Source organism: Paraburkholderia solitsugae (genome assembly GCF_013177695.1).
Classification (GTDB): domain Bacteria; phylum Pseudomonadota; class Gammaproteobacteria; order Burkholderiales; family Burkholderiaceae; genus Paraburkholderia; species Paraburkholderia solitsugae.
Genome location: NZ_WOEY01000018.1, coordinates 115,343 through 172,118, shown reverse-complemented (window position 1 = coordinate 172,118; position 56,776 = coordinate 115,343). Strand labels below are relative to the sequence as shown.

General features: G+C 62.1%; 51 protein-coding genes (1 of these 51 only partly in view). 23 read left to right on the top strand and 28 right to left on the bottom strand.

Features of this window, described 5'->3' with window-relative positions; translation table 11 throughout:
• Positions 1 to 8: 8 nt before the first annotated feature.
• Both GNZ12_RS05125 and GNZ12_RS05120 read left to right on the top strand, forming a co-directional pair.
• Positions 9 to 776 (top strand): AraC family transcriptional regulator, encoded by a 768-nt coding sequence (locus tag GNZ12_RS05125; protein ID WP_172309328.1) that lies wholly within the window; start codon positions 9 to 11, stop codon positions 774 to 776.
• Positions 777 to 786: 10 nt separating this feature from the next.
• Positions 787 to 1,116, top strand: a complete 330-nt coding sequence (locus GNZ12_RS05120; RefSeq protein ID WP_028194912.1) for a hypothetical protein — start codon at positions 787 to 789, stop codon at positions 1,114 to 1,116.
• Between the two features lie 19 nt (positions 1,117 to 1,135).
• On the opposite strand, the gene GNZ12_RS05115 is transcribed toward GNZ12_RS05120, so the two are convergent.
• The 3 genes from GNZ12_RS05115 to GNZ12_RS05105 form a co-directional block, all read right to left on the bottom strand.
• Positions 1,136 to 1,396, bottom strand: coding sequence for a hypothetical protein (locus GNZ12_RS05115; RefSeq protein ID WP_172309327.1), 261 nt, complete (start codon positions 1,394 to 1,396; stop codon positions 1,136 to 1,138).
• 155 nt (positions 1,397 to 1,551) lie between these two features.
• Positions 1,552 to 1,884: a hypothetical protein gene (locus GNZ12_RS05110; protein ID WP_172309326.1), complete on the bottom strand. Its 333-nt coding sequence runs from the start codon at positions 1,882 to 1,884 to the stop codon at positions 1,552 to 1,554.
• Between the two features lie 204 nt (positions 1,885 to 2,088).
• Positions 2,089 to 3,972 (bottom strand): bifunctional sugar phosphate isomerase/epimerase/4-hydroxyphenylpyruvate dioxygenase family protein, encoded by a 1,884-nt coding sequence (locus tag GNZ12_RS05105; RefSeq protein ID WP_172309325.1) that lies wholly within the window; start codon positions 3,970 to 3,972, stop codon positions 2,089 to 2,091.
• A 320-nt stretch (positions 3,973 to 4,292) separates the two neighbouring features.
• Here GNZ12_RS05105 and aroQ point away from each other — a divergent pair, with 320 nt between their 5' ends.
• The 3 genes from aroQ to GNZ12_RS05090 all read left to right on the top strand — a co-directional run bounded on the left by aroQ (position 4,293) and on the right by GNZ12_RS05090 (position 7,106).
• Entirely contained in the window at positions 4,293 to 4,748 is a 456-nt protein-coding gene (aroQ, locus tag GNZ12_RS05100) for a type II 3-dehydroquinate dehydratase (protein ID WP_172309324.1), read from the top strand.
• Positions 4,745 to 5,647: a shikimate dehydrogenase gene (locus tag GNZ12_RS05095; RefSeq protein ID WP_172309323.1), complete on the top strand. Its 903-nt coding sequence runs from the start codon at positions 4,745 to 4,747 to the stop codon at positions 5,645 to 5,647. The genes aroQ and GNZ12_RS05095 overlap by 4 nt, the downstream gene beginning before the upstream one ends.
• 61 nt (positions 5,648 to 5,708) lie before the next feature.
• Positions 5,709 to 7,106, top strand: coding sequence for an MFS transporter (locus GNZ12_RS05090; protein WP_172309322.1), 1,398 nt, complete (start codon positions 5,709 to 5,711; stop codon positions 7,104 to 7,106).
• A gap of 101 nt (positions 7,107 to 7,207) precedes the next feature.
• On the opposite strand, the gene GNZ12_RS05085 is transcribed toward GNZ12_RS05090, so the two are convergent.
• The 5 genes from GNZ12_RS05085 to GNZ12_RS05065 all read right to left on the bottom strand — a co-directional run bounded on the left by GNZ12_RS05085 (position 7,208) and on the right by GNZ12_RS05065 (position 11,817).
• The gene (locus GNZ12_RS05085) at positions 7,208 to 7,903 is read right to left on the bottom strand and encodes a TetR family transcriptional regulator (protein WP_172309321.1); all 696 of its coding nucleotides are present in this window, start codon (positions 7,901 to 7,903) and stop codon (positions 7,208 to 7,210) included.
• A 94-nt stretch (positions 7,904 to 7,997) separates the two neighbouring features.
• Positions 7,998 to 9,299, bottom strand: a complete 1,302-nt coding sequence (locus tag GNZ12_RS05080) for an NAD(P)/FAD-dependent oxidoreductase (RefSeq protein ID WP_172309320.1) — start codon at positions 9,297 to 9,299, stop codon at positions 7,998 to 8,000.
• Positions 9,300 to 9,427: 128 nt separating this feature from the next.
• A complete protein-coding gene (locus GNZ12_RS05075) occupies positions 9,428 to 10,231 on the bottom strand; it encodes an anti-sigma factor (RefSeq protein ID WP_172309319.1) in 804 nt (267 codons plus the stop codon).
• A complete protein-coding gene (locus GNZ12_RS05070; RefSeq protein ID WP_172309318.1) occupies positions 10,231 to 10,800 on the bottom strand; it encodes an RNA polymerase sigma factor in 570 nt (189 codons plus the stop codon). Before GNZ12_RS05070 ends, GNZ12_RS05075 begins: the two co-directional genes overlap by 1 nt.
• An 84-nt stretch (positions 10,801 to 10,884) precedes the next feature.
• Positions 10,885 to 11,817, bottom strand: a complete 933-nt coding sequence (locus GNZ12_RS05065) for a dihydrodipicolinate synthase family protein (protein WP_172309317.1) — start codon at positions 11,815 to 11,817, stop codon at positions 10,885 to 10,887.
• 160 nt (positions 11,818 to 11,977) lie between these two features.
• Between GNZ12_RS05065 and GNZ12_RS05060 the strand changes: the two genes are divergently transcribed.
• Both GNZ12_RS05060 and GNZ12_RS05055 read left to right on the top strand, forming a co-directional pair.
• The gene (locus GNZ12_RS05060) at positions 11,978 to 12,949 is read left to right on the top strand and encodes a LysR family transcriptional regulator (RefSeq protein WP_172309316.1); all 972 of its coding nucleotides are present in this window, start codon (positions 11,978 to 11,980) and stop codon (positions 12,947 to 12,949) included.
• 196 nt (positions 12,950 to 13,145) lie between these two features.
• The gene (locus GNZ12_RS05055; RefSeq protein ID WP_172309315.1) at positions 13,146 to 16,226 is read left to right on the top strand and encodes a transglycosylase domain-containing protein; all 3,081 of its coding nucleotides are present in this window, start codon (positions 13,146 to 13,148) and stop codon (positions 16,224 to 16,226) included.
• Between the two features lie 110 nt (positions 16,227 to 16,336).
• Here GNZ12_RS05055 and GNZ12_RS05050 read toward each other — a convergent pair whose 3' ends face one another.
• The 5 genes from GNZ12_RS05050 to GNZ12_RS05030 form a co-directional block, all read right to left on the bottom strand.
• Complete coding sequence (locus tag GNZ12_RS05050) at positions 16,337 to 17,563, bottom strand: ROK family transcriptional regulator (protein ID WP_172309314.1); 1,227 nt, start codon at positions 17,561 to 17,563, stop codon at positions 16,337 to 16,339.
• 30 nt (positions 17,564 to 17,593) lie between these two features.
• Entirely contained in the window at positions 17,594 to 18,391 is a 798-nt protein-coding gene (locus tag GNZ12_RS05045) for an ATP-binding cassette domain-containing protein (RefSeq protein WP_172309313.1), read from the bottom strand.
• 18 nt (positions 18,392 to 18,409) lie between these two features.
• Entirely contained in the window at positions 18,410 to 19,396 is a 987-nt protein-coding gene (locus GNZ12_RS05040) for an ABC transporter permease (protein WP_172309312.1), read from the bottom strand.
• A 256-nt stretch (positions 19,397 to 19,652) separates the two neighbouring features.
• Positions 19,653 to 20,657 carry a sugar ABC transporter substrate-binding protein gene (locus GNZ12_RS05035; RefSeq protein ID WP_172309311.1) on the bottom strand — a complete coding sequence of 335 codons (1,005 nt, stop codon included), beginning with the start codon at positions 20,655 to 20,657 and terminating at the stop codon, positions 19,653 to 19,655.
• A 433-nt stretch (positions 20,658 to 21,090) separates the two neighbouring features.
• On the bottom strand, positions 21,091 to 22,248 hold the full coding sequence (locus tag GNZ12_RS05030; protein WP_172309310.1) for a branched-chain amino acid ABC transporter substrate-binding protein: 1,158 nt from the start codon (positions 22,246 to 22,248) through the stop codon (positions 21,091 to 21,093).
• 298 nt (positions 22,249 to 22,546) lie between these two features.
• Here GNZ12_RS05030 and GNZ12_RS05025 point away from each other — a divergent pair, with 298 nt between their 5' ends.
• On the top strand, positions 22,547 to 23,491 hold the full coding sequence (locus GNZ12_RS05025; protein WP_172309309.1) for a LysR family transcriptional regulator: 945 nt from the start codon (positions 22,547 to 22,549) through the stop codon (positions 23,489 to 23,491).
• Between the two features lie 47 nt (positions 23,492 to 23,538).
• Positions 23,539 to 24,105, top strand: a complete 567-nt coding sequence (locus tag GNZ12_RS05020) for an ureidoglycolate lyase (protein WP_172309308.1) — start codon at positions 23,539 to 23,541, stop codon at positions 24,103 to 24,105.
• An 83-nt stretch (positions 24,106 to 24,188) separates the two neighbouring features.
• Here GNZ12_RS05020 and GNZ12_RS05015 read toward each other — a convergent pair whose 3' ends face one another.
• On the bottom strand, positions 24,189 to 24,953 hold the full coding sequence (locus GNZ12_RS05015; RefSeq protein ID WP_172309307.1) for a flagellar brake protein: 765 nt from the start codon (positions 24,951 to 24,953) through the stop codon (positions 24,189 to 24,191).
• Positions 24,954 to 25,332: 379 nt separating this feature from the next.
• Entirely contained in the window at positions 25,333 to 26,370 is a 1,038-nt protein-coding gene (locus tag GNZ12_RS05010) for a LacI family DNA-binding transcriptional regulator (RefSeq protein WP_172309306.1), read from the bottom strand.
• A 192-nt stretch (positions 26,371 to 26,562) separates the two neighbouring features.
• On the opposite strand from GNZ12_RS05010, the gene GNZ12_RS05005 reads away from it, so the two are divergent.
• The 5 genes from GNZ12_RS05005 (at position 26,563) to GNZ12_RS04985 (ending at position 33,070) form a co-directional block, all read left to right on the top strand.
• On the top strand, positions 26,563 to 27,720 hold the full coding sequence (locus tag GNZ12_RS05005) for an ABC transporter ATP-binding protein (RefSeq protein WP_172309305.1): 1,158 nt from the start codon (positions 26,563 to 26,565) through the stop codon (positions 27,718 to 27,720).
• Positions 27,721 to 27,731: 11 nt separating this feature from the next.
• The gene (locus tag GNZ12_RS05000; RefSeq protein WP_172309304.1) at positions 27,732 to 29,726 is read left to right on the top strand and encodes a beta-galactosidase; all 1,995 of its coding nucleotides are present in this window, start codon (positions 27,732 to 27,734) and stop codon (positions 29,724 to 29,726) included.
• Between the two features lie 74 nt (positions 29,727 to 29,800).
• A complete protein-coding gene (locus GNZ12_RS04995) occupies positions 29,801 to 31,054 on the top strand; it encodes an ABC transporter substrate-binding protein (protein WP_172309303.1) in 1,254 nt (417 codons plus the stop codon).
• Positions 31,055 to 31,209: 155 nt separating this feature from the next.
• Positions 31,210 to 32,208, top strand: a complete 999-nt coding sequence (locus tag GNZ12_RS04990; RefSeq protein WP_172309302.1) for a carbohydrate ABC transporter permease — start codon at positions 31,210 to 31,212, stop codon at positions 32,206 to 32,208.
• Positions 32,209 to 32,218: 10 nt separating this feature from the next.
• Positions 32,219 to 33,070 carry a carbohydrate ABC transporter permease gene (locus GNZ12_RS04985; protein ID WP_172309301.1) on the top strand — a complete coding sequence of 284 codons (852 nt, stop codon included), beginning with the start codon at positions 32,219 to 32,221 and terminating at the stop codon, positions 33,068 to 33,070.
• A gap of 61 nt (positions 33,071 to 33,131) precedes the next feature.
• Here GNZ12_RS04985 and GNZ12_RS04980 read toward each other — a convergent pair whose 3' ends face one another.
• The 3 genes from GNZ12_RS04980 to GNZ12_RS04970 form a co-directional block, all read right to left on the bottom strand.
• A complete protein-coding gene (locus GNZ12_RS04980; protein ID WP_172309300.1) occupies positions 33,132 to 34,319 on the bottom strand; it encodes a porin in 1,188 nt (395 codons plus the stop codon).
• Positions 34,320 to 34,423: 104 nt separating this feature from the next.
• Entirely contained in the window at positions 34,424 to 35,212 is a 789-nt protein-coding gene (locus GNZ12_RS04975; protein WP_121108168.1) for an ABC transporter substrate-binding protein, read from the bottom strand.
• A gap of 29 nt (positions 35,213 to 35,241) precedes the next feature.
• Complete coding sequence (locus GNZ12_RS04970; RefSeq protein WP_172309299.1) at positions 35,242 to 36,435, bottom strand: M20 aminoacylase family protein; 1,194 nt, start codon at positions 36,433 to 36,435, stop codon at positions 35,242 to 35,244.
• Positions 36,436 to 36,599: 164 nt separating this feature from the next.
• Between GNZ12_RS04970 and GNZ12_RS04965 the strand changes: the two genes are divergently transcribed.
• The 5 genes from GNZ12_RS04965 (at position 36,600) to GNZ12_RS04945 (ending at position 44,047) form a co-directional block, all read left to right on the top strand.
• Positions 36,600 to 37,553, top strand: coding sequence for a LysR substrate-binding domain-containing protein (locus GNZ12_RS04965; protein WP_328805952.1), 954 nt, complete (start codon positions 36,600 to 36,602; stop codon positions 37,551 to 37,553).
• 286 nt (positions 37,554 to 37,839) lie between these two features.
• Entirely contained in the window at positions 37,840 to 39,756 is a 1,917-nt protein-coding gene (hflK, locus tag GNZ12_RS04960; RefSeq protein WP_172309297.1) for a protease modulator HflK, read from the top strand.
• Positions 39,757 to 39,822: 66 nt separating this feature from the next.
• Complete coding sequence (gene hflC / locus GNZ12_RS04955; protein WP_172309296.1) at positions 39,823 to 40,884, top strand: protease modulator HflC; 1,062 nt, start codon at positions 39,823 to 39,825, stop codon at positions 40,882 to 40,884.
• Entirely contained in the window at positions 40,881 to 42,059 is a 1,179-nt protein-coding gene (locus GNZ12_RS04950) for an SPFH domain-containing protein (protein WP_172309295.1), read from the top strand. Before hflC ends, GNZ12_RS04950 begins: the two co-directional genes overlap by 4 nt.
• Complete coding sequence (locus tag GNZ12_RS04945; RefSeq protein ID WP_172309294.1) at positions 42,056 to 44,047, top strand: heavy metal translocating P-type ATPase; 1,992 nt, start codon at positions 42,056 to 42,058, stop codon at positions 44,045 to 44,047. Before GNZ12_RS04950 ends, GNZ12_RS04945 begins: the two co-directional genes overlap by 4 nt.
• A 56-nt stretch (positions 44,048 to 44,103) precedes the next feature.
• Here the strand turns inward: GNZ12_RS04945 and GNZ12_RS44970 are convergent, their stop codons facing one another.
• The 7 genes from GNZ12_RS44970 to GNZ12_RS04910 form a co-directional block, all read right to left on the bottom strand.
• Positions 44,104 to 44,796, bottom strand: coding sequence for an energy transducer TonB (locus GNZ12_RS44970; RefSeq protein ID WP_328805951.1), 693 nt, complete (start codon positions 44,794 to 44,796; stop codon positions 44,104 to 44,106).
• 22 nt (positions 44,797 to 44,818) lie between these two features.
• Positions 44,819 to 45,217, bottom strand: a complete 399-nt coding sequence (locus tag GNZ12_RS04935; RefSeq protein ID WP_172309293.1) for an ExbD/TolR family protein — start codon at positions 45,215 to 45,217, stop codon at positions 44,819 to 44,821.
• Complete coding sequence (locus GNZ12_RS04930) at positions 45,214 to 45,861, bottom strand: MotA/TolQ/ExbB proton channel family protein (RefSeq protein WP_172309292.1); 648 nt, start codon at positions 45,859 to 45,861, stop codon at positions 45,214 to 45,216. The genes GNZ12_RS04935 and GNZ12_RS04930 overlap by 4 nt, the downstream gene beginning before the upstream one ends.
• 27 nt (positions 45,862 to 45,888) lie before the next feature.
• A complete protein-coding gene (locus GNZ12_RS04925) occupies positions 45,889 to 48,234 on the bottom strand; it encodes a TonB-dependent receptor (protein ID WP_172309291.1) in 2,346 nt (781 codons plus the stop codon).
• Between the two features lie 458 nt (positions 48,235 to 48,692).
• Positions 48,693 to 49,487 (bottom strand): alpha/beta hydrolase, encoded by a 795-nt coding sequence (locus GNZ12_RS04920; protein WP_172309290.1) that lies wholly within the window; start codon positions 49,485 to 49,487, stop codon positions 48,693 to 48,695.
• A gap of 120 nt (positions 49,488 to 49,607) precedes the next feature.
• Positions 49,608 to 49,958, bottom strand: coding sequence for a DUF4148 domain-containing protein (locus tag GNZ12_RS04915; RefSeq protein WP_172309289.1), 351 nt, complete (start codon positions 49,956 to 49,958; stop codon positions 49,608 to 49,610).
• A gap of 66 nt (positions 49,959 to 50,024) precedes the next feature.
• Positions 50,025 to 50,375, bottom strand: coding sequence for a DUF4148 domain-containing protein (locus tag GNZ12_RS04910; protein WP_172309288.1), 351 nt, complete (start codon positions 50,373 to 50,375; stop codon positions 50,025 to 50,027).
• Positions 50,376 to 50,892: 517 nt separating this feature from the next.
• On the opposite strand from GNZ12_RS04910, the gene acs reads away from it, so the two are divergent.
• From acs to GNZ12_RS04895, 3 genes are all read left to right on the top strand, one after another.
• A complete protein-coding gene (gene acs / locus GNZ12_RS04905) occupies positions 50,893 to 52,866 on the top strand; it encodes an acetate--CoA ligase (protein WP_172309287.1) in 1,974 nt (657 codons plus the stop codon).
• Positions 52,867 to 52,965: 99 nt separating this feature from the next.
• Positions 52,966 to 53,520, top strand: coding sequence for an acetate uptake transporter (locus GNZ12_RS04900; RefSeq protein WP_235993610.1), 555 nt, complete (start codon positions 52,966 to 52,968; stop codon positions 53,518 to 53,520).
• A gap of 137 nt (positions 53,521 to 53,657) precedes the next feature.
• Complete coding sequence (locus GNZ12_RS04895; protein WP_172309286.1) at positions 53,658 to 53,897, top strand: UDP-glucose 4-epimerase; 240 nt, start codon at positions 53,658 to 53,660, stop codon at positions 53,895 to 53,897.
• Here GNZ12_RS04895 and GNZ12_RS04890 read toward each other — a convergent pair.
• The 3 genes from GNZ12_RS04890 to GNZ12_RS04880 form a co-directional block, all read right to left on the bottom strand.
• Positions 53,894 to 54,979, bottom strand: coding sequence for a lysylphosphatidylglycerol synthase transmembrane domain-containing protein (locus GNZ12_RS04890; protein WP_172309285.1), 1,086 nt, complete (start codon positions 54,977 to 54,979; stop codon positions 53,894 to 53,896). The two genes, GNZ12_RS04895 and GNZ12_RS04890, sit on opposite strands and share 4 nt — an antisense overlap.
• Before the next feature lie 114 nt (positions 54,980 to 55,093).
• Positions 55,094 to 55,618, bottom strand: a complete 525-nt coding sequence (locus tag GNZ12_RS04885) for a universal stress protein (protein WP_172309284.1) — start codon at positions 55,616 to 55,618, stop codon at positions 55,094 to 55,096.
• A gap of 50 nt (positions 55,619 to 55,668) precedes the next feature.
• Positions 55,669 to 55,941: a hypothetical protein gene (locus GNZ12_RS04880; protein WP_172309283.1), complete on the bottom strand. Its 273-nt coding sequence runs from the start codon at positions 55,939 to 55,941 to the stop codon at positions 55,669 to 55,671.
• A gap of 440 nt (positions 55,942 to 56,381) precedes the next feature.
• Here GNZ12_RS04880 and GNZ12_RS04875 point away from each other — a divergent pair, with 440 nt between their 5' ends.
• Positions 56,382 to 56,776, top strand: partial view of a DnaJ C-terminal domain-containing protein gene (locus GNZ12_RS04875; RefSeq protein WP_172309282.1) — the beginning only. Its footprint extends 649 nt past the window's final position; only the first 395 of its 1,044 coding nucleotides appear in the window; its start codon is at positions 56,382 to 56,384; its stop codon lies beyond the right edge, outside the window.

Genomic DNA, 56,776 nt, shown 5'->3' with positions numbered 1-56,776 from the left:
CCCGCACGATGAACACGCTGGCTCATCCGCTCGAACCGGACGACGCAACGCTGTCCGGCATGCTGTCGCATTTCACGCTGCTCGAGCCTGTGTTCGACGCGATGCCTGACGTCGTGTTCTTCGTCAAGGACGAGCACGCCCGCTATGTGCTGGTCAATCGGACGCTGGCCTCGCGCTGCGGTTTCAAGGAAAAGGCCGCGTTGCTCGGCAAGACCGCCGAGGACGTCTTCCCGCGCCGTTTCGGCCGCATCTACACCGCACAGGATGAAGCGATCATCAATATCGGCAGCCAGATGATCGATCAACTGGAGTTGCACCTGTATCCCGGCCGCCAGCCGGGTTGGTGCCTGACCTGCAAGCAGCCGTTGCGCGATCCGGCGGGCAAGGTGGTCGGCCTCGCCGGCATCTCCCGCGACCTGAAAGCGGACGAAAGCAGTCATCCCGCTTACAGCCGGCTGGCGGCGGTGGTGCAGTCCATCCAGGAAAATTACGTGCAGCCGTTAAATCTGAAACAGCTTGCTACGATGGCGGATATGTCGGTGGCGCAACTGGAGCGCTACTTTCACAAAGTGTTTCATTTGACGCCGCGCCAGGTGTTGCTGAAAACGCGACTGGACGCCGCCACCGCGCTGCTGGTCTCGCACGACAAGGTCACCGACGTCGCCGCGCTCTGCGGCTACACCGACCACAGCGCCTTTACGCGCCAATTCAAGGCGACCGTCGGCGTCACGCCGACCGAGTACCGGATGCTGCTGCACGGAACCGCGCGAAGCTGATCTGCCACACATGGTTCGTCGCAAGCATCATTACTACGTCTACGTTGTCGCACTCGACGACACGGTCTGGAATGAGGCGCGCTTTCGCCGCGCGAATCCGGATTACCGGTTCGACAAACCGTGCGTCTACGTGGGAATGACGGGACTGGACCCGGATCTGAGATTCGACCGGCACAAGGCCGGCATTCAGGCAAATCGCTATGTGCGCGATTACGGCCTGCGCCTCTTGCCCGAATTGTATGAAGTGTTCAATCCCATGCCTTACCGAGGCGCACAGGATATGGAGGTGGAATTGGCGATTGGACTGCGCGAGGCGGGGTACGGCGTCTGGCAGGCGTAATGAAACCGCAAGATTCGCCTTATTTCACGCCAAGCCCGCGCAACACTGCATTGCCTTCGGGCGTCAGACGGATATGCGAGGCGCCTTCGTGGCCGGCAACCGTTTCGATCAGGCCGGCTTCGTGAAGCTGTGGAATCTCGGGTTTCGCGGATGCGTCGATCGGCGCGTGCAACAACAGCAGCAGCGTTGCCAGTTCGTGGTGGCTCAGCAGGCGGCGCAGAATTGTGGGCCGCTTTGCCGGTGCCGTCGTCTCATTCGTGTTGTGATCGGGCTGGTTCATGGAGCGCACCTTGTGCGGGATAGTGTCGGGTGGATCATGCGGACGAAGTCTTAAACGATTCTTAAGATCCATTGTGATGTAACACCGTGACACTATGATTGCGCCGGAACAAGTTACCGACAGTTACACTTGGTCGATTATTACCTTTGCTTACCTTACGGCGCGCAGGTTTTGCTCGCCGATTCAATCCACAGATTGCTCACGTGGCGCTTGCCCGCGTAGAAGCGATAAGTCGTCGCGCCATTGTCGCTGCGCACCTTGACGATATTCGAATCGCCGAAGTCGAGCATCTGGCCTTGCGGGATGTCGGTCGACTTGAACGCGTCATTGTGGCTGGTCGCCACTTGCGTCAGGCAGGCGACCACGTCGTTGACCGAGCGCTGCGTCGTGGTGTCGATGACGGGTTCGCCGGCATCCGGATTTTTCTGGAAGTACGCGCAAGCGCTGAGAAGCAGGGGCACTGACAGGACTACGGCAAACTTCTTCATATCTCTCCTGGCGTTTCATTCGGACGACGGGGCGCGGGACGCCCGCATGGGGCAGCGCGCGCGGCACCGGGCCGCGGATCAACCGCCATTATATCGGCGCGGCGCGCCCGCTTGACCCGATGAAGCACGGGCCGTGCCCGATCCGCCCGAATCGACGGGCAGCAGGCCGCCTGCCGCCGTCTTCCCGCGTGGCAGGCCGAACGCCTATTTGCGGCGCTGGGCCTGCGCGGCGAGCCGCACAGCCGCATTGGCCGCGCCATAGCCCTCGTAGCCACCGCGCCGTTCGACAATCTCCAGAAAAAACCGCTGATCCAGTTGTTCGGTGTACGCGTGGAAGAACTCGCCGCCGCGTTCATCGCGGTCATACAGGATATTGTGCGCGCGCAGCGCCTCGAGCGTCTCGTCCGGCAGCGCATAGCGAGCCTCGAGGTCGTCGTAGTAATTGCGCGGGATGCGCAGCACCGGCAGACCGTCGGCGACGAATTCGGGAACCGCGCTGAAAATGTCGCCTGTGCTGAACGCGACGTGGTTCAGGCCCGAGCCGTGGTATGTGTGCAATGCCTCAGCCACCGCCGTGTGATGGTCCACCGACGCGTTCAATACGATGCGCACCGACCCGTCATGACTGCGCAGCGCGCGGCTGCGCACCAGCCCGTACGGGTCGGGCACCAGTACGCCCGGCTCGGCCTGGAAGCCGAGCGCGGTCCGCAGGAACAGCACCCACGTATCCAGCGACGGCGCCGGCACCGACAGGCAGACGTGGTCGATGCGCGTGAGCGGCCCCACTTCAGTCGGACCGTTGACGTCGGTGAGGACGAAATCGGCTTCGAACAGGGTGGGCTGGTCCGGCGTCTCGTCGACGAAATAGTTCAGGCTCCCGTCGGGCGCCTGCACAGCCGGCAGCACGCGTTCGTTCGGGCCGATCTGGCCCGAGAACGGGGCATAGCCGAACCCGGCGGCGCGCTCGAACGCCTGATTGGCGTCATCCACGCGAAATGCCGACGCGCACAGCGACAAACCATGCTGCTGGAAGAAGGCGTTGGCGAATGAATCCGGTTCGGCGTTCAGCACGATCGATGCCGCGCCGTGCTGAAACAGCGTCACATCTTTCGAACGATGCTGGCCGGCCTGGCGAAAGCGCAGCTTGCCGAGCCAGTCGACAAGATGCGCGCGGGTGGTGTGGTCGACCGCGAACTCGAGAAACTGATAGCCGACATGCGCGGGCGCGGCGGGCGATTGATAGAGCTGGCCGACAGGCTGCTGCGTGGACTCGAGCAGCGCGCGCGTCTGTTCCTCGAGGAAGAGCAGCGAGCGATGGCCGTCCGCCGCGGTGATGGTGGTCGGTGCGGCGCGAAAGCCGTCGTTGAAAATTTCGAGCGACAGCGGCCCTGTGTAACCGGTTTTCACGACCTGCGCGGTGAAGCCCGCCAGATCGAAATCGCCCTGGCCCGGAAAACAGCGGTAGTGGCGGCTCCATTCGAGCACGTCCATGGCCAGCTTCGGCGCGTCGGCGATTTGCACGAAGGCGATGCGTTCGCCTGGAATGTCGGCGATCGCGTCCACCGTATCGTTTAGCGACAGCGTATGAAAGCTGTCGAGCACGAGCCCGAGATTCGGATGGTTCACCGCGTTGACGAGCTTCCACGCATGGCGGTAGGTTTTCACGTGCTTGCCCCACGCGAGTGCCTCATAACCGGCGATCACGCCGGCTGCTTCGGCCGCGCGGGCCAACGCGCCCAACTGGTCGGTCATCAGCGAATCGTCGCCGATGGTGTCGGGCGAGACGTTGCTGCACACCAGAATCCGGTCCGTCCCCAGTTCGTGCATCACGTCGAACTTGCGCTTCGCCCGATCCAGATTGCGCTCGAGGCGCTCCGGGCTCACCCCGTCGAAATCGCGGAACGGCTGGAACAGCATGATTTTCAGCCCGAGATCCTCGGCGATGCGCCGCACCTCGGCGGGCGAGCCGTCGAAATACAGCAGGTCGTTCTCAAAGATCTCGACGCCTTCGAAGCCCGCCGCCTGGATGGCGGTCAGCTTTTCGACGAGGGTCCCGCTGATCGACACGGTGGCAATCGAACGTTGCATGAACGACTCCTGAAAAAACAATGAAGCAGCTGTTGGGAGGGCGCGAAACGGCCGCCTTGCCGCGTCCGCGCACCTTGCGGTCCGCCATATTGCAATGCGCAAAATGGTCTAGCCAGTTACCCGCAACCAGCAAGAGGCGGACTGAAAACGCCAACATTAACCGCAATTTTCGACAGTTTATACAAACTAACTAGATGGTACAAATTCGTATAAACCCCGAATGACGATTGCGGCCAATGCGCGCACACTGCATTCACGTTGTAGAGCTGCGGCGCGTGCTGTGGCCCGCTTTATGTCTTACTTTTGCAGGAGTAGTCATTATGAGTTTTGCATCTGTGCTGGTCCTCAACGGACCGAATCTCAACCTGCTCGGCACGCGTGAGCCGACCATCTATGGCTCGGAAACGCTCGACGACGTCGCGAAACTTTGCCGCGACGCGGGCGATCGGCTGGATCTGGCGGTCGACTTCTGTCAATCGAACGCCGAGCATCAACTCATCGACTGGCTGCATGCGGCGCGCAGCAAGGTCGACGGCATCGTGATCAATCCTGCGGCTTACACGCATACCTCGGTGGCGATTGCCGACGCGCTCACCGCCATCGAAAAGCCCGTCATCGAAGTGCACATTTCAAACGTGCATCGCCGTGAAGCGTTCCGGCATCACTCGTACGTGTCGGCGGTGGCCGAGGCGATCATCGTCGGCTGCGGTACGCAGGGCTATGTGCTCGCGCTGGAGCGGATGGCGACCATCCTTAAGAATAGGGCGGCAAAATGAACGAACAAGCGAACGAACAAGCGAACACTCAAGCGAGCGCAAAATCCTTTCTCGTCGGCCTGATCGGCGCGGGCATCGGCGGATCGCTCAGCCCCGCGATGCATGAGGAAGAGGGCAGCAAGCTCGGCCTGCACTATGTGTACCGCCGCATCGATCTGGAAGCGTTGAAGCTGGACATCACGGCGCTCCCCGATTTACTCGTTGCCGCCGAGCGTATGGGCTACAACGGGCTGAACATCACGTACCCGTGCAAGCAAGCCGTGATCCCGCTGCTCGACGAACTGTCCGACGACGCGCGCGCGCTCGGCGCGGTCAACACGGTTCTATTCAAGGACGGCAAACGTATCGGCCACAACACCGATTGGTCCGGTTTCGCGCGCGCGTTTCAACGCGGCTTGCCGGACGTGTCGCTCGAGCGCCTCGTGCAACTGGGCGCGGGCGGCGCGGGGGCGGCAGTCGCGCATGCCGCGCTGACGATGGGTGCGCAAACGCTTACGCTGTTCGACGTGGACCCCGCGCGCGCCGCATCGCTCGCTGCGGAATTGCAGAAGCGTTTCCCCGCCTCCACCGTGACCGCCGGCAGTTCGCTCACGGAATCGCTCCATGAATCGCTCGTGGCCGCTAACGGCCTGATTCATGCCACGCCCACAGGGATGGCGAAATTGCCGGGCTTGCCGTTGCCGGTCGAATTGCTGCACCGCGGTTTGTGGGTAGCGGACATTGTCTATTTCCCGATTCGCACCGCACTGTTGCAGGCCGCCGAAGCGCTCGGCTGCCGCACGCTGAGCGGCGGCGGCATGGCGGTGTATCAGGCGGTCGACGCGATGCGAATCTTCACGGGTCTCGAGCCCGACGCCGAGCGCGTTTACACGCATTTCCAGTCCTTGTTGCAACGCTAAACCGGTAGCACGCGAGCCGTACACAACTGGTACACAACCAGACCGAGGAGACAGAGACGCCATGCCACAACCCATTCAATCGCCCCCCGCCGACGCAACGCCCCAGCCGAATGCCACGGCGAGCACCGTGCGCCGTTCGAAAGCCCGCTATCAGATTCTCTCGCTGCTAGCAATCGGTACGATGATCAACTATCTGGACCGCACGGTGCTCGGCATCGCGGCGCCGCAGTTGACGAAGGAACTCGGCATCAACGCCGCGCTCATGGGGCTGCTGTTCTCCGTGTTCTCCTGGAGCTATGTGGCTTCGCAGATTCCGGGCGGCCTGTTTCTCGACCGTTTCGGCAGCAGGGTGACGTATTTCCTCTCGATGACCTTCTGGTCGCTGTTCACGCTGGCGCAAGGTCTCGTGCACGGCATCGGCGCGTTGTTCGTGTTCCGGCTCGGCCTCGGCGTCGCGGAAGCGCCGTGCTTCCCGACCAATAGCCGGGTGGTGGCCACCTGGTTTCCGCAGAGCGAACGCGCGATGGCGACCGGCACTTACACGGTCGGCGAATACATCGGCCTCGCGTTTTTCAGTCCGTTTCTGTTCATGCTGATGGGCGCGTTCGGCTGGCGTTCGTTGTTCTACGTGGTGGGCGGCGTGGGCCTCGTGTTCGGCCTGATCTGGTGGGTGTTCTATCGCGAGCCGCACGATCATCCGACAGTCAATCAGGCGGAACTCGACTACATCGAAGCAGGCGGCGGTCTGACGCACGGGAAGAAGGACGCAGATCTCTCCGGCGCACCGGCGGCAGCGGGTGCAGCTGGCGCCGCGACTGCTACGGGAAAGGGTGGCTTCGAATGGCGCACCATCGGACGCCTGCTCAAGCATCGTCAGTTGGCCGGCATCTGCCTCGGCCAGTTCGCCAGTAACTCGACGCTGGTGTTCTTCCTCACCTGGTTCCCGACGTATCTCGCCACCGAACGCCATATGGCCTGGCTGAAGATCGGCTTCTTCGCGATCATGCCGTTCATTGCCGCGTCGATCGGTGTGATGTTCGGCGGCATCTTCTCCGACTGGCTGCTGCGACGCGGCAAGTCACCGAACGTGGCGCGCAAACTGCCGATCATTGCCGGCCTGCTGCTCGCGTCGACGATTATTTTGGCCAACTATGTCGAGAGCAACGTGGTGGTGATCGCGATTCTGTCAGTGGCGTTTTTCGCGCAGGGCATGGCGGCGCTGGGCTGGACGCTGGTGTCGGACATCGCGCCCGACGGCCTGCTTGGTGTGACCGGCGGCATCTTCAACTTTGCCGCCAATCTGGCCGGCATCGTGACGCCGTTGGTGGTGGGTTTCATCGTCGCGGCAACCGGCTCGTTTGTCGGTGCGCTGGTGTTCATCGGCGCGCTCGCATTGATCGGCGCGCTGTCTTACATCTTTATCGTCGGCGATATCAAGCGGATCGTGCTGGTGGATTGAACCGCACGCGTTGGTGAAATAGCCCGATCGGTTCGGCCTGATGGAATAGAGAAGGGGGACGTGGTGATGCCACGTCCCCCTTCTTTTATTGCAGTCTTGCCTCAGTCTTCCTTGCGCACGAAACGCAGCACGGCGTCGACGATCATCGCGCGATGACGCGCACGCAGGCGCGGGTGCGACGGATCGCGGCCGAACGCCGTACCGAAGGTATGGCGATTGCCGACGCGGTGAAAGCACAGCGAGCTGATCATCAGGTGCAGGTCGATCGCGTCGACGTCGCTGCGGAACAGTCCCGCCGCGATGCCGCGTGAGAGCAGATCTTCGATCGTATGAATGACGGTGACGTTGCGGCCTTTGAAGGACTTCACCTGCTCGACGTACTTCGCGCCGTGAATGTTCTCGATCGTCACGAGGCGCACGAAGTCGCGCTGGCGGTCGTGATAGTCGAACGTGAACTCGACCAGCGCGCGCATGCCCTCGATCGGATCGAGTTCGCTGACGTGCAGATCCTGTTCCAGTGCGCGAATGTCGCCGTACACTTTTTCCAGCACGGCCTGGTACAACCCTTCCTTGCTGCCGAAGTAGTAGTACAGCATGCGCTTGGTGGTGTTCGTGCGCTCCGCGATCGCGTCGACGCGCGCACCCGTCAGTCCCATCGCGGAGAACTCCTGGGTCGCGACGTCGAGAATGTTGCGCTTCGTCTGTTCGGGATCGTACTTGCGTCGGGCGTCGGTACGCGAGGCGTTGGACGCGATGCCGGTGGTATCAGGCTCGGCGGCCTTGCTTCCCTTTTTCATTGTGGTTTCGAGCGGCAGTGACGGCGCATTCTAGCATGGCCAAACCAGCCTCTGGAGCGGGTCTCCGGCATAAGCGTCTGCGTATTGAATCGCGTCACGGCGTCGACCGGTTCGAGGGGCGCCGGGCGGCGAGTGCGTCGCGCGTCTGCATGGCGGTATAGGTGAGTTGCGCGGCCGCGAGACCGAGCGCGCCGTAGGTGGGCGTCAGGCCGAAGGCCGCGAACGCGTCGGGCACCGGCCGTTCGCCGGAGATGGCCGCCGCCAGCAATTCGCCCGAGACGGTGGTGGGCGCCATGCCGTGCCCGCCGAAGCCGACCGCGTACCAGATGCCGTCCGTGCTGCGGCCGATTTGCGGCATCTTGTGCCGCGCGTAGCTCATCAGGCCGCCCCAGGCGTGCTCGATACGCACGTCGTGCAATTGCGGATAGACCTTCAGCAGATCGCGCCGCAACAGCCGCGCGATGATCTCAGGGGCGCGGTCGCGAACCGAGATGCGGCCGCCCCACAGGATGCGAGTGTCGGGCAGCGGGCGGTAGTAGTCGAAGGCGAAGCGCGTGTCGTAGACAGCCGCGCGGGTGTCCATCGCGTCTTTCAGGCGTGCGCCGAGCGGCTCGGTGGCCATCACGTAGGTGGCGATCGGCAACACCGCGCGTTCGACCCGTGGGTAGACGTTGCGCGCATAGCCGCCGCCGGCCATCACGACGTGGCGCGCTTCGAGCGTGCCGTGCGGTGTATGCACCACGAAATCCGAGCCTTCGAGCTGCAAGCGCACAACGGGCGATTTCTCGTGAATCTGCACGCCCGCGTTAGCCGCGGCACTCGCGACGCCGAGCACATATTTCAGCGGATGAAAGTGGAATGCGTTGCGCTCGAACAGGCCGCCGTGATAACGGTTCGTCTTCAGTTGCGAGGCAAGCTCCGCAGCCGCCATGGGTTCCCACTCGACACCGAACGAATCCCGCATCAAGCGCCGTTGCGTGTCGAGCCTTGCCGGTTCGTCGAACCAGTTGGCGAGGATCACGCCGGCATCGGTCACGTCGCAATCGATGCGATAGCGACGGATACGCTTCCTCATCAGATCGACGGCGTCGGTTGTCAGCGTGTAGAGTTCGCGCGCGCGGGCCGGCCCAAGGGTTTTCAGCAGATCCGCGCAATCGAGGCTGTAGCCGCCGAACACGAATCCGCCGTTGCGGCCGGAGGCGCCGAAGCCCACCTCCTCGGCTTCGAGGACGGCGACGTCGGTGACGCCGCGCTCGGCGAGTCCCAACGCTGTGGACAAACCCGCGAGGCCGCCGCCAATGATGCAGACGTTGACGCTGCGCCGGCCGGTTAGCGGCGCGTAAGCGGACGGGCGCCCGTCAGAGCGGGTCACGGTGGATTCGTAATAGCTTTGCATACAGCTAGGGTAGCGGCAACGGCGCGCCCGCGTCCAGCCATCTGACAATGCTTGCACTTCAGATCGGTTAAACAGAAGGCCGGCATCCGCAAAAAACGGATGCCGGCCTTGTCCGCTGCTGGACCGGTTCAGGACACCGGCAGCAGCTTGCCGCTGAACACCACCGGACCTGTAGGCGCATTGTGATCGGGCGAGCCGCCCGGCGCTTCGATCGAGACTGCCAGCGCTGCGTAGCGCTCAGGCTTTTGCTGACCGGCCGTGACCTTGCCGTTGGCGCTGTCCGGCAGCATGCCGAGCGACACTGGATGGCCATTGGCCGGAATGCCCCACAACTCCATCGCCCGCCCGGCCGGCAAGTCGACCTTGCCGAGCGGGTGCAGCGTCATGGTGGCGTGGGCTTCGTCCCACGCCACCAGCATGACCGGATGCGCTTCCTTGTCATTCAGCACCGCGACATGCGAAACGGCCGCTTCGGGTGTTTGCGGCTGTTGCGCGACGGTTGGCGCCGTGGCAGGCGTCACACCGGACGGCAACAGCGAGCGCACGGCGACCACCACGGCGACTGCGGCGAACCCGGTCACGCCGATTGCCCAGCCACGCCAGAACGCGAGGTTATCGAAGAGGCTGCCGGACGGACGCGCGGGTTTTTCGACCACGGTGCGGGGGTGTGTGGCTTGGCGTGCCGCCTCACGTGCCGAGCTCAGGCCGAGACGCCGCTCGATGGCACCCCACACGGCGGCCGGCGGCATGCGCGGTTCCGCGAGTTCGGCCAGAGGCGAGATCCGCCGCTGCCATGCTTCAACGGCCTGACGAATCACCGTATCGTGGTCCGCGTACTGTTGGAAGCGGCGCCGCGCGCCGCCACGCAGTGTGCCGAGCACATATTCGGCGGCCAGCATATCGACCAGCTGAGGATAGCGATGGAGATTCATCACTCACCTCCCAGGCAGGTTTTCAGCTTGGCAAGGCCGCGCCGGATCCAGGATTTGACTGTGCCGAGCGGCACGGTCAGAACGTCGGCAATCTCGCTATGGCTCTGATCTCGCAGGTAGGCGAGCGCAACCGCCTGACGCTGCGCCGGGTCCAGTTGCTGCATGCAGCCGGCCAGCAGACGTGCTTGCAGGCTGACCGCGGTCAGCGCTTCGGGATCCGGATCGCCGCTTGCCACAAGATCGTCCAACACATCGCTCCATTCTGTTTCCTGCTTGCTCACCCGCCGCAGGTGATCGAGCGCACGGTTCCGGACGATCGCCGACATCCACGTCATCGGGGCGGACAGTGCCCGGCGGTAATCGCCGGCAAAACGCCAGATATTGACGAAGCTGTCCTGCAAGACTTCTTCGGCCCACTCGTGCTTGCTCAATATACGAAGCGCAAGGCCAAACAGTTTCGGGGCAGCGAGATCATATAGCTCGCGCAGTGCCGCAGCGTCTTCCTTGGCTATGCGTTCGAGCAACTCGGCGAGGGCTTCCGGCGTCAGTTCTCGAGGATTGGCGGTCATGGGAAGTGGTGTGGTGAGCGTGCGAGCCTATGTTACGCACTTTCTTCCCGGCCTTATATGTGGTTTTCCCCCCAGCGGGCTGCCTTAGACACCCCAGCGCAACACCAGCGGATCGAGCCGCCGCGCGACTTTCAGCAAGCCTGCACGCGTGACCGGATGCATCGGCGGCAATGGATGGCGCACCGCGTCCGATCGAATCACACCGCCTTCTTTCATCAAAGCTTTGCACGATGCGAGGCCGCCCTGGCGGTTTTCGTAGTTGATGAGCGGCAGCCATTCCTGATAGTGGGCGGCGGCCGCTTCGGTGTCGCCGGCCGCATAGGCGTCGACGATCAACCGGATGCCGTCCGGGTAGCCGCCACCGGTCATCGAACCGGTTGCGCCCGCATCGAGATCGGCCATCAGCGTGATCGCTTCTTCGCCATCCCACGGACCCACCACGGCTTCGCCGCCTAGTTCGATCAGCTCGCGCAGCTTGTTCGCCGCCTGCGGCACTTCGATCTTGAAGTACGCAACGTTCTCCAGTTCACGGGCCATGCGCGCGAGAAACGGTGCGGATAGCGCGGTGCCACTCACCGGCGCATCCTGGATCATGATCGGAATCCCGATGGCATCGGACACCGTGCGATAGAACTCATCGATGCCGCGCTCGCCAATACGGATCGTTGCGCCGTGGTACGGCGGCATGATCATCACCATCGCGGCGCCCGCAGCTTGCGCGCTGCGGCTGCGTTCAGCGCACAGATGCGAGCTGAAATGCGTGGTCGTGACGATCACCGGCACGCGCCCGGCGACGTGTTCGAGCACCAGGTGCATCAGCGTGTTGCGCTCGTCGTCGGATAGCGCGAATTGCTCGGAGAAGTTCGCCAGAATGCACAGGCCGTTGGAACCCGCGTCGATCATGAAATCGATGCAGCGTTTCTGGCCTTCCAGGTCGAGACGGCCGGCCTCGTCGAAGATGGTCGGTGCGACGGGGAACACGCCGCGCAATGGAGCAGGGTTGGGTGTTTGGGTCATGGCGATGTGCGTTGTGCTGAGGTGAGGGGATGACGCGATGAGGCGTGGGTTTTTGAATGTCTCCGTCGCCGACTATACGGCGGCGTGCGTGGCGGGTATATTGAATAGTTTCCATCTTGTGATCGCTTTTGCGACTCACCCCCTGGGTTCGCGGCAAGCCATGAAAGACACCCTGAACGTTCTGCTGTCGAGACTGCGCATGAAGCAGCTGCAATTGCTGATCGCGCTCGACGACCACACGTCGCTGCACAAAGCAGCCGGCGCGATGTCGATGACGCAATCGGCTGCGAGCAAGGCGTTACAGGAGCTGGAGTCGATGCTCGAGGCGCCGCTCTTCGAGCGTTCGAAGAGCGGCATGATTCCGAACCAGCTCGGCCACTGCGTGATCCGCTACGCGCGGCTCGTGGCGACCGACCTCACTGCGCTGTGCCAGGACGTCGCCGAGATACGCTCGGGGCGCGGCGGCCGTCTCGCGATCGGGGCGATCATGGGCGCGATTCCCGAATGCGTGGTGCCGGCGCTGAATGATCTGCATGCCGGGCAGCCGGGCCTGTCGATCGAAGTGGTGGAAGACACGAGCGCGCGCATGCTGCTGCAGCTCGACGAAGGCCGGCTCGATCTGGTGATCGGCCGTGCGGCAGTCGCCGCCGATCCGTCGAAATATCACTACCATCCGCTCGATGACGAGCCGTTATCCGTGGTGGTGGGTTATGAGCATCCGTCCTTGGCCAGGAAGGAAGTGACACTGCGTGATCTGGCCGGTCACCGCTGGGTGATGTATCCGTCGCATATGCCCTTGCACGCGTTGCTCGAACGCGAGATGGATCTGGCGGGGCTCGAGATGCCGGACAACCCGATCTCGACCGCCTCCACCTTTGTGACAGTCGCATTACTGCAAAACAGTGTCGATCTGGTTTCACTTTTGCCGACCGCGATCGCGGCGTTGTTCGCCCGGCAAAAAATGTTGCGTCTCGTGCCGGTCAAACTGAAGTCGCCTTCGCAAACCTTCGGCGTGGTCACGCGCAAAGGCGGCGTGCTGTCGCCGCCGGCTGAGCAATTCATTGCGTTGTTGCGAGGACGAAAGGTGGAGCAGGCGGGGAGTCAGGTGATGCGGAAGCAAAAAACTGCCTGAAACTAGCAGTTTTTCGACTTACGAAAGACATCCAATATCTCACGCCAAGCGGCGCTCTGCCATGTCTTGCGATGGGGTGTTGCTGCGGCGACACTCTCGGGTAAATCCGAACCGATTGCATGCTCGTTTTCCGCGCTACACTTGATCGAAGGTGCGCCGAATTGAAGAGCATGGCGCACGCTCGGGGAGAGCAGCCATGAATCGGCCACTGGTTCGGTTACCGCTTCGCACGACTGGCACGGCGCCCGTCAGGAAGTGGCTCAAATGGGGGCTGGCAGCGGCGTTTCTGCTCGCGCTGGCTTTGGCGGCCCGCTTTATGCAGGTCGAGATCGAAACGTCGCGACTGCAGGCGCGCTATCTCTCCGAACTTACGCGCGATGTAGGTTTCTCCGTCGAGAACGGTCCAAGTCATTCCATCCGCTTTCCTCAAGCAGACAAAGGCCCCTACGATAGCCGGCTCGGCTACGCGTTGCTGCCGTCGTTCCAGAAACGATTGCTCGAACGCGGGTTTGAAATCAGCGCACAGTCGCGCGATTCCGAACGGATGCTGTCGCTGGCCGATAACGGTCTATTTATTCCCTACGCCGAAAAAGATCAGGCGGGGCTGCAACTCTTCGATGGAACCGGCGCGCCGCTCTTTGGTGCACAGTTTCCAGGCCGCGTTTATGACAGTTTCGATTCGATCCCGCCACTAGTAGTCAATTCGCTGCTGTTTATCGAAGACCGCTATCTGCTCGATCCGGATCAGCCGAACCGCAATCCGGCGATCGACTGGGGACGCTTTAGCCGCGCGCTAGTCGACCAGGGCGCGCGCGTGTTCAACCGGCATCAGTCGACGCCCGGCGGCAGCACGCTGGCTACGCAAATCGAGAAGTTTCGCCACTCGGCGGACGGGCGCACGGCAACGCCGCCGGAAAAATTGCGGCAGATCGCATCGGCCTCGGTACGCGCCTATCTGAATGGCCCGCAAACCATGCCCGCGCGCCAGCAGATCGTCGTCCACTATCTCAACTCGGTGCCGCTTGCCGCGCAACCGGGTATCGGCGAAATCAACGGGATCGGCGACGGTCTGGCCGCCTGGTACGGTCGCGATTTCAACGACGTCAACCGCATTCTCAAAGCGCCGTCGACAGAAGAGAATCTCGCGGAGCAGGGCGAGGCGTTTCGCCAGGTGCTCTCACTGATGATCGCGCAGCGTGCGCCATCGTATTTGCTGAATCACGGCTATACCGAACTTGAACGTCTGACGGATAGCTATTTACGGCTGCTCGCGACCGGTGGTGTCATTTCGATTCCGCTGCGCGATGCCGCGCTGTCCGCGCAGGTGGATCTACGCCACGCGCCGAAAAAAACGCAGAACGCGGACTCGTTCGTGTCGCGCAAGGCCGTGACGTCGATGCGCTCGCATCTGTTGGCGGCGCTCGGCATTCCGAGTTTCTATGAACTCGACCGGCTCGACTTGCAGGCAACGGGCACGCTCAACAACGCCGTGCAGCAGGCCGTGAGTGATCGCCTCGCCGCCGCCGCGACGCGCGATGGCGCGCAAGCCGCCGGGATCGTCGGCTATGAAATGCTGCGCCCCGCCGACGATCCGTCGAAAATTGCCTATAGCTTCACGCTGTTCGAACGGCGTGACGGCGCGAACCTCGTGCGGGTGCAAACCGACAGCGTCAACCAGCCATTCGACATCAACTCCGGCGCGCGGCTGAATCTCGGATCGACCGCGAAAATGCGTACCGTCGTGACGTATTTGCAGATCGTCTCCGACCTGCATGCGCGTTATGGTTCAATGAGCACAGCGGAGCTGAAAGCTGTGAAGCCCGATCCGAACGATCAGCTTACGCGCTGGGCGCTCGATTATCTGACGCATACCTCGGATCGCTCGCTGCAAGCCATGCTCGATGCGGCGGTGGAGCGTAAATACTCGGCGAGCCCGGGCGAAACGTTCTATACGGGCGGCGGCGCGCAGTCCTTCAATAACTTCGATTCCGACGACAACAGCCGCATTCTGACCGTGCACCGCGCCTTCCAGCATTCAGTGAATCTGGTGTTCGTGCGGCTGATGCGCGATATCGTCCACTACGAGATGGTGCAGACCACCGGACCATCGTCGCAATGGTTGGGCGATCCAGCAATCCGCAAGATGTATCTCACGCGTTTCGCGGATCAGGAAAGCCGCGTGTACATGAATCGTTTTTACACGAAGTACCACGGCAAAGCACCCGAGCAGCAGTTGGCCTTGCTGCTGCTAGGCGTGCGCAAATCGCCGCCTAAAGTGGCGACGGTGTTGCGCAGCGTCGCACCGGACGAATCGAATGCGTGGTTCAACGCGAAGATGCGTGCCGCGTTGAAGAACACGCCGGCGGCCTCCATGCTGGACGATGAGGATCTGGGGAACCTATACGACAAGTATGCGATCGACCGCTTTAATCTGAACGACCGCGGCTACATTTCGAGCGTGCATCCGCTGGAACTGTGGACCCTCAACTATCTGCGCAGCCATCCCGACGCGACGCTCGACCAGATCGAAAACGCGAGCCGCGACGTGCGTCTGTCGACGTATTCCTGGCTCTTCAAGACGCGCTATCACGCCACCCAGGATCGCCGTATCAAGCGGATGGTCGAACTGCGCGCGTACGATGCGATCGGCAAGTCGTGGCAGGCCCTTGGCTATCCGTTCGCGACGCTTACGCCGTCGTATGCTGCGGCGATTGGCGCATCCGGCGACCGGCCGGCCGCGCTCGCGCAACTGATCGGCGTGATTGCCAACGGCGGCAATAAGGTGCCGACCGAAAGCCTCACGCAACTCGACTTCGCGCAAAACACGCCGTACGAAACGCATTTCCAGCGCGCGGCGGTGGCGCCGCAGCAGCAGTTGTCGCCAGAGATCGCCGGGGTTGTCAGGGGGCTGTTGCGCGATGTTGTATTAGGCGGTACGGCTAAGCGTCTCGCCCAGGGTATGACGTTCCCCGATGGTCAGACACTTGAGATTTACGGCAAGACCGGCACCGGCGATCAGCGCTTCAACGTGTGGGCCAAAGGCGCGCGCCTGATCGAGTCGCGCAAGGTGAACCGCAGCGCAACCTTCGTGTTTGTGATGGGAGACCGCTTCTACGGCACGCTGACCGCCTGGGTGCATGAGCCATATGCGGCCCATTACGAGTTCACCAGCGCACTCTCGGTGCAGTTGCTGAAGTCGTTGGCGCCGGTACTGCAGCCGTTGCTGCAAAACCCGCCTGCTAAAACTGCTTCTGTAGCGAAGGTGGCGGCACAATGAGCAGTTGGTGAGCCACGGGCAATGACTGTATGAGCGCCGTGCAAGCTTCATGGGCGAGGGTGCGCTCGCTGCGGACCCGTGCACAACAGGAAACCGAAGCGTCTCGACGCCTAATAGCCCGCGTCCGTCGCCGGCTTAAGAAAAAGTTCGTGCACGGGCGCGAAATGCGCGTATAGCGGCAGAATCGCACCACCCATGGCCCGCGCATCGGCGCCGATGGTGCCTTCCAGCAGTTGCGGGCGCACCATGCCTTCCCATTCGAAGCGATCGAGCACGCGCTCGGTGCGCCGAATGATTTCGCGCACCAGTTGCCGGTCGAGCTCGCCGTCGATCACCACCGCTTCCAGGTCGAGCAGGGCAGCCGCGTTGGTCAACGCATTGGCGATCGCGGGACACGCGGTATCGAGCCATTGTTCGGTCTGCCGCCACAGTTCAGGCGACAACGCGCGATGATCATGCGCGGCGGCAGCCGGCGCGCCCGCGTCGATCAACAACTGTTCCAGAACGAAACCCGATGCTGCGTGCAGCAGTTGCCGCGCCGGCTTGCGCGCGCTGCCGTCTCTCAACGGAATCGAACCGACAGCGCCTGCGTTGTCATGCGGCCCGCCATGCAAACGGCCGTCGATCACCAGACCACCGCCGATAAAGGTGCCGACGAACAGATAGAGAAAATTGTGAATCCCGCGCCCTTGGCCCATCACGAGTTCGGCGGCGCAGGCGGCGGTGGTGTCTTTGGCGAACTCGACAGGCAAGCCCGTCATCGCCGCGATACGGGTACGCAAATCGATCTCGTGCCAAGCGTCCAGCGCTTCCTGCGGCGCGCCGAGAAAGTCGCGCCAGCCGCCGAGCCACAACGGCGCCGCCACGCCCACGCCAACCACTTTGTTCGCCCTCGCGCCGAGCGTCTGATTTACGCGCGCCAGTTTGCTGTCGAGCGCCGGGAATAGCGTGCGCGGATCGGGATAGGCATACTCGAATACGTCGCGGCACACGACGTGGCCCGCGAAATCCATTGCCAGCACGTCGAGACTACGGCGTCCCACCTTGATGCCGATGGTGTACGCGCCGTCGGCACGCAATGCGATCGGCACCGAGGGTTGACCGATGCGGCCGCGCACGCGCGCCTGCTTCTCGAGCAGGCCGTCGTCGATCAGACGGTCGACGATCATCGACACGGTCTGCATCGACAGACGCGTGAGACGGCCCACCTCGGCTTTCGGCAGCGGCCCATGCAGACGGATCGTCTGCAGGACGATCCGTTCGTTGAATTGCCGCATGCCGACCTGGTTCGAGCCGACCGTGCGTTTGAGGGGGGAACGTGTACCGGTGGTTTCCATCGTCGTGTGCCCCTCAGCGGGATGCAGGCATCATGCAATCGCCTTGACGTCCGCTTCCTTCGCGCCCGTCATGATCGCCACGGCCTCTGACATATGGATGTCTTTGGTGTTCACCACCGCGGCACGCCGGCCAAGCCGCTGGATATGAATGCGGTCCGCGACTTCGAACACGTGCGGCATGTTGTGGCTGATCAGGATCACCGGCAGTCCGCGCTCGCGCACGCGGCGGATCAGTTCGAGCACCATGTTGCCTTCCTTGACACCGAGTGCGGCGGTGGGCTCGTCGAGAATCACCACATGCCGCGCGAACGCCGCGCTGCGTGCTACGGCCACGCCTTGACGCTGGCCGCCGGAGAGCGTTTCGACCGCCTGGCGCATTGAACGGATGCCGATTTGCAGATCCTTCATGTGCGCGGTGGCTTCGTCGAGCATGCGGCGCTTGTCGATCATCTTGAAGATCGAACCACGCCAACCCGGTTTGACGAGCTCACGGGCGAGAAACAGGTTTTCGGCGATGCTCATCGCGGGCGCCACCGCGAGCTCCTGGTACACAGTCTCGATGCCTTGAGCGCGTGCATCCAACGGGCTGCGGAATTTGACCGGTTTGCCGTCGAGCAGGATTTCGCCTTCATCGGGGACGGTGGCGCCCGAAAGCGCCTTGATCAACGACGACTTGCCCGCGCCGTTATCGCCGATCACAGCGAGAATCTCGCCGGGCAGCACTTCGAAATCGCAGCCGTCGAGCGCGGTGACGCTGCCGTAGCGTTTGACGAGTCCGCGTGCCTGCAGAACGGGCATCACGGTGGAAGCAGAAGTAGATGTCGACATGACAGGCTCCTTTAGGGCTCAACCGCGACGATGGGACAGTTTGTCCGCGGCTACCGCGAGAATCACGAGCATGCCGGTGATCAACACCTGGTAGACCGACGAGACGCCGATCAACGTCAAGCCATTGCGGAACACGCCAACAATCAGCGCGCCGAGCAGCGTGCCCATAATCGAGCCGCGTCCGCCGAACAGACTCGTGCCGCCCAGCACCACCGCGGTAATACTGTCGAGGTTCTCGGTTTGCCCAGCCTGCGGGTCGCCGACCCCGGTGCGCGATACCGACAACAGCGCGGCGATGCCGTAGATCGCACCGGCCAGCGAATACACGGTGAGCAAAATCTTTTGCGAGGAGAGGCCCATCAGGCGAGCGGCTTCGGGGTTATTGCCGAGCGCATACAAATGCCGGCCGGGCACGGTGTCGCGTAAGACGAACCACGTCGCCGCATACATCAGCAGTGTGAGGACCGTGCCGTAGGTGACATCGGCGGGGCCGAACTTGAACGTGTTGCCGAGGAACATGATCGCGTCCGGCAGGTTCGAGACGCTTTCCGCGTTCGAATAGATCTGCGTGAGCGCGAACGCAATATTCAGTGTGCCCAGCGTGACGATAAAGGCCGGCAATTTGATCCGCGTGATCAGCACGCCATTGAGCGCGCCGAACAGCGTGCTTGCGGCGACACCGCACAGAATCGCGAGAACGGGCGGCACGCCGAGCGTGACCGCGAATTTGGTCATGATGATCGAGCCGAACGCCATCACCATCCCGCACGACAGATCGATCCCGCCCGTCAGCACGATCAGCGTCTGGCCGATTGCGATCGTGGCGACCACCATCGTCTGTTGCAGGATCAGCGAGAGGTTCTGGAACGACAGGAACCGGTTGCTCTGTGAAATGAAGAAGCCGCAGGCCAGCAGCAGGGCGATCAGCGGTCCGATTTCAGCGAGCGACGGCAGGCGGTCGGCGAAGGTGCGCGAGTGGGCAGCAGGCGCGGAAGGGGTCGACATGATAGGTGTCCTCGATGCATGAGCGGGGCGGGCTGGCCACGCGGCAAATACGCGGGGCCGGCCATCTAGCAATGAAGCAATGAAGCAATGAAGCAATGAAGCAATGAAGCAATCCAGCAATCCAGCAATCCAGCAATCCAGCAATCCAGCAATCCAGCAATCCAGCAATCCAGCAATCCAGCAATCCGGCAATCCGGCAATCCGGCAATCCGGCAATCCGGCGGCCCAGCGCAGTTGGCCGCCTTTTCAATACGCGTTACTTGTTGCCCCAGCAATTGTCGAGGCCGAACTTCGTATCCTTGCTATCGATGCCGGACATCGGCTTATCGGTGATCAGGGTCACCCCCGTGTCCTGATAGCCGGAGACCTTCTTGCCGGTCTTCGCATAGTCGACGCCCGCCGTCACGCCGAGCGCGGCCATCTTCAACGGATACTGCTGCGAGGTGGCGGCAATCGCGCCGGCCTTCACATTGCGTACGCCTTCGCAGCCGCCGTCAATGGACACGATCATCACGCTCTTGTCTTTGCCCGCCGCTTTGAGCGCGCGATACGCACCCGCTGCGGCCGGTTCGTTGATCGTATAGACCACGTTGATGTCCGGCGATTTCTGCAGGCAGTTCTCCATCGCCGTCTGACCCTTCGCCTGATCGCCGCGGGTGTCCTGGCTGCAGACGATCGACGGATCGCCTTCCTTCACGCCGAAGCCTTCCAGGAAGCCGTTATGACGCAGCACGCCGACCGAAACGCCGGGCGCTAAGTCGAGCGTAGCGATCTTCGCGGGCTTGCCGTTCATCGCGGCTTTCGCGTACTTGCCGATCAGCACGCCGGCTTTGAAGTTGTCGGTGGCGAAGAGGGCGTCCGTGGCATCCTGCGGATCGGTCGGCGTGTCGAGCGCGACCACCATCACACCGGCGGCGCGCGCTTTCCTGATGCTCGGCACGATCGCCTTCGTGTCGCTCGGTGTGATCAGAATCGCTTTCGCGCCGGCCGTCATCATGTTTTCGATGGCGGTGACCTGGCTCGCGTTGTCGCCGTCGAACTTGCCGGCGGCGGTGAGCAGCTTGGCGCCGTCTTTTGCGGCAGCCGCTTCGGCACCTTCTTTCATCTTCACGAAGAACGGGTTGGTGTCCGTCTTGGTGATGAGGCCGACGACAGGCTGGTCGGCCGCCTGGCTCGCGCTCGCACACCACACCGCCGATGCCGCAACGCACATCGACACGATTTTCCTGGCGACAGGATGCCTGCGGGAATTCAGATTCATGGGACGCTCCTCCGGTTATTGGCAACGACGTTGTGAACTGCGGGCGATTGCACACGCGAACGCTGCGCGCTTGCAATCTGTTCGCAATCTGGATTGGAACCTGTAGCGATTCCTGGGCAGCCCGAAGTGGACTGCTTAAATCACTTTAGTTGATTTAGTAGAGCAGGCGTGGAGACGCTCGTCAAGGAAACGATCGGAGAAGACGTCGACGCGCTGAAGCGCTCGCTAGGGCGGCGGGCCTTACGTGACGGGGTTTGGCGGGAGTGGTGCGATGCAAGGTCGAGCCCCGGAACTTCGGGAAAGTCCTGGCTCGCTTGTAAGCGAATTGAAGTCTTAAGTGATCTTTCGCGACGGGGTGGGCGGCCGTCGCGAAGGTAGTCAGTGGCGGCTGAGCGTAATGCCATGTACGCAATAACCGGCCCTTCCAGCCGGATCACATTCTGATGACATCCATCACGGTCTTCTTGTTGTCCTTAAACTGGTAGATCGTGATCGCTGCGTCCCGCAGGTCGCCGTGCGGGTCAAACGCAATGTGCCCGATCACGCCGTCATAGCTCGTCGCAGGCATCGCTGCGAGAATTTTCGATCGGTCGGTCGAATTCGCTCGCTTCATTGCGTCATAGATAACGTAGACGGCGTCATACGTGAACGGAGCGTAGGCGTCTATCGGTGTGTTGAAGCGCGCCACGTATCGCTTGTCAAAGTCTTGACCCTTTGGCATTTTTGACAAGGCAAGTCCGGCTTCTGAACATGTCACGTTGCCAATTGCGCTGCCGGCAAGTTGCGTCATGTTCTCCGTGCAGGCACCGTCGCCTCCCAGCACCTTTGCGGTGATGCCGAGGTTAGCCGCCTGTTTCGCCAGCGGGCCGGCCGTTGCGTCCGAGCCGCCATACATGATTGCGTCGGGTTTCAGACCCTTGATTTTCGTCAGAATCGCTCGGAAGTCGACGGCTTTATCGGTCGTCGCTTCGTGGGTCACGATAACGGCGCCTCGTGCTTTTGCCGCTTTTTCAAATTCTTGCGCGAGACCCTGGCCATATGCGGTTGAGTCGTCCACGATTGCAATTCGCTTTGCGTGCATGGTGTCGACTGCGTAGCGAGCCAGTGCCGGCCCTTGCAGTGCGTCGGTCGCGACGACGCGGTAGGTCGTTTTGAAGCCTTGCAGGGTATAGGTGGGATTGGTCGAGCCTTGCGAGATCTGCACCAGGCCGGCCTCGCTGTAGATCTTCGAGGCCGGGATCGAAACCCCGGAGTTGATATCGCCGACCACGGCGACCACGCCATCGTCAACGAGCTTCTGGGCGACTTGAGTCCCTGTGCGTGGGTCGGCGGCGTCGTCCTGAGCATCGAGTTGCAGATGGACCGGCTGGCCGCCGATGACCGGATGCTGGCTGTTGATCTCGTCGATGGCAAGCCTCGCCGCATTTTCGCTGTCCTTGCCCATATGCGCGAGTTGCCCTGTCAAGGGCGCGGCATGACCAATCAGGACCACGGCCGGCTCCGCGGCGAAGCTCGCGCTGCCTGCGCCAAGCAGTAGCGTAGCGGCGGTCGTTTGCAGCGTCCGATTCAGTTTACTGAACGAGGGTGACATGGGCGGCTCCTTGGTTTCGGTTCAATGAGTGTTCGACCGCCAAATTCTTCCGTCCAACGACTTATTTTATTGACCGGCGATAGATAAATCTGATTGACCCCAGGACTTTCCCGGTAGGCCGCCCTTTGTGCGTTGGGCCGCCACGGTCACAACAAAAAGTTGCGCCAGGTGGCCAGTTTTTGTTGTCACGGGCCTGATTTTGCGGCGCTAAACTCTGCCAATGCACTGCAGCTGTCCGTTTGCGCGGGCGCAATACGTGGAGCCTGATTGTGCGTCCGTTGACAATACTAGGTGTCTGATGAATGTCCGTTTTCTAGAAACGTTTGTATGGCTTGCAAAGCTGCGCAATTTCCGGCTGACAGCGGAGCGCTTGCATGCGACACAGGCCGCAATTTCCAGTCGGATATCTGCGCTCGAGCAGGAATTCGGCGTGCGTCTATTCGATCGGGGACCGCGCGACGTCAAGCTGACCCAGGAAGGGACCAAAGCGCTAGTCTTCGCTGAGCAGATTCTGAAACTCACGAACGACATGCTCGCAAGCGTCAGCGACCGCTCGCATGTGAGCGGATTGTTGCGGGTCGGCGTGATGGAATCCGTCGTGCATACGTGGCTTCCCGAGTTGCTACGGCGAGTGCGGGACGAATATCCGAACCTGACGATCGAGCTGACCTGCGACACCTCGACGAATCTGTCCGTGCAGCTGGTTAATGGCAACGTGGATATCGCTTTTTTGAGCACCGCTGTAACCGGTGCTGACGCGGAAAATGTTTCGCTCGGCGCATTGCCGATGCGATGGGTGGCGAGTCCGTCACTGAATCTGTCGGCTGAAGCACTATCGGAAGCTGAACTGGCGAGCTTCCCGATTGTGAGCTTTGCCCGTCATTCGTCGCCGCATGTGTTTGTAGCAGGCCTGTTTGCAGCCGCCGGCGAGCCGCACGTGCAAATCAACTGCGTGTCTTCGGTCGCGGCGATTATCAGGCTCGTACTCGACGGTTTCGGCATTGCGGTCCTGCCGACAGCTTTCGTGACCCGCGAGTTGGAGTCCGGTCATCTGCAACTGCTGAAAGTGACTCATCGAGTCCCGGAACTCCCGCTTTTCGCATCCTTCCGGCGAAGTCCGGACAGTTTGCTATGCGAGTCGATCATGCATCTGGCGCTCAAGGTCATGCGAGAGTTCAGCCTGGAGAGCGGTCCGGATATCGCGCTCTTTCCAGACACCGATGAAGCGCTGCCACCTCATTGAGTGGCACCCCGTGAAGTCTTCTTCGACTATCAAAGGCCTGAACCGAGATGCCAACTGCTACGCCTCTGACCATTCAACCGCTTACTGCCGGCGCTTTCGAACCCTATGGATGGATGTTAGGCAAACCGTTTCCGGAGGATAGCGCGGCGCCTTCGTTTGCAAGCCCGTCTTCCGATTTCTGGCGTGAGCATCTGTTCGATGCCGGACTGTCCGGAGACCCTGAAATTCTGTGGGTCAGATACCGCGATTGCGAAGCCGAGGTGATGAAGCTCGAGGCGCATTGGCTGACTGAGCAGGCCGTGGTGCCGCTGACCGGACCTCTCGTGCAGATTGTCGCGACGAGTACACCGGATGGGCACCCGAACCTTGATTCATTGGCCGCTTTCAAGGTGCCTGTCGGGGAGGGGATCTGCATGCGGCCGCGCTGCTGGCACGCCACGCGTGCATTGCAGAGCGAGGTGACGTGCCTCATGCTTACGCGCCGCTCGACGACGTTCGAGCTTGCAGTCCATCTGCTTACAGGCGCTCCCACTGGCGAAAGCGCGATTCGGCAGATTCCGCCGTACCAGCTGGTCGGCGCGCTCGCCCTCATACAGGCGTCGACGCTTCAATGAAGGTGCCGAGGTTCAGTCATCCGGTGTGGAATCCGACGCGGTTCCAAGGCAGTTTGCGCCCGAAGGGACTTACCCGCAGGAACTTACCCGCGCGGCGTGAGCCTTTGACGCTTCGTTTCGAGGTGGGTGACGACACGCTGCAAGGTCCGCTCGGCCGGTCCCGGCGTCTGCACGAACTTGCAGCCGATCACGAAGCGCCGGTCGCCCTTCGGCGTCGTCAATTGCCGCGGCGCGACGATTTCCAGATCGAGCCGCAACGTGCCGAAGCTGCCGAGTTGCAGCGTGACGTCGCGCAATACGGTACCGCTTTCAAGTGAGCCGAAACGCGCATCGGCGGTGTTCAACGCCACGCCGCCCAATGAAAGATCCTGCAGTTCCAGCCGGAACGAGCCGCCGTCCACATACGGTCCGCTAGCGATGTACGGATCCAGCACGGGCGTTTGCACGCGGAAGAATTCGCGGCGTTGAACGTAGTACAGGAGCGAGGGGAAGGCTGCCTCGAAAGCCGGGCGCTCTTCGAACATGATCGGGTTGGCGTTGAGCGTGGTGAACTCCGTGCGAATGCCACCTGGCAAACTGCGGAAGATCAGCTGGCGCGCAGCCGGAAGCGCGTAATTGTCCATCTCCACACTGCCAGCGTCGAAGATAAAGCGAGCATTGCGCGAATCGACATCGAGCACTTGCGTAACGATCTGGCGGCCGTTGAATTCCACCGTCACGAAGTCCTGGCCGGCCATCAGCTTGCGCAGGCAAACTGCGATTTGCAAGGGATGGCGCTGCGCGAAGGTCGAGTCTGCGTCGAAGGTCTGTTCGGCGACATCGGCGTCCAGCAGAAGATCGGCAATCATTTGAGTATCCATGCTTGTTATGGCCTTGGCCTGGCCTGTTGGGGGAGCGCAAGCGGCATGTGAGTCATGCCGGCGCTCGGCCTTTCCCTGTCTGATTGCAGGGACCGTGCCAACTGCATGGGTGGACTGATCGAAATGGTGTTTTTGCGGTGGGACCGCTTGATACGGGCGTTTGCGGGCGGAGGCCCGGGAGGTGGGGGCGGTCGTACGTAGGGTTCGCTACGTAACGTCCTCGATGCTGTTACGGCCACAGGAACACAGGGGTGGCAGCCAGGCCAGGCACGCTGCCTGGCGACGCCGCTACTACGACCGGCGCGTCACACGAAGCGATGCCTGGCGTCAAGCGGGGACTCAACGAGGCCGATTTTCACTGCATCATTCAACGCGCCTGACGCGCCGGGCCGGTCGATGCGCGCACGACGAGTTGAGGCGGCGAGGAAATCCGCATCGGCACGCTAGCAGCGAGTTGGCGACCCGCTTGCCCATACGACGATTCGATCAACTCACGCAACAGATCGACCGCGAGGTCGGCAACTTCGACGGTCGGCACAGCCACCGTCGTCAACGCGGGCCGCGACTCGCGCGCCAGTTGAATATCGGTAATGCCGATCACGGACAGATCGCCCGGTACGCTCAAGCCGAGATCGGCGGCGGCGTGCATCGCGCCGAGCGCCGGCAGATCGTTGGTCGCGAAGATCGCGGTGAGTGTCGGATCGGCTTCCAGCAGCGCACGCGCCGCGGTATAGCCGCCTTGTATCGTGTCGGGCGCATGCTTGACCCGGCCCTTCGGCACGCCGGCCGCACGCACTGCGTCGACAAATCCTTCATAACGGGCCGCGTGAATGCCCGAGGCCTTGCTGCCGACAATCGCGCCGATCCGCCGGTGGCCGAGCGCCAGCAGATGCGTGCCGGCCAACTCGCCTGCCAGACGAAAATCGACCGCGACGCACGGCAGCCCCGGCGGCTCATTGGGCCGTTCCCACATGCACAACACTATGGGCGTGCCGCGCGATTCGGTCGCATGAAGGTCCGCAAAATCGAGGTTCGCATTTGTCACGAGCACGCCCTCGGAAAGCGTGCCGGCGATCTGGTCGAGATACGCGCGCCCGGTCAGCGGATCTTCGTTCGTATTGCAGATAATCACGAAGTGGCCGCTGCTGCGCGCCGCGCGTTCGACGGCAAGCGCGAACTCCGGATAGAACGGATTGGCGATGCTCGACACCATCAACGCCAGTGTCGGCGCGCGGCCTTCGGCGAGCGCACGGGCGGCGAGATGCGGGCGGTAGCCGAGCGCGTCGACGGCGTCCAGCACCCGTTGGCGGGTGGTCGCGCCGACTCGCCCGCGATTGCGCAAGACGTTCGATACCGTGGCAGGGGTGACGCCGGCATGACGCGCGACTTCGCTGAGGGTTGGCATGGCTATTCAATATTTGGGATGACTGTCCGACATTTGCATCGCAGCTTCAGGCGCGGCACCATTTGCCGCACAGACAAAACGATATCGGAGACAGGCAAGGCCCAGCGATCGCATGCGATCGATTTTTTTCGGCCCTGCTGATTAAGCGCTTAATCTCCGACATCGAGCCGATTAAATCACGGAGTCGATGCGATGGCGAGCATTTCGTTGAGAGGCGTGCAGAAGGCGTATGGCGACGGCGCGCTGGTGATCCGCGATGTCGATCTGGAGATCGGCGAGAACGAATTCTGCGTGTTTCTCGGTCCGTCCGGCTGCGGCAAGTCCACCTTGCTGCGGATGATCGCCGGCCTCGAAGACGTGACTGACGGCGATCTGTCGATCTCCGGGCGCCTCGTCAACGACGTACCGGCGGCCCAGCGCGGCGTGGCGATGGTGTTCCAGAGCTACGCGCTGTTTCCGCATATGACCGTGTTCGAGAACATGGCATTCGGCCTCAAGCTCGCCAAAACCCCCAAAGACGAAATTGACCGCAAGGTGCGGGAAGCCGCGCGCATCCTGCAACTGGAGGCCCTGCTCGAGCGCCGGCCGAAGGCACTTTCCGGCGGCCAGCGGCAGCGCGTGGCGATCGGCCGCGCCATCGTGCGCCAGCCGGGCGTGTTCCTGTTTGACGAACCGCTCTCCAATCTCGATGCGACGCTGCGTGGCCAGACCCGCATCGAAATCGCGCGGTTGCATAAGCAGTTCGCCAAAGCCAGCGTGGTGTACGTCACGCACGACCAGATCGAAGCGATGACGCTCGCCGACAAGATCGTGCTGCTGCACGCGGGCAAGGACACGGAGCGCTACGGCAGCATCGCGCAGATCGGCGCGCCGCTCGAGTTGTATCACCGTCCGAAGAGCCGTTTCGTCGCCGGTTTCATCGGTTCGCCGCGCATGAACTTTTTGCCGGGGCGGGTGGCGTCGGTCGATCCGCAGGGCGTGACCGTCACGCTAGATCACACCGATGAAAACGTGCGCGTGCCGGTCAGCGGCGATGGGCTCCAGGCGTCGCAACCCGTCACGCTCGGCGTGCGTCCCGAACACCTGGAATTCATCGGCGCGGCAACTTCTGAAAACGCGCAGGACGCCGTGCTGACCCGCACCGTGTCCCTCGTCGAACAGCTCGGCGAGCACAGCTATGTCCACCTCGATCAGCCCGGCGGCGCCGCGCTGATCGCCAAGGCGCCGGGCGACACACGCCTCGCGCCGGGTGACCGCGCGAGCTTGCGTGTTCCCAGCCGCGCTTGCCATTTGTTTACCGAAGACGGCTTCGCCGCCGCTTCGCTCGAATCCGTCGAACACTACGCATAGAGGACATTCGGATGCGCCTTGGAGTCTGTTATTACCCGGAACACTGGCCGGAGTCGATGTGGGAAGACGACGCTCGCCGAATGAAAGCACTCGGCATCGAGCAGGTGCGAATCGCCGAATTTGCGTGGAGCCGGATGGAGTCAACGCCAGGCGAATATGACTGGGGCTGGCTGGATCGCGTGATCGACGTACTCGGCGCAGCCGGCCTTCAGGTCGTCATGTGCACGCCGACGGCGACGCCGCCCAAGTGGCTGATCGACCGTCATCCGGACATTCTGCCGATCGGTGCGGACGGCCGTCCTCGTGCCTTCGGTTCACGCCGTCATTACGATTTCTCATCGCCTTCGTATTTCGCCGCGTCGCAGCGGATTTGCACGGCGGTTGCCGAGCGTTACGGCAAGCATCCGGCTGTCGCGTACTGGCAGACCGATAACGAATTTGGTTGCCATCACACGGTAATCAGTTATTCGCCGGCGGCGGTAGGGCGCTTTCGCGAATGGCTCAAGGCGCGCTATCAAACCATCGATGCGCTGAACCGTGCGTGGGGCACGGTGTTCTGGAGCATGGAATACCGCAGCTTCGACGAGATCGACGCGCCGGTGGCGACTGTCACCGAGGCGCATCCGTCACACCGGCTCGATTATCGGCGCTTTGCCTCCGACGAAGTGGCGCGCTACAACCGCATGCAGGTCGAGATCATCCGCGCGCATTCGCCGGGGCGGCCGGTCGCGCACAACTTCATGCAGCTCTTTACCGAGTTCGATCACTACAAGGTGGCGGCCGATCTCGACGTTGCCGCGTGGGACAGCTATCCGCTCGGCGCGCTCGAAGAGCAGTGGTTTGCGCCGGACGTGAAGGCGCGCTGGTTGCGCAGCGGGCATCCCGACTTTGCGTCGTTCAATCATGACGTGTATCGCGGCATGTCGAAGCTGCCGTTCTGGGTGATGGAGCAGCAGCCCGGTCCGGTGAACTGGGCACAGTGGAATCCGGCGCCGCTGCCTGGCATGGTGCGGCTGTGGAGTTGGGAGGCGTTCGCGCACGGCGCGGGCTGTGTGTCGTATTTCCGCTGGCGCCAGGCGCCGTTTGCGCAGGAGCAGATGCACGCCGGTCTGAACACGCCCGATAACCGGCTCGACGTCGGCGGTCATGAAGCCGCGCAGGTCGCCGACGAGATTCGCGCGGTGCTCGCCGCGAACGCCGACGCCAATGCTGCGATCCGTTCGAAGGTCGCGCTCGTCTACGACTACGAGGCGAAGTGGCTCTTCGAGATCCATCCGCAGGGCGCGGACTTTCACTATCCGCGCTTCGCATTCGAGTACTACTCGGCGCTGCGTGCGCTCGGACTCGATGTCGATATCGTCCCGGTCGATGCGTCGCTCGACGGCTATCGTTTGATCGTCGTGCCGCCGTTGCCGGTCGTGCCTGCCGATTTCGCCGCGCGGCTTGCAAGCTCGAGCGCGCAAGTCGTGCTGGGTCCACGCACCGGCTCGAAAACAGCAGACCTGCAGATTCCGGCGAACCTGCCTCCGGGGGCGCTGGCCTCGGTGCTGCCGTTGCGTGTGTGGCGCGTCGAATCGATGCGGCCGAATGTGACGGAAGCAGTGCGGCTGGCGGATAGCCAGGATGCGAGCGTGGAAGACGGCGTCGCGCGCCACTGGCGCGATTTCATCGATGCCGACGGCGATGCAGCGGCTTCGCTCGACGTGCGAGCCCATTTCGCCGACGGCCATCCTGCCTACGTGAAAAGCGGCGCGTTTCATTACCTCGCGAGCCTGTTCGACGATGCGCTCACCGTTCGCCTTTTCGCGCGGATCGCCGAGGAAGCCGGTGTCGACACGATAGCGCTCGGCGACAGCGTACGGTTCAGCCGTCGTGGTGCACTGACCTACGTGTTGAACTACGGCGATCAGACGCACACGCTGGCCGATGTTGCCGACGACGCGTTCGTGATCGGTTCACGCGCGATCGAACCGCAGGGTGTGGCCGTCTATCGATCGGGCAAATGATTTGAAGCGCTAAACGAAGGATTCCATGCAGTAACAACAACGACGCAAGATCAAGGCATAAAGGAGACAGCAACATGGCACTGAAACCACGCAATATTCTGCTGGCACTCGCGCTGGCCGCGGCCGCCGCGGGGGCATCCGTCGTCAGCACGGCACACGCCGGCACGCTCGAGGTCAACATCGCGTTCAAGGGCGCAAGTCAACGCGCCGTCTGGCAGTCGATCATCGACGACTTCAAGAAAACGCATCCCGGTACCGACGTGAAGGTGTCGTTCGTCGATGAAGAAGCGTACAAGGTCCAGTTGCCTGGTTGGCTCTCCACCGTCGCGCCCGATATCGTCAACTGGCATGACGGCGAGCGGATGGCGTATTACGCGCAGCGCGGCCTGTTCGAAGATCTGAGCGGCGACTGGGCGAAGAACGGTTGGAACGACATGTATGCGTCGACGAAGGAAGCGTCGTCGTATAAGGGCAAGCAGTACGCCGCACCGACCGTTTATTACTCGTGGGGCATGTTCTATCGCAAGGATCTGTTCCAGAAGGTCGGCATTAGCGGCGAGCCGAAAACGTGGGACCAGTTTCTCGACGACTGCAAGAAGCTGAAAGCGGCGGGCATTACGCCGATTGCCGTGGCAGGCCGTGATTCATGGACGCTGGCCGGCTGGTTCGACTACCTCGACCTGCGCCTGAACGGCAACGCGTTCCATCAGAAACTGATGGCGGGCGACATCGCGTACGCCGATCCGCGCGTGAAGAAGGTCTACACGACGTGGAAGCAACTGATCGACGCCGGCTATTTCATCGACAACTCGCTCTCCTACGATCTGGATGCGGTGCAGCCGTTCCTGTTCCAGGGCAAGGCTGCGATGATGCTGATGGGCACCTTCATCACCGGTGGTTTCCCGCCGAGCGTCAAGCCGGAAATGGGCTACTTCCAGTTCCCGATCATCGACGCGAACGTGCCTACTGCCGAAGAGGGGCCGGTCGAATCGCTGAATATTCCGTCGAAGGCCAAGAACAAGGCGGATGCGCGTGCCTTCCTTGCGTTCGTCGAGACGCCGGAAAATGGCGCGAAGCTGGCGGCCGGGCTCGGCTCGCTGTCGGCGAACAGCAAGTCGCCTGAACCCGAGGATCCAATCTCGAAGATCGGCTTCCAGATTCTCGCGAACACGAAGGGCGGCATTGCGCAGTTCTACGATCGCGACATGACGAAGGAAATGGCCGATGAGGGGATGAAGGGGATGCAGCAATTCATCTCCGATCCGTCCAAGCTCGACGACATCCTCGCGCAACTCGAGCAGACGCGTAAGCGGATCTACAAGAAGTGAGCGGTGGCGGCCCTGGCTTGGGCCGCTACTCGTTGCATCAGATCGGCAACTATGTTGCATGGGACCAGAGTAAGCGCTGAAGCGCCAACAGCTTTGCATGGGATCGGAGTAAGCGCTAAAGCGCCAACTCCGATCGACATCTGGTCGAAAGGAGAATGATCGTGTCGCACTCTGTCACCCGTCACACTGTCGGCGGTCCTGCCGACCCCGGCGGTGCTGGCCTGCCTGCTTCGGGCGTACCGGCTTCGGGCGGGTCATCGCGCGGCGGGCCACCAGGCGTGGCGCGCCGGCGCCGTCCATCGCCCACCTCGCGCCGGCAGCGGCGAGCCGCATTTCTGTTTCTCGCGCCCGCCTGCGTGATGGTGGCGATCTACGTCGTGTGGCCGATCATCTCGACCATCCGCCTGAGCTTTTTCAACTGGGACGGGATGACCGACCCCTCGTTCGTCGGTCTCGCAAACTATGTCGAGTTGTTCCATGCGCCGACGTTCTACACGGCACTGAAGAATAACCTCATCTGGCTGCTGCTGTTCCTGCTTGCACCGCCGATGGGGCTCGCCGTCGCGCTCTATCTGAACCAGGCGGTGGCCGGCATCCGCATCGTCAAATCGCTGTTCTTCGCACCGTTCGTATTATCGGGCGTAGTGGTTGGTTTGATCTTCTCGTGGTTCTACGACCCAACCTTTGGCTTGCTCGCGGTGATTCTCGGACACGGCGTGCCGGTACTCGGCGACCCGCGTTACGCGACCCTCGGAATCGTGTTCGCGGCGCTGTGGCCGCAAACCGCGTATTGCATGATTCTCTACCTGACCGGGCTGACGTCGCTGAACGCCGAGCAAATCGAGGCTGCGCGAATGGAGGGCGCGCGCGGCTGGTCGATGCTGTGGCACGTGATCCTGCCGCAGTTGCGGCCGACCACGTTCATGGCGATCGTCGTCACGGTGATCGGTGCGTTGCGTAGCTTCGATCTGATTTCGGTGATGACGGGCGGCGGACCGTTCGAAAGTTCGACCGTGCTCGCGTACTACATGTACGACCAGGCGATCAAGTATTACCGCATCGGCTATTCCGCAGCGGTGGCCGTCGTGCTGTTCGCGATCATGCTGGTGTACATCGTTTATCACTTGCGCCGCATGCTGCGCGCCGAGCAATAAGGAGCCGCTCATGTTTCCGATCCCGATCGACAAATGGAAGCCGGTGACGCGCCGCGTGTACAAACTGACGTTGCCACTCGCGCTGCTGATCTGGCTGCTGCCGATGATCGCGGTTCTCGTGACCTCGGTGCGCTCGACGGAAGAACTGAGCGAGGGCAACTATTGGGGCTGGCCGAAGCACTTCGCGATGCTCGATAACTATCGCGAGGCGTTGACGGCCTCGCCGATGCTGCATTACTTCTGGAACAGCGTGCTGATTACGGTGCCCGCTGTAGTGGGCTCGATTGCGCTGGCGGCGATGGCGGGCTTCGCGCTGGCCATCTATCGGTTTCGCGGGAATTCGACGTTGTTTGCGACGTTCGTTGCGGGCAATTTTGTCCCGGTGCAGGTGTTGATGATTCCGGTGCGGGATCTCTCATTGCAGCTCGGGCTATTCAATACGGTGAGCGCGCTGATTCTGTTCCATGTGTCGTTTCAGACTGGCTTCTGCGCGCTGTTTCTGCGCAATTTCATCAAGCAGTTGCCATTTGAACTGGTTGAGGCGGCGCGGATCGAAGGCGCGAACGAATGGACGGTGTTCTTCAGAATTGTGTTGCCCTTGATCCGTCCTGCGCTTGCGGCGCTGGCGATCCTCGTATTCACGTTCGTCTGGAATGACTACTTCTGGGCGCTGTGTCTGACGCAAGGTGACGACGCCGCGCCGATTACCGTAGGCGTCGCGGCATTGAAGGGGCAGTGGACCACGGCGTGGAATCTTGTGTCCGCCGGGTCGATTCTGGCCGCGTTGCCTTCGGTCGCGATGTTCTTCGCGATGCAGAAGCATTTTGTGGCGGGATTGACGTTCGGGGCGACGAAAGGGTGATGAGGGCGCGCTACGCGAGGCAAGCTCGCGTAGCGCCACTCGGGAACGACCGGGATTGGGATTAGAACGTATGCCGGATTGCCGCACGGACGACAATCTGACTCGACGACGAAGACAGATCTTGCGCGCCGGGCACATACGCCTGATCCAGCGCTGATCCGGTGGTGTCGCCTGTGATCTTCTGAAGGGCGCCCTGGAGGTAGACATCGGTGCGCTTTGACAGGTTGTAGTCCGCCATCAAGCCCACCGTGTGAATCTTCGGCCGTACGCTGCCTGTCGTTGCATCGTAGTTCTCCAGCGTATAGACGTATTGCGCACCCACAAAGAACGCCGGCGTGAACTGATACTTCCCGTTCAGTTCGAAATTCTGATACTTCAAACTGGTCAACGTGCCGCCTGCGAGCGCGCCGCGAGTCGGTTCGATGCTTTCCTGTCCGCTGAGGTAGGCGAGATTCGCAGTCGGATTACTCATGTTCGTGTTGGTATAGACGAACCCGACGGTTGCCGGCCCGGCTGTATAGTTGATCCCTGCGCCAAAGATGCGCAAGCGCTCCGATTGAAAGTTCGCGTCTGCGGCGACTGTCGAACTCGAACCGGCAATTGCGCCACCGGACGTGGCCCCAGGGTTGTCCGCATTCAGATAGGACGCGGCGATCAACAATCCGCCGTTCGTGTACTGTGCGCCGACGCTCAACTGCCGGTTATTGGCGAAGCCGGTGCTGTTGCTGAAGCTATACGTGCCGCCGAACTGGAGGCCGGCGATATCCGGACTCGCATACTTGACCGTGTTGTTGACACGGAACGTGTTATCCGTGTTGTCGTTATCGAACGGATGGGATAACAGATAGCCGCCCCAGTTACCGTTGGCTGTCGTCTGCGCGAGATAGTCGACCACCGAGTCGTATTGACGGCCGAACGTAACCGTTCCGTACTGCTCGCTCTCAAGACCGACATAGGCCTGGCGTCCGAACCCGAGTCCGCCTTGTGCGAGCTTGCCGGTGTTGACATTGAAGCCGCTTTCGATCTGGAAGATCGTCTTGAGGCCGCCGCCGAGATCTTCGGAACCTTTCAGTCCCCAGCGGCTGCCCTGTGCATAACCGCTTGTCAATTCGTACACGTGACTTCCGCCAACGTTATTCGTGAAGTCGATACCCTCGTCGATGACGCCATACAGGGTTACGCTGTTCTGCGCAAAAGCCGACGTTGCACATGCGGACGTTATCGCAATACAAATAATTGTTTTATTCAATTCGTCATCCTGAATATATGAGATATTTTTCTATTCAATTGCTGTCGACCAAACCTGAGATTTACCGGAACCGTAAGTAGAGCGGCAAAGCGCTCAGGTCCGGCTCACTTCGCGCCATAGATGTCGAAATCGAAGTACTTCCGGTTGATCTTTGCGTAAGTCCCATTCGCCAGGATGGCAGCCAGTGCCTGATTGAATGCATCGCGCAGCGCGACGTCCTGCTTGCGAAGGCCAAGACCGTCGCCGAGACCGAAATACTTCGGATCGTCCAAAGCCGGGCCGGCAAACTTGTAGTCCTTGCCTTCAGGCTTCTTGAGAAAACCGTCGTTCGCTTCGATCGATGCCTGAAATGCCGCATCGAGCCGTCCCGCTAACAGGTCCGTGTAGACCTGATCCTGATTCTGGTACGAGACGATCTGCACGCCCGCCGGTTGCCACTCTGCTTTGGCGTAATCTTCCTGGCTCGAGCCCTGCTCGACACCGACACGTTTCCCCTTTAGCGAAGCCGCAGTCGGCAGCAGATCGGAGTCGCGCTTGACGACCAGTCGTGCCGGCGCATTGGAGATCTTGTTCGTGAACGCGATCTGCTGCATGCGCTTGGGCGTGATGGTCATCGAAGACGAGATCGCATCGAATTTTCTCGCCAACAGGCCGGGGATCATACCGTCGAAGCTGGTTTCGACCCATACGCAGCGCGCATGAAGCTCGGCACAGAGCGCGTTGGCGATATCCACGCCAAAGCCGGTCAGCTTTCCGTCTGGCGTCTTGTACTCCAGCGGCGGGTAAGTCGGATCGACCGCCAGCTTGATTTCCTTGCCGGACCAGTCGGCGGCATTGGCGGCACCGGACAGTGCCATCAAACCGAACGAGATTGCTGCAAGTGTCTTCTTCACGTGTGTTTCTCCTCAACGTCGTTGTTGAACTACTTGTGTTCCATATGAACAGGTTTTGCCAGAAAGCGTTCGGTCAGCTTGACCCAATAGGTGGCGCCCACTGCCAGACAGTCATCATTAAAATCGTAGCCGGAGTGGTGTAGTGCACAACTGCGTTCGCCGTCGCCATTGCCGATCACGAGGTAGCTGCCCGGGCATTTTTCGAGCATGAATGCAAAGTCTTCGCTGGCGGTGAAGGGTTCGAGGTCGTCGATGATGGATTGTGTGCCGAGCCAGTCCGCCGCCACCTGGCGCGCGAACTCCGTTTCCGTACGATGATTGATCAGTACCGGATGACAGCGGACGTAATCGATCTCCGCGTGCGCGCCGAAACTTGCCGCTTGTCCGTGCACGAGTTCGCAAATCCTGCGCTCGAGCAGGTCGCGCACATCCGGTGCCAGTGCCCGGACGGTCAACAGCATCTGCGCCGACGACGGGATCACATTCGACGCGACGCCCGCATGAATCGAACCGACGCTGATGATGGCCAGATCGCGCGGGCTCACATTACGTGACACGATACTCTGCAGCGCGGTCACGATCGACGCGCAGACGACAATCGGATCAATCGCCTTGTCCGGCACGGCACCGTGCCCGCCGCGACCCACCACGCGCACGGTGACGGTGTCGGCTGACGCCATGAATGCGCCGCTAAAGAAGCCCAGATGACCGGACGGATAACCAGGAACGTTGTGGAGCGCAAATACTGCATCGCACGGAAAGCGTTCGAAGAGGCCGTCTTCCATCATTTTTTTCGCACCGCCGAGGCCTTCTTCAGCGGGTTGGAAAATCAGGTTCAGCGTGCCGGAGAACGCTCGTGTTTCGGACAGGTACTTTGCTGCCGCCAGCAGCGTAGCAGTATGCCCATCGTGGCCGCATGCGTGCATGACACCTTCGTTCTTGCTGGCATGAGGCAAGCCCGTCGTTTCGTGGATGGGAAGCGCGTCCATATCGGCGCGCAATCCGAGGGACGGCCCATGTCCGTTCCGTAGTGTGCCCACCACGCCGGTTTTACCGACGGCGCGGCTGACCTGATAGCCCCACTTGTTCAGGCATTCGGCGACCAGCTCGCTGGTTGCGACCTCCTGAAAGCCAAGTTCCGGATACGCGTGAATACGGCGACGTAAGCCGATCATTTCCTCTTGAATGGCGGCGATGCCGGGCAAAACGAAGTCTTGAACCATCGATGAAGTCCTTTGAAGAGCGGACAGACCCGGTCGTCGCGCCCGGCCGTTTGGGTGTCGGGCGTCGCAACTGTCTGCACTGGTCCGAATGCTATTTAGCTAATTTTCGAGGGTGAAGCCGCAGTTTTGTTATGCTGACAACAATTAGTTGTCGGGGTGGTTTCGTGAAGATTCATCAACTGCAGGCGTTAGTCGCGAGTGCGGAAGCGGGCAGCATCAGAGCAGCCGCGCGCTCATTGGGGATTTCTCAGGCCGCAGTCACGCGCGCGCTGCGCGAACTCGAGGCCACCGAGCAACTGCCGTTGCTGATACGCGCGCCGGCAGGAATCAGCTTTACCGAATATGGCAAGGCGCTGCTCACGCACGCGAGACTGATCCTTAATCAGTTGGAGCACGCGCAGAACGACCTGGCGAGATTGCGCGGCCGGGCGGAGGGGAGGCTTAGCGTCGGTGTGACACCATGGATCACGTTGACGTTTCTGGCTGAGACGGTATTGCTGTTTCGCAAGCGCATGCCCGATATTCAGCTGGAACTGTTCGAGAGTCTGATGGCCGTCGCGCAACCGTTGTTACGCGCAGGCGACATGGACTTCGTGATCGGACAGTTGCATCCGTCTACTAGCACGCAGGAGTTCTCCTGCGAGCCGGTGTTGAACTACGAGACGGCCGTGATGGTTCGCCGGGGGCATCCGCGTCAGCACTGCCGTTCGATTCACGATCTACTGGATCAGGACTGGACACTGAATTTCGCGCCCGACGGTCAGGACGCGCTGATCGACTATCTGTTCACGCGCCATGGCGCGCAGATCGAAGCGAGCCGCATTGTGCGGGCACAGTCGCTAGGAACGCTGCAAATGCTGGTTGAGCGCGCCGACATGTGCACATGGTGCCCAACCGTCCTCCAGACGGCTCCGCTGTTTCAAGGTCAACTGGTGGCGCTGGCGCTGAAAGAGAAGTTCGATGCGCGACAACTGAGCATTGTCACGCGCCGAAACAGCACGCTCGGCGGCGCGGCCCATTGCTTTATCGAATGTCTGTTGCAGGTGATCCGCAAGCATGCGCGATCGGCAAAGAAAGAAGATCTTGCGCTGTTCGATACCTTGACCTTGCTCGTGTGAGCATCGAGCGAAGCGGCTCAGTGGACGATGTTCTTCAGGAAATAGTGTCCTCGATGGGGAGGTCGCAGGAAAGGGTTGACGATTACCTTTCTGAATTCTTCAGTTTGATGACATACGTGAGGCGAGGCGCTCGCATTTCACCCTGTTTATGCAACTCGAATTTTCCCGACACGTCCAACTTGAGTTTCCACTCCCGGCGCGTTAAATTGCGGCTCGCCGATCTATGCGGTAGCCTCGGGGGCGAAGGCCGATTATTCGATTTGTAACTCATTCGTAGGGATTCCTGATGTCGGACCAGGTCGGGCGCGAGAAGGAAGCATCGGATGAGCGGCTGGCCGGACGTGACGAAGTTTTGCTGCTGGGATGGGCGGCTGCGGGGCTGGCGGCCGTACTTGGCGCGCTGAGTTTCTTTTCGCACAGCTTGCCCGCTGATTCGCGCTGGTGCGCGGTATTGGCGAGCGCATGCCTGAACGTGCTTGCCGTCACGCTCTGGAGTCCGTTGTCCGCGCGTAGCTCAGCCGGGCGCGCGGTTGGATCCGGGTGGAAGCACGCCTTCATGTTCCTCTGGCAGATCGTCCAGCAGGATCCTGAAGCAGGGGACTTGAAGGGGGCGGTCCGCGCCATCCGCTGGCAACCGTGGGCCGTGCTCATCTGCACATGCCTTTCCGTGGCGATCGCCGTGAAGGCCTTGAAGCCGTTTCCGCCCGCCGCGCTCCTTCACGCGATGGTCTCGCCGTCGCTGGTCATAGCATGCGGTGCAACGGCGCTGGTGCTTGCCTTCCTCACACTCGTCGTCGAACGCTTCTATACACACGATGCACAGCACGCGCCTGCCGCACGGTCGGCGTCGCTGGCGGGGATGTTGCGCGTCGTGCTTCTATGTGCTCTTGCCGCGGCGGTATCGGCGGCGTGGTTCGTCTACATGCATACGACGCTCGATCTGCTGGTCCATGCCGTGGCGATATTCAGCGCGGCGATCGCGATCGAATTGATGTTGCGCGTGCTCATCCGGTGGTTTTTCCCGCCGCGCGCCGGCTCGAATGCGGCGCAGGTCCCGTCGAGCGTGCTCGCGGGGATGCTGAGTGTCGGCCGCTCACCCTTGTCGACGCTGGGCGCCGAGCTGCACGGCCGGTACGGAATCGATCTGCGGCAGAACTGGGTGTTAAGCAGCTTCGTGCGGCTGTTGCCTGCAACTGTCGCAACGATGATGGTCTGTGCCTGGCTTCTGACGTCCGTCGTCGTGCTCGGCCCGGACCAGCGCGCGGTCTACGAACGTTTCGGTGCGCCCGTCGCGGTCTGGCAGCCTGGTCTGCATGCCGGCATTCCCTGGCCTTTCGGCCGGGCGCGCATCGTCGACAACGGCGCCGTGCATCAGCTCATCGTGTCGGGCGGGGCGGACGACAGCAGCGTCGCGGCGCCCTCCGCTCCCGCCGACGGGCCGACGCCGGAACAGTTGAATCGTCTGTGGGATGTGCAGCACCCGTGGGAGACGACTCAGGTGATTGCTGGCGCGACCGGCGAACAGCAGAACTTTCAGATCGTCAACGCCGACGTGCGGCTCGATTATCGCGTGGGCCTGAGCGATGCGGCCGCGCGCGCCGCGCTATACCGGTCTGTCGATCCGGAAACCACAGTCCGGTCGATCGCCAACCGCGAGGTGGTGCACTACCTCGCATCGCATACGCTGCAATCCTTGCTGGAGACGAGCCAGACCGCCATGGCGGAGAGCGTGCAACGCGCCGTGCAGCAGCAACTCGACCGGCTGATGAGCGGCATCGACGTCGTGGCGGTCGTGATCGAGAGCGTGCACCCGCCCGCAGGTGCGGCGGCGGCCTATCACGACGTGCAGGCGGCGCAGATTCGGGCACAGGCCAGCGTCGCGCTAGCGCATGGTTTCGTGGCGCAAGCGTTGGGCAATGCGCAGCAGCAGGCGCAGGCCAAGGTCGCCGGGGCAAGCGCGGACGCGGGCAGGACGGTGGCGACGGCGCGCGTGCAGCAGATCGATTTCGAGGCCGACATGGTCGCTTACCGGCTCGGTGGACCGGCGTTTGCCTTCGAGTACTACTTGAGCCGCTTGCAACAGGGCTTGCAGAACGCGCGTATCACGGTGATCGACGATCGGCTGGTCGCCGACCGGCGCGCCACCATCGATCTGCGCGCATTGACTGCCGGCGATCTCGCCGGCGTCCGGTACGGCAACTGACGCGCACAGCAGAGGCAGGCGGGTGCGTGCATCGAACGTCGCAGAGGCTGTTTTCAGGGTGACTATATGAGTTTGCTTCATTCGCATGCCGATGGCCACGGGCACCACCATCACCACCACCACGACGGTCACGGCGATGGACAGACCGGGCGCGGCGGTCCGTTTTTTCTGCGCGTGCTGCTTGCGCTGCTGTGCGTGATCGTCGCGATCACTGTGGCGAGTTTCATTTCGGTGCGCGCGGGCGAAGCCGCGGTGATCACGCGCTTCGGGCAACCCGTGCGTGTGCTGCTCGAGCCTGGCCTCGGGTGGCGTCTGCCCGCGCCGATCGAAGCGGCCGTGCCGGTCGACCTGCGTTTGCATACCACGTCGAGCGGATTGCAGGACGTGGGCACGCGCGACGGCTTGCGGATCATCGTGCAGGCTTATGTTGCGTGGCGCGTGGCGGCGGACCCGAACGACGTACGCCGTTTCGTGCGCGCCGTGGGCAACCAGCCCGACGAAGCCGCGCAGCAGATCCGCTCCCTGCTCGGTTCCTCGTTGCAAACCACGTCTGCCGGTTTCGATCTCGCGTCGCTGGTGAACACGGATCCTTCCAAGGTCCGTATTTCCGCTTTCGAAGACGCCTTGCGTAGCCAGATCGACGCGCAACTGTATTCGGCCTATGGCGTGCACGTCGTCCAGGTCGGTCTGGAGCGATTGACGCTGCCGGCCGTGACGCTGGCGGCGACGGTTGGCCGGATGAGCGCCGAACGCGAGACCGTCGCCGCGCAGCGCACGGCCGACGGCAATCGGGAAGCGGCTCAGATTCGTTCTGATGCGGATCGCGACGCGCGGCTTGCGGTCGCCGACGCGAACGTCAAAGCGGCGGAGATCGAAGCGCAGTCGCGCAAGGATGCGGCCGCGATCTACGGCAACACCTATGCGGGCAATCCGCGTCTGTACACCATGCTGCGTTCGCTCGACACGCTCGACACGGTCGTCAGCGCCAACACGAACCTGATTCTGCGCACCGATGCGGCGCCGTTCCAGGCGCTGGTACAGGGTCCGACGGACCTGAAGCCGGAGCCGTCGTCACAGGCCGGCGCGGGCGCTGGGCCGGCGGCGAAAAAAACCAGGTCCACGCGATGAGCACGGACGCCGACTTGCCGCCGCTGGGGCCTGGCGCTCAGGCGGTCCGGCTCTCGTTCTGGTTCGTGGTCGCCGTCGCCGTGCTGGCCGCGTGTGCGTGGGCGGGGTCGAACATCCGGCGCATCCCCCCCGATAGCCGGGCGGTCGTGTTGCGCTTCGGCGCGTTCGTCCGCACTCAGGACGCGGGCTTGCTGATTGCCTGGCCGCGGCCGTTCGAGTCGACGTTGCTCGTGCCTGGCAGTGCGCGAGTCCTGGAGCAACGCATTCAGTCACTCGAACGTGATCCGCGCGCGCGCGAAGCCGACGCCAATGTGCCGCAACTACCGCCCCTCGCGGCGGAGCCGTCGGATGCCCCTGCGGTGGCCGGTGGGACGCCGGATGCGCCGCCGGGCTCGCCGGCCCCAACGGACGCCGGCGCCACTGCGCCGCCCGATGCGTTGCAGTCCGAAGCGTTGCTGCCGGATGCGCTGGCCGGTTCCGGTTACGTGCTCACGGGCGACAACGGTGTGTTGCAGTTGCGCGCGACGCTGTACTACCGCGTCGTCGATCCCTACGCCTATGTGCTGCAAAAAGACCGGCTCGACGCAGCACTCGAGCGGATCGTGTCCGCGTCGGCGGTGGATGTCGTGGCGAAACGCGATCTGGATGCGATTCTGGTCGCGCGCCCCGAACTGCTGTCCGCGGATCAGCAAGTCGCGATCAAGCGCGAGCGATTACGCGGCGATCTCGCGCAGGAGATCGAGCGGCATTTGCGCCAGCTCGACGCGCAACATGCGGGACTCGGCGTCGAAGTCGCACGCGTGGACGTCGAAGCGTCGTTCCCGGCACCCGCCGTCAGTGCGTTCAACTCGGTGCTGACCTCGTTGCAGGTCGCCGAGCGCAGCATGGCCGAGGCGCGCACCTCCGCAGAAAAAATACGCCAGGACGCGCAGCAGGATGCCGACCGGATCGTGCAGAACGCGCAGGCGAGCGCGGTGGAACGGGTGTCGTCCGCGCAGGCTAAAATCTTGACTATCCAGCAACTGGAGGTGCCGTTGCGGACCAACAGCGATCCTGGTCTCCTCGCGCGCGTGTATCGGGAGCGTGTTCAGGCGATCCTGTCGAAAGCGGCTCGCGTGACGACCGTCGACCCGCACAACACGTCAAATCTTATTCTGCCGGGGAATGCCCAATGAGCGCGAAAGCCGGGCACACCCTGCACACGCACGACGCCGCCGCGCCAGCGGACGAAGCGGATCGTACGCCTCATAGTCCGGCGATTGCCTTGTCGGCGTTGGAGCAGCGTGTGGTCACGCGACAGATCGCGCTCGCGCTGCTGGCCGGCGGCCTGCTCGTGTTGTCGACCGCATGGCATTACTTCGCTCCGGCCGATGAAACGATTGCGCAAGTGCTAGCGGGACTCGCGTCGCTCGTCGTCGCCGGGCCGGTCTTCGCGAGCGCATGGCGAAGTCTGAAGTCGCCCAGCCTGCACGGTGTAACCGATCGTCTGATCGCGCTCGCGATGCTGGCGGCGTGGGCCGTGGGGGACATGACGACGGCAGCGCTCCTGCCGATCGTCATGACGTTCGGCCATGCGCTCGAAGAGCGCAGCGTGCTCGGCTCGCAAGAGGCGATCCGGGCGCTCGGCAGGCTGACCTCGGGCAAGGTGCGGCGGGGCAACGCCGACAGGTCGATCGAAGAGGTGCCGTATGACGCGGTGCGGGCCGCGGATCAGATCGAAGTCGTAGCCGGCGCGCGAATTCCCGCCGATGGCCTCGTGCTGCACGGTCAGTCCAGCGTCGACAATGGTCCGATTACCGGCGAGTCGGTGCCGCTCGACGTCGAAGCGGGCGCCGCGGTATTCGGTGGCGCGATGAACCTGGACGGTCCGTTGCGTATCGAGGTCACGCATGCGGGCAAGCAGTCGACGCTCGGCAAGATCATCGAGTTGATGCAACGCGCGGAGCAGGCCAAGCCCCCGATCACGCAGATACTCGAACGCTACATGGGCGGTTATCTCTGCCTCGTCCTGCTGATTGCCGCGATTGTGTGGTTCGTCTCGGCGAACGCATCGGCGATGCTGGCCGTGATCGTCGCGGCGTGTCCGTGCGCGCTCGTGCTCGCCGCACCCTCCACGGCCATTGCCGGGATTGCGGTGGCCGCGCGCCACGGCATTCTGTTCAGAAGCGCGGCGTTCCTCGACAAGTTCGCGCAGATCGATTCGCTGGTGATCGACAAGACCGGCACGCTGACGTATGGCGAATTGCGCGTCGAGGACGTGCTGCTGGAGCCAGGTGTCGATGTTGCGGTGGTGCTCGAACTCGCTTCCCGGCTCGGCGGCAGCAGTGCGCATCCGGTGAGCCGGGCGCTGGTGCGGTACGTGGCCGACGTCCAGCCCGCCGGATTCGAACGCGTGCCGTTCGAACACGCACGCGAACTGAGAGGCTTGGGCATCGTCGCCGAGACGCCTGACGGGGTGGCGGTGCTCGGCCGCGCCGGTTTGCTCGCGGAGCACATACAGGTGCTCCCGGAACCGCGCCGCGCGATCGACGGACCTTGCGTCGGTCTTGCGCTGAACGGCCGGTTCCTTGCATGGTTCGGGTTCGCCGATGCGATGCGCGTGGAGGCGCAGAGCGCGCTGGCGGAATTGCGCGAACTGGGGCTGACGCGCCAGACGCTTCTGACTGGCGATCGCGAACCGGTGGCGCGCAAGCTGGCGGCGCAAACCGGCATTGGCGTCGTGGTAGCGCAGGCTTTGCCGCACGACAAGCTCGACTACGTGGTGCGCGAAATGGCGGCCGGTTATCACCCGCTGGTGGTCGGCGACGGCTTGAACGATGTCCTCGCCATCAAGGCAGGTCCCACCAGCATTGCCATGGGGGAGCGGGGCATCGACATCGCCGTGGCATCGGCGGATGTCGTGCTGCTCGGCGACGATCTCCGCCGCATCGCGACTTGCGTGAGGCTTGGGCGGCGGTGCCTGCATACGGCGACGATCAACGCCGCGATCGGGTTGGCGTGGACCGTCGCCGTTATCGTGCTTGCCGCGACGGGCATGCTCGGGGCCGTCTGGATCGCGCTCTTGCATAACCTCGGCACGTTTATCGTGATCGCCAACGCAGGGCGGCTGCTGCGGGTAGACGAAGAGACGCGCCTCGGTGAACGCCTGCCGGTCGATGGCTGAGGGCCGATGAGGGACGGGCAGTGCGTTGACCTGGTTCGAGCGCTGCCTTCGTTGCCCTAGTTCACATTGAAATGGACACGGATATCCTGCCGGCTTTCAACTGGATGCCCTGCCTGCATCGCAGGAAAGAATCGCCATTTACGGAGCGATTCGAGCAGGATCTGGTTGAGCCGCGGGTTCGGCGTCGGCTTGACGAGCTCGACATCGACCGAGCCGTCGACGTGAATCATGAAGCGGGCGGTTGCAACGGTTTGATACGCCTGCTCGCGTAAATCTTCGGGGAGTTCCGGCAGCGGTTGGGAAATGGAGTGCGCGGCCGCGTGGTCGGATGACGCGGCGGCTGACTTCTCTTCCGAAGGCGCCGCAGCAGCATGTGCGGGCGGCTCAGCGGCGGGCTTCGCTTCCGCTGATGTTTGCGCGGGCGGGGCGGGCGCTACGCTGTGCGTCGATTGCATTTCAGGCTGTGATTGTGCGGGCGGTACGGCGCGTTGCGGCAAGGCGCGAGGGCGCTTATCCGCCGGTTTCGTCGCCGCTGGCGGAGCAGGCGCAATGTGCACCGCCGGCGCGGCAGGCGGCGCGGTCGGGACAGGTGGCGGATCGAGTTCCACCATGCGCATTTCGAGCGGCTTAGCCGGTGGAGGCGCCGTGGTTGCGCCCAGCCAGTGTCCAAATGCAGAAAGAAACACAATCCACACCATCAGCGCAACCAGCAACGCTAGCGTGAGCCGAACCTTCGGAGAATCGTCCACAGCGACCGCGAAGCGCATCCGGCTATTCACGATGTACGGCGATCAGAAACCGCTCAGCGCCTGCGCGGCGCGCGGCCAGCATCGCCTGAACGACCACGCCGTGACCCGCTGCGTCGTCAGCCGCGATCACAACATTACCGTCCGGTTGCAGCAGGCGTTTTACCGTCGGTTCGATCTGATCGAGATGAACGGATTGATGATTCACAAATATCTCATTGCTCCTGTCCACCGAGATCGTGAGTGGTTCATGGGGCGCCATCGGCTGCGCGATGCCGGCCGGGAGGTTGACCTTGACGGCGTCGAGCCGCTGCATCGCAAGCGATGCGAGCATGAAGGTCGCCAACAGAAAGAACATCACATCGATCATGGGAATGATTTCGATGCGACCGCGCTTGGCCGCGCGCGAGCGCTTGAACTTCACGGCTGCGCTCCCACGGGCGTATCGGCAAGACGGATTTCGCTGAGCCGCGCGTTCGCGAACGATTCGAGTTCATCCATGAGTCGTTCAAGCCGTCGGGAAAAATAGTTGAACGCAAAGAGCGCGAACAAGGCGACCACGAGGCCGATTGCGGTTGCCACCAGCGACTGTGCCACGCCGCCGGTCACGCCACCCGGGTCGACGAGACCATCGCCGCCGAACAGCTGAAACGAATGCATCATGCCGACGATGGTGCCGAGCAGGCCCAGCAGCGGCGCTGCTGTCACGATGGTTTCCAGCACCCAGAACCCTTTGCTCATGTCGCGTTCGATTTGCGAGGCAACCGATTGCGCCTTGGCCTCGCGCAGCCACAGCGGGACAGAAGAATCGGGCGCCCATGGCGCGCTCATCCGCGCGAATGCATTCTGACTGGCGATATCGTTCAACCTGCCGGCCCAATCAAGGGCCGACCCCGGTGTGCCGATTTCGTGTGTCCCCCGCATCGCGCCTGGCAAGCGGCCAAAACGCAGAAACACATAGACCCGGTCGAGGGTGATGGCGACCGCCAGAATGGCGAGTATCGTCAGCGGATAGATGACCCATCCGCCTACGCGTACCGCCGCGAGAACACTAGCCCAATCTTGCATGACCTACCTCTTCGTAGCCTGACGGAATTAGAAATGCTTGGTGATGCCGGCGTAGACGGCGAAATGTGGGCCATATTGCGGTGCGCCGACGCCGATACCCGATCCGTCGCGCAACTCGTAGACGCGATTGAACGCGTTGATCACGACCAGGCGTGCATCGAATTTCCCGATGAGCGGCTGGTTGAAGTGCTGTATCACACCGAGATTGACTTGCGCATAGAGCGGCAGCCGATCGGTATTCGCAAAGCCGCTACGCAAACCACTTCCCACCAGCCCATCGAACGTGAAGGTCGTTCTGCCGAAATCGTAGGTTCCGCCGAATGACGCGGTGACGCGCTGGTCATGATCAAGGTAGACCCAGTGGCTGTTGATATAGGCGAGTTCCGCCTGGTCGAAATTGAACTGTGCCGAATCGATCTGCGTTCCCTGCGCGCGGCTCCACGCGAAATTCATGTACGCCGATACGTTGTCCTGCTTGTAGTTGGCCGTGAACTCGAGCCCATACACGCGTCCTTCCCGGTAGTTGAACGGCGTGAAGATGAGCGCGGAGCCGAACTGTCCTTCATCGAGCAGGTTCGTCGATTTCTTGTAGTAAGCGTCAAGCCCGACCGTCACGTTCGACCCGAGGCGTTGCGTCACACCGAGATCGAAATAATGGCTGCGTTCCGGTTGCACCGGATCGTTCTGGCTCGACGGACTCTGATTGGTCGTGCCATTGAAGCGGCTGATGGTCGAGCCCGACACCAGCTCGAACGCAGGTGGCGTGAAATAGCGCGCGTAACCGGCATGGAACGTCGTGGCCGGCGTCAGCGCATAGACGAGGCCGATGCGAGGGCTGAGTTGGCTCGCGCTGACATACTCGTCCATCTTGTCGTAGCGAAGACCATAGTTCAGCGTGAGCTTGTCCGTGATTTTCCACTCGTCCTGCACGTAGGCGCTGTACAGATAACCGGTCTTGCTGCTGGAGTCCTGAATATTAAAGGGTTGATCGGAGATCTGATTGCCGTTGCTGTCCGTCGCGAATACGTTGACGCTGTCATCGAACACCGCGTGTTCTTGCTGGAAGAAGAGGCCCGCTCGAATCGTATGCTTGTCGTTCAGCCGCCAGGTCGTGTCCACCTGTGCGCCATTGGCCGAGTTGCTGTGAAAGTCCTGTGACGCTACGCCGTTAAAGAGCAGATCGCCGACCGGATCGGGATTGAATTGCGTCCGTGTATAGCGCGTAAAGAGCGCAACCTGATAGTCCAGCGCGGCGCCATTGGTACCCTGAAGGGCCACCACGGCGAAGTTGTTCAACTCCGATTGCGTTTCGTTCAACTGGCTCGAATTGAACGTGTTGCTGCCGTTGAGCGTGAAGTTGGTGGGCAAACCAGGCGTGTTGGGAATCTCGAACTGGTTGCTCGTCGTGCCGAACATCACGCTTACGCGCGTGAGCGGGTTGATGATGTACGACATGTAGCCGAACGCATCGCCCTGACGGGTGTGATCGTGAATCGCGTTGGCACTGGCGGTGGGATTCTCGATCCCGAGATTGTTCATGCCCACCGAGCCGCTGAAGTAGTAGCTGAACGGCCCCTGATTGCCGAATACATCCGCGCTGGTCTTGATCGTCTGATGGCTGCCGCCGAATACGTCGATGGAACCACCGTCGCCTGCATCGCCCGTCTTCGTATGGATGTCCACTACCCCTGCCGTGCGGTAGCCGTACTGCGCCGGCAACGCGCCGGTGAGCAGGTTCACCTGGTCGATGATCCGGGTGTCGAGCGACTGGCCGAAACCGCTGATCGGCTCGGGAATGATGACGCCGTTGATGCGGTATTGCAGGTTCGCGTGGTCGCCGCGCGCGTGCAACTGTCCGTATGAGTCGCTTGCCACGCCGGGCGCCTGGAGCAGCACCTGGTTCAGCGGCGTGTCTTGCCCCGCGGGCAGCGCGTTGATATCCGCCTGGCTGAAACGGTACACGCTGCTGCCGGTTTCCGGCAACAGTCCGTTGCGGGCCCGATCGAGCCGCTTTGCGTTGACCTGAACGTCGAGTGTGTCGCTTTGAGCGAGTTTGACGCTCACCGCGCTTTCTGCACCCGCAGTGGTGGTCGCAATGCTGTTGCCGCTCGCGAATCCCGGTGCCGTGACGACAATCGCGTAGGTGCCCGGTGTCACGTGAGCGATCGCGAAATGGCCGTCTGCGTCCGTTTTCGTCTCGTTGACTGCGGCGCCGCTTGCGTTCTGAACGCTCACGGTGGCGTTTCGGACGGGCTTGCCCGCTGCGTCGGTGACGGCGCCGGTCACCGAGCCTTCGTCGGGCGCGGCATGGGCGTGGGCAGCGATAGCGAACAGCAGCAGGGCTGCATGAGAGACGCGCGTGCGGTTTTTCATCGTTATTTATTCAGGGTTGAACACGAGGTGGATGCGTTTCCGTCTTGTTGACGTTCTTCTGGGTGCGATAGGAATGACTGGACGTGCGTTTACCGGCCCCCAATCAAGTGGGATCCTTGTCGTCGTTCGTCGCGAGGAATGTTATATCATTACATTGAAAAACAAAAATGACAACTCGAGGGAGGGCACTGCGGGCGATTTGGGAAGGGGAGGAGGGCGTTTAACGCCTGAGCGGAGGCCCGGATTCGAGCCTCCGTCATTTTTGGCACGGGGGGCGTGATCGTGCTTGCGTGTGCTTTGCCAATGCCAACGAATGATGCGTGTCGACGCCTGCGGCTAAAAGGCTGAAGCTGTGCTGCTAGCGCGGTTCGGCGAAATCCTGGTAGGAATGCTGGCGCGCGATTTCGACGAGAGCGTGGGCCGCCGCCACTGACTCGACGGCCTACGCATCGGCCCACTCACAACTGAGCATGCTTTGCCGCGTCTTCGATCACGGCAGCGACTTCTTTCGGACGCGATTCGTAGACCGAGTGGCTCGCGCCGGCGAGTATCGTCGTGTGACTGTGCGCACGGGCGTAGTACCAGCGTTCGAGGTCGGGATTGATGATCTTGTCATCGGCCGCGACGATGCCCCAACTCGGTTTGCTGGTCCATGCGGCGACCGCCATCGGTGTCGAGAAGACCTTCGCTGCAGTGAGGATTTGCGCGTGCGATTCGAACTGGGCTTCCTTGAGCGGCAGATCGGCGGCGAAATCGCTCGGGAAATCCGCAGGATTCAGGTACGTGTAGCCGTCGCCGGTCTTCATGATGGCGCCTGCTTGCTTCGACGTGTAGCTCGGCATACCTTTGCCAAGCGTGCTTTCGTCTTCGCCGACGGCCGGCGCGTGTGCGGCCACGTACACCAGGCCGACGACGTTCGGATGCACGCCGGCCTCGGTGATGACCGAGCCGCCGTAGCTGTGTGCCACGAGGATCGTCGGGCCATTCTGCTGGTCGAGAACGCGTTTGGTTGCGGCGACGTCGTCTTCGAGCGAGCTGAGTGGCTCCTGCACGATAGTGACGTGGTAGCCATCTTTGGTCAGCCGGTCATAGACCGGTTTCCAGCCTGATCCGTCCACCCACGCGCCGTGCACGAGCACGATATTGTGGACCGGGGCATTCTGCGGCTGGGCGTCCTGTGCCATCGCACCGGTAGACGCAAAAAGACTAGCCGACAGTGACAAGGCCGAGGCGACGAGAGGCAAAACTTTCATGACACACTCCGTTATGCGTTGAGATGGGTGGAGGTATTGAGAGAAAACCGGCTAGTTCCTTAAAAAAATAGTAGGAGTACTGTGCATGTGGGGGCGAATCAGAACCCCTTTCGCCACTGTTCAGCTACCGAAGAAGGTATTGCAGAAGCTCACCGGACCCACACAGGAAGAGGGCGTCGACACACGCGTGGGCGCGCCGGACGACGAACTGCCGTACTGCGCTACGCCGCCATAGCCCCGCTGCGCCATCGGCTGATCGCCGTGCGCCGCGATCTTTGCTTCAGCAGCCTGGATGTCGGCCGGATAGTCGGCGTCGTCGCCGCGTGACGGGTTGTAACCCGCCTGTTCGACACGCACCAGATCGGCGCGGACTTCGGCGCGTGTCACCGGCGCATTCGATTGCGCGAAGCTCAGAGCGGGAGCGGCCAATGCGCTGGCGGCGAGAGCGATACAAACGAGAGTCTTGTTCATGATTGATAGTCTTCCTGTGAGTGTGATGAATCGCGGGGAAACGGTTGCCGGGAAAGGGAGAATGCTTTAGCTGCCGAAGTACGGCGTGCAGAATCCTGCAGGGCCGACACACGCCGTCATCGCCGCGCCTGCAGAATGGGTGGGCGCATTGGATGAGCGTTGGCCTGCCGCCGTCGAACCCGACGTCGCCGGACCCTCACCACTCATGCTCACCTTCATGCGCGCGGCCTGTTGCGAGAAGATCGGGTTGATCTCGGGGTACGACGTGTCGGTCACGAGGCGCGAGCCGTCGGCTTCTGCCTGAACCAGTTCCTGGCGCACTTCCGCGCGGGTCCTTTCCTGTGCCGATGCCTGGGTGACTGCGCCGGCCGATGCAAGGAGGATCATCGAAAGAGTAATAGCAAGGTTGCGTTTCATTTTGGATACCTAATTGATGGTGATTGAATCTAACGATCTATGTGATTGAAAACTGCGTCTTTACTTGTCTACCTATGTGATCCACGTGCTGCTGAAGCTGCGCAGAAGCGTTTCTGCTTTCGCTCGTGGACCGTCTGCTTGCTGCCGTCTATGTAGGGGCAAACACACCGTTTGGCTGCTTATTCCATTTTTTTCTGCAGCCCGGGGGAAGTGCGCGAACCTTACGTTTGCCTGAATGAACTGACCAACCCCGTACGCCACCGTACCGACTTCCTCCTCCCACGCGAGCACCGTCATCGCAAGCCCCCCGCATTTCTCCGTCACCGCCGATCGAAATAGTTTCGCGCGACAGGGCTTCCCTGACCGATTTGTGCGCCATCCCCATTCCGCCCGGAGCGGCCAACCGCGTGATCGAGCCGATCATGCGGAATGCCTTGTCACGCCCGGCGCAGCAGGGGCGCCGCGATTTGCGCGACACATCCATCAAGCACGCACGAAAGCGTGCAAGGAACACAAAATGTCACCGACCGATTCGATTCTGGAGGAGCCGCAAACCTTCCTTCCTCACGCCAGTGTGGCGGCGTACGCCGCGATCTCCGGCATGGACGCCTACCGCACGTTGGTCGCCGAGGCTGAACGTGACTACGCCGGATTCTGGGCCCGTCTCGCGCGCGAGACGCTCGAGTGGAAAAAGCCGTTTTCTACGGTTCTCGATGAATCGCGCGCGCCGTTCTATGAATGGTTCAACGACGGCACCCTCAACGCGTCCTACAACTGCCTCGACCGCCACGTCGAAGCCGGTAACGGTGAGCATGTCGCAGTGATCTTCGAAGCGGACGACGGCACCGTCACGCACGTCACCTACCGGCAGTTACTCGAACGGGTGAGCCGCTTTGCCAACGCCTTGCGAACCCGCGGCGTGAAGAAAGGCGACCGCGTGGTGATCTACATGCCGATGTCGATTGAAGGCATCGTGGCAATGCAGGCGTGCGCGCGCATCGGCGCGACGCATTCCGTCGTGTTCGGCGGTTTTTCGTCGAAATCGCTCAACGAGCGGATGGTCAATGTGGGCGCGATCGCGCTGGTCACCTGCGATGAACAGATGCGCGGCGGCAAAGCGCTTCCGTTGAAGAACATCGCGGACGAGGCCCTTGCGATGGGCGGTTGTGAAGCGGTGAAAAGCGTCATCGTCTATCGGCGCACGGGCGGCAAAGTCGCGTGGCGCGAAGGACGCGACCTGTGGATGCACGAACTCACGCAAGCCGCAGCAGACACGTGCGAGCCGGAATGGGTCGGCGCGGAACATCCGCTCTTTATTCTCTATACGTCCGGTTCGACGGGGGTGCCGAAGGGGGTGCAGCACAGTACGGGCGGCTTCCTGATGTGGGCCGCGCAGACCATGAAGTGGACCTTCGACGCGAAGCGCAGCGACGTATTCTGGTGTACCGCCGACATCGGCTGGATTACCGGCCACAGTTATATCGCGTACGGTCCGACGGCGATTGGCGTGACCCAGGTCGTGTTCGAAGGCGTGCCCACTTATCCGAACGCGGGCCGCTTCTGGGAGATGATCGCGAAACATCGCGTGACGGTGTTCTACACCGCACCCACCGCGATCCGTTCGCTCATCAAGCTGGCCGAATCCGATCCCGAAGTTCATCCGGACCGTTACGACCTGTCGACATTGCGTCTGCTCGGCACAGTCGGCGAGCCGATCAACCCGGCCGCGTGGACGTGGTTCTACGAACACGTCGGCCATAGCCATTGCCCTGTCATCGACACCTGGTGGCAAACGGAAACGGGTGGCCACATGATCGCGCCGATGCCCGGCGCCACGCCACTGGTGCCGGGTTCGTGCACGCTGCCGCTGCCGGGCATCATGGCCGCGATCGTCGACGAAACCGGACAGGACGTGCCGAACGGGCAGGGCGGCATTCTCGTCATCAAACGGCCATGGCCGTCGATGCTGCGCGGCGTCTGGGGCGATCCCGAGCGCTACAAGCAGAGTTACTTCCCTGAAGATCTCGGCGGCAAACTGTATCTCGCCGGCGACGGTGCGGTCCGTGATGAGGACACCGGCTACTTCACGATTACCGGCCGTATCGACGATGTGCTCAACGTATCGGGCCACCGGCTCGGCACGATGGAGATCGAGTCGGCGCTTGTCGCGAACCCGCTGGTGGCGGAAGCCGCGGTCGTCGGCCGTGCCGACGAGACGACTGGCGAAGTCGTCGTCGCGTTCGTGGTGTTGAAGGGCGAGCGGCCGACCGGCGACCAGGCGATCAGAATCGCGACCGAATTGCGCAATTGGGTCGGCAAGGAGATCGGCCCGATCGCAAAGCCCAAAGAAATCCGCTTCGGCGAGAACCTGCCGAAAACGCGCTCGGGCAAGATCATGCGCCGCTTGCTGCGCTCGCTGGCGGCTGGCGAAGAAATTACCCAGGACGTATCCACGCTGGAAAATCCGGCGATTCTCGATCAGCTCGGGTGATGGTTCGCGCAGGGCGCGAGATTGCTGGAACGTTTTTTATCTTCAGGAGCAGGCCATGGCCAGCGCACCGATCCGAACCACACTAGCGAACCCGCGCCACTGGGTCTCGCCGGCTTTGCATTGACAACGTGGCTGCTCAGCATGATCAACGCCGGCTGGTTTTCGGGCGAGTCGATGGGCCTCGTGCTCGCCTGTGCGCTCGCCTACGGTGGGACCGCGCAGGCCATTGCAGGGATGATGGAGTTGCCGCGCGGTAATACCTTCGGTGCGACGGCCTTTCTGAGTTACGCCGCGTTCTGGTGGTCGTTTGCACTGTTCGTGCTCTTTCTGCATGACAAGGTGCCACCCGCGTTCGTCGGCTGGTATCTGTTTCTTTGGGGTGTCTTCACGTTCTATATGTGGCTGGCCACTTTTCGCTCACCTCGCGCGCTGCAGTTCATTTTTCTGGCGCTCTGGATCACCTTCGGGCTGCTGGCTGGAGGAGAGTGGACGGGTTCAGGGTTGGTGCGGATGGCGGGCGGCTATATGGGGCTCGTCACTGCCGCGCTCGCGTTCTATCTGTCCGCAGCCGATGTGATCAACGAGGTGCACGGGCGGGTGGTTCTGCCGGTTGGCGATCCACGGATACTTAGCCGGCATGCTGTGGCGCTCTGATTATCCAAAGGGACGTCGGCTGCAGATTGTTTCGACACAGAGGAGTGAGTGTGACTTCTGCAGTCGATCAGTTAGGCGATGTGCAAACCGCGGGTATCGAACACTAACAGCGTTGAATATGCGCGAGGCAAAACGTCATGAACCTGTCAGGCAAAGTGGACGGCGACGGCTGGACGGTTACGGCTTGCGCACGCGCAAGCGGCACTGACTTTGGCTGTCTGATCGGCACGAGCGTTACCGGGCCGGATGGCGTGGTCGTGCGTGAATTCACGCACGACCAGATTTTCCGCACGCCGCAGGAGGCCGTGCTGGATGGCTTGAAAGAAGGCATGTCGTGGGTGGGCCTGACGACCCCGAATACGATTTGCGGCGCCTAACGGCGCCGTATCTCCCGGCGTGCCAACCAGATGCCGGGCAGCATCGGCAACCAGAAAGTCAGGGCGCGCAACAGCAGTGTGGCGGCGAGCGCCGCTTCCACTGACACGCCAAGCAAACTCAGTATCCCCACCGAGGTGGCTTCGAAGGTCCCCAAGCCGACTGGAATGGGACCGATAGTGGCCACCATCGACGCGATGATGAAGCTCACGAACACGACCCAAAGCGGTGGCACTTCGCCGATCGCGTTGAACGCCAGCCAGAGCGTCAAGGCATCGAAGACGAAGATGGCCAGTTGCAGTCCCACTGTCTGCAACAGCAGGCGCGGGCTGCGCAGCAGGTGAGTGGGCGCATCGGTCAACTCCTGGAGCAGCGCAGTGACGCCCAGGCACTTGCTGAGCCACGCGACCGGCGCACGTTGCCCCCATTGCTTGAGTCCCAACACGGCAGCCGGAACCACCACCGTCACGATCACGAAGATCGCCACGCCGGCGATCAGTGGCACGTTCAGCCGATGCTGGAGCCACAGCACGCCGGCGCTTGCGAGCACCACGAACAGGTAGGCGATGTCGTATGACACCATGCCGGCCAGCATGGCGGCCATCGCGATCCCGGCAGGGACGCGCCGGCCGGTCAGGCCGCGCACCACGAGCATCGTGCCACTGATGCCGCCGCTTGGCAGGACCTGATCGGTAAAGACCTTGGCGATGCCGAGTGGAATCAGGGTGCGTAGCGACAGGGGATGTCCGGCCTGCAGCAAAGCCTGGCGCCATACGAACGCCGCGCTGACATAGGTGCCGGACTGAACCGCAAGCGCGACCAGCATCCAGCCCGGACGAGCTGAGCGCATCAGTTCGGCCATCTTTTGCAGCGAGCCGAGGTGTAGCACTACCAGAATGACGGTGACAAAGCCCATCACTCCGACGATCCAGAACATGAGCGGGCGCCACCGCGATGTTTTGCCGAGCAAGCCGGGAGCAATATGCACGAGGCCGGTCTCGGCGACAGGCGTCGGCTTGGGCAGCAACGCGCCGCTTCCCGGCATCAGCGGGGCGTGGGCGGAGCGGATCTGCGGCGTGCTCATGGGATGAGAGGCGATTGAAGTCGCTAAGTGATGGCAGGGGTGTACAAGCTCAAGCGCATGCCCTCAAGGCGATCCTCGCGCCCCGCCGATCGCCGAGGGTGAGCGCTCCCGGTTCTAGCGCGGCGTCTCAACCATCGCCGCGGCAACGTCAGCGTGGCCCGGTTTGGCTGACTCTACGAGGGTGGTTTGCGTCTGCCGGCCTGGCACCAGCAACACGGGACAACACGCACTGCGCACCACGCGCTCGGCGACACTGCCGAGGAACAAACGCTTGAAGCCGCGCCGGCCGTGCGTGCCGAGCACCAGCAGGTCCGCATTGAATTCGTTCGCCGTGATGCGGATGCGCTCCGAAATATCCTCGCCGATCGGCGCGACGTCCACCATCCGCGGCGTGCCGGCCACGTTTTCGTGTTTCATGCGGGCCAGGGCGTCCGCCATTAATCGCTGGCCTTCTTCCACGAACGCGTCACGCGGGATCGTCGGATCGTAGCCGAAGGCGTCGTACGCCATCAGCGGGTTGTCGACGACGTAAAGCGGTTGCAATTGCGCACCGCTTTCGTGTGCAAGTTGCAAAGCGGCGTCGAATGCGTGTTCGGACGTCTCGCTGCCATCGATTGCTACCAGAATGTGCTTATACATGTCGACCTCGAAGTGTGCGCTGCAGGATCGCGGGTCCAGTTGGGGAGTGATCAGAGCGCCGCAGCCTGAACCTTGCCATCGACAATGTCTTTGCCGAACTGCATCGCAAGATCGATCGCATCGTTGAAGGTGGCGGGACTCACGGCGTCGAAAACCGTTGTATAGCGTCGTGCTTCAGTCTCGCTCGAAGGAACCGTGTCGATCCGCACGACCGATGAAAAACGCCTCGGCCCTTTCGCATACGGGTCACCGAAGAGCGGGAATTGCTGGCGGGCGTACGCACGTAACTCGTGCCCTTTGTAGAGGGTGGTGGGAATGGCCATGATTATTTGCTCCTCATAGCGGTGGTTGCCTGCGGTGGCTCATCTACATCTATGCAACCCCCCCACATGCAGGACCTTCGGGTGATGCCGATGCGAGCGCGAGCGCGCTGAGCCGTTTGCGTAGCTTCAGGCCATGTTATGCCTTGGCAGACGCTAAAGCAGTCCGCCACCGTACGGACTTCAAAATATCCTGCGCGCACTCCGCCACCTGTCGCGGTTTCTTTCATCTGAAAGTGCGGTACGGCACCGTACCGACTTTCACTGGCCTCGCGCGCACCGTAGTCATGGAAGTCCGCTAGTTCCTCCTGTCCGTTCCTCCGCGACCTCCGAGCACGTGCGCCGCGGCGGCCTGGCATCGGTTGATGCCGCGCCTCGCGTGCAACCCGCAGCCGTGCCGCTGAATTGAGCGGCTGGGCGCCTTCTATCGCCAGGTTGTCGACATGAAATACAAAGACTATTACGAAGCTCTGGCATTGCCGCGCAGTGCGACCCAGGACGACATCAAGCGGGCCTACCGCAAGCTCGCCCGCAAATATCACCCCGACCTCAGCAAACTCGACGACGCCGAGGCGCAGTTCAAGGAAGTCGGCGAAGCCTACAGCGTGCTCAAAGACACGGAGAAGCGCGCGGCCTACGACCGGATGGGCAGTCAGTGGCGCAACGGCGAGGAGTTCCAGCCGCCGCCGCAGTGGGACGAAGGCTTCGAATTCAACGGCGCGGAGGGCCACGCGGGCGAAGACGCAGGCTTCGGAGAATTCTTCGAAGCGCTATTTCGCGGAGTCCATGCGGACGGTGGCCGTGCCTCGCCGGGACGCAGACGGCGTGCGCCCGGCGC

Bases quoted from the DNA above. Each gene is read 5' to 3' on its own strand.
- aroQ (WP_172309324.1), top strand. From the start codon at position 4,293: ATGAGTTTTGCATCTGTGCTGGTCCTCAACGGACCGAATCTCAACCTG.
- GNZ12_RS05070 (WP_172309318.1), bottom strand. From the start codon at position 10,800: ATGACCGCCAATCCTCGAGAACTGACGCCGGAAGCCCTCGCCGAGTTG.
- GNZ12_RS05050 (WP_172309314.1), bottom strand. From the start codon at position 17,563: ATGGAAACCACCGGTACACGTTCCCCCCTCAAACGCACGGTCGGCTCG.
- GNZ12_RS05080 (WP_172309320.1), bottom strand. From the start codon at position 9,299: ATGCAAAGCTATTACGAATCCACCGTGACCCGCTCTGACGGGCGCCCG.
- GNZ12_RS05025 (WP_172309309.1), top strand. From the start codon at position 22,547: ATGAATGTCCGTTTTCTAGAAACGTTTGTATGGCTTGCAAAGCTGCGC.
- GNZ12_RS04985 (WP_172309301.1), top strand. From the start codon at position 32,219: ATGTTTCCGATCCCGATCGACAAATGGAAGCCGGTGACGCGCCGCGTG.
- GNZ12_RS05030 (WP_172309310.1), bottom strand. From the start codon at position 22,248: ATGTCACCCTCGTTCAGTAAACTGAATCGGACGCTGCAAACGACCGCC.
- GNZ12_RS04895 (WP_172309286.1), top strand. From the start codon at position 53,658: ATGAACCTGTCAGGCAAAGTGGACGGCGACGGCTGGACGGTTACGGCT.
- GNZ12_RS05065 (WP_172309317.1), bottom strand. From the start codon at position 11,817: ATGACCCAAACACCCAACCCTGCTCCATTGCGCGGCGTGTTCCCCGTC.
- GNZ12_RS05010 (WP_172309306.1), bottom strand. From the start codon at position 26,370: ATGCCAACCCTCAGCGAAGTCGCGCGTCATGCCGGCGTCACCCCTGCC.
- GNZ12_RS04995 (WP_172309303.1), top strand. From the start codon at position 29,801: ATGGCACTGAAACCACGCAATATTCTGCTGGCACTCGCGCTGGCCGCG.
- GNZ12_RS04910 (WP_172309288.1), bottom strand. From the start codon at position 50,375: ATGAAACGCAACCTTGCTATTACTCTTTCGATGATCCTCCTTGCATCG.
- GNZ12_RS05020 (WP_172309308.1), top strand. From the start codon at position 23,539: ATGCCAACTGCTACGCCTCTGACCATTCAACCGCTTACTGCCGGCGCT.
- GNZ12_RS05095 (WP_172309323.1), top strand. From the start codon at position 4,745: ATGAACGAACAAGCGAACGAACAAGCGAACACTCAAGCGAGCGCAAAA.
- GNZ12_RS04885 (WP_172309284.1), bottom strand. From the start codon at position 55,618: ATGTATAAGCACATTCTGGTAGCAATCGATGGCAGCGAGACGTCCGAA.
- GNZ12_RS05055 (WP_172309315.1), top strand. From the start codon at position 13,146: ATGAATCGGCCACTGGTTCGGTTACCGCTTCGCACGACTGGCACGGCG.
- GNZ12_RS05005 (WP_172309305.1), top strand. From the start codon at position 26,563: ATGGCGAGCATTTCGTTGAGAGGCGTGCAGAAGGCGTATGGCGACGGC.
- GNZ12_RS05015 (WP_172309307.1), bottom strand. From the start codon at position 24,953: ATGATTGCCGATCTTCTGCTGGACGCCGATGTCGCCGAACAGACCTTC.
- GNZ12_RS05075 (WP_172309319.1), bottom strand. From the start codon at position 10,231: ATGAATCTCCATCGCTATCCTCAGCTGGTCGATATGCTGGCCGCCGAA.
- GNZ12_RS05110 (WP_172309326.1), bottom strand. From the start codon at position 1,884: ATGAAGAAGTTTGCCGTAGTCCTGTCAGTGCCCCTGCTTCTCAGCGCT.
- GNZ12_RS04880 (WP_172309283.1), bottom strand. From the start codon at position 55,941: ATGGCCATTCCCACCACCCTCTACAAAGGGCACGAGTTACGTGCGTAC.
- acs (WP_172309287.1), top strand. From the start codon at position 50,893: ATGTCACCGACCGATTCGATTCTGGAGGAGCCGCAAACCTTCCTTCCT.
- GNZ12_RS04925 (WP_172309291.1), bottom strand. From the start codon at position 48,234: ATGAAAAACCGCACGCGCGTCTCTCATGCAGCCCTGCTGCTGTTCGCT.
- GNZ12_RS04915 (WP_172309289.1), bottom strand. From the start codon at position 49,958: ATGAACAAGACTCTCGTTTGTATCGCTCTCGCCGCCAGCGCATTGGCC.
- GNZ12_RS05115 (WP_172309327.1), bottom strand. From the start codon at position 1,396: ATGAACCAGCCCGATCACAACACGAATGAGACGACGGCACCGGCAAAG.
- GNZ12_RS04930 (WP_172309292.1), bottom strand. From the start codon at position 45,861: ATGCAAGATTGGGCTAGTGTTCTCGCGGCGGTACGCGTAGGCGGATGG.
- GNZ12_RS05040 (WP_172309312.1), bottom strand. From the start codon at position 19,396: ATGTCGACCCCTTCCGCGCCTGCTGCCCACTCGCGCACCTTCGCCGAC.
- GNZ12_RS04950 (WP_172309295.1), top strand. From the start codon at position 40,881: ATGAGCACGGACGCCGACTTGCCGCCGCTGGGGCCTGGCGCTCAGGCG.
- GNZ12_RS05090 (WP_172309322.1), top strand. From the start codon at position 5,709: ATGCCACAACCCATTCAATCGCCCCCCGCCGACGCAACGCCCCAGCCG.
- GNZ12_RS04890 (WP_172309285.1), bottom strand. From the start codon at position 54,979: ATGAGCACGCCGCAGATCCGCTCCGCCCACGCCCCGCTGATGCCGGGA.
- GNZ12_RS04990 (WP_172309302.1), top strand. From the start codon at position 31,210: ATGATCGTGTCGCACTCTGTCACCCGTCACACTGTCGGCGGTCCTGCC.
- GNZ12_RS05125 (WP_172309328.1), top strand. From the start codon at position 9: ATGAACACGCTGGCTCATCCGCTCGAACCGGACGACGCAACGCTGTCC.
- hflC (WP_172309296.1), top strand. From the start codon at position 39,823: ATGAGTTTGCTTCATTCGCATGCCGATGGCCACGGGCACCACCATCAC.
- hflK (WP_172309297.1), top strand. From the start codon at position 37,840: ATGTCGGACCAGGTCGGGCGCGAGAAGGAAGCATCGGATGAGCGGCTG.
- GNZ12_RS05120 (WP_028194912.1), top strand. From the start codon at position 787: ATGGTTCGTCGCAAGCATCATTACTACGTCTACGTTGTCGCACTCGAC.
- GNZ12_RS05060 (WP_172309316.1), top strand. From the start codon at position 11,978: ATGAAAGACACCCTGAACGTTCTGCTGTCGAGACTGCGCATGAAGCAG.
- GNZ12_RS05085 (WP_172309321.1), bottom strand. From the start codon at position 7,903: ATGAAAAAGGGAAGCAAGGCCGCCGAGCCTGATACCACCGGCATCGCG.
- GNZ12_RS04970 (WP_172309299.1), bottom strand. From the start codon at position 36,435: ATGGTTCAAGACTTCGTTTTGCCCGGCATCGCCGCCATTCAAGAGGAA.
- GNZ12_RS04945 (WP_172309294.1), top strand. From the start codon at position 42,056: ATGAGCGCGAAAGCCGGGCACACCCTGCACACGCACGACGCCGCCGCG.
- GNZ12_RS05105 (WP_172309325.1), bottom strand. From the start codon at position 3,972: ATGCAACGTTCGATTGCCACCGTGTCGATCAGCGGGACCCTCGTCGAA.
- GNZ12_RS05035 (WP_172309311.1), bottom strand. From the start codon at position 20,657: ATGAATCTGAATTCCCGCAGGCATCCTGTCGCCAGGAAAATCGTGTCG.
- GNZ12_RS04920 (WP_172309290.1), bottom strand. From the start codon at position 49,487: ATGAAAGTTTTGCCTCTCGTCGCCTCGGCCTTGTCACTGTCGGCTAGT.
- GNZ12_RS05000 (WP_172309304.1), top strand. From the start codon at position 27,732: ATGCGCCTTGGAGTCTGTTATTACCCGGAACACTGGCCGGAGTCGATG.
- GNZ12_RS05045 (WP_172309313.1), bottom strand. From the start codon at position 18,391: ATGTCGACATCTACTTCTGCTTCCACCGTGATGCCCGTTCTGCAGGCA.